Raw genomic sequence first — 56,836 nt, forward strand, 5'->3', positions numbered from 1 at the left:
CACCGAGAAGACCACCGACGCCAACGGCGTGGGCGCCGAGGGCGCCGCCGCCTCGGTCGGCACCGGCACCACCGGGGCCGACCTCGGCCTGATCCCTGCGGGTGAGTCGGTGACTTCGCGCTACGCGCGCATCTACGACGCCCTGATCTCCGCGGCCGGGTTCGCACACGGCCACCACGGCCACGGCACCACCAACGGCAACGGCAACGGCAACGGCTTCGCCGGTGCCACCACCGTTGCTGCTGGCGCCGACCCGGTCGGCGGTGCCGACGGCGCTGTCGACGGTGACACCGACACCGGCGGCAACGCCGACGGTGCTGTAGCTGGTGGTGGCTGCTCGCAGCCGCCGGGCACCAAGGCCGTCATCAACATCACCGTGCCGCTGTCGGCGCTGCTGGGCTTCGGCTTCGCCTTCAAGAACGAGACCGACGCCCACGACGCCACCGGCGTCGGCGCCACCGGCACTACCGCAGCGACTGCGGCGGCGGGGGCAGCTACCGATTTCGCCCCCGGCCCCGAACCGGGTGCCGAGTCGGGCCCCGACCCCGGCGGCGGTGTTGGTGGCGGCGCCACCAACACCCACACTGGCACCGGCCCGCCCTCCACCACCTCCGATGCCTCCGGCCCCTCCGGCTCCGCCGACGTGCCCGGGTCCCCCGGCTACGCGGGTGCGCCCGGCTACCCCGATTCGCCTGGTGTGGCGGTGACTGAGGACGGCAACGTGCTGGCCCTGTCGGCGGTGCGTGCGATGGCGCCGACGGCGCAGATCCGCCGGTTGATCTTCGACGACCGCACCGGCCTGCCCCTGGACCTGGGCCGCGCCCACCGCCTGGCGCCCGGTTACCTGCGCACCGCCGCCTTCGCCGGGCACACCACCTGCGCGTGGTCGGGTGGGTGCGATGTGCCGGTCTCGCAGTGCGAGGCCGACCACATCACCGAGTTCTCCCACGGCGGCGAAACCAAGGCCACCAACATCCAGCCCCTGTGCTCGACGCACAATCGCGCCAAGTACCGCCGCACCCGCACCGAGAACACCCCCACCAGCGGCACGAGCGCTACCCGCTAGAAGAGGCAGACCGGATCCATCGGCGCTTGCAAGGCCAGCGGCCCTGCTGGTGGCCCTGACCCAGCGGCCATCCGGAGAATCTCCAGCCACCGCGCGGCGAGCTTCTCACTGACCCCGGTCCTCCGCCTCCGGCCTCGCCGACGGCCACGTCTGCGAGACCTGGAGAATCTTCAAGGCCGATCGGTCCGCACACCCGCCACCCCTGAGACTCAATGCTCGGCCGGGAGTGCGCGGGGCCGGGAGGACACCCGCACACCTGCCACCCCGGGACTCAATGCCTCGCCGGGAGTGCGCGGGGCGTGCCTGTGCTTCCGCAGGAGCGAGCCACCATGCCCACGCCGCAAGCGTTGATCGCAATGAAGCACCCCAGGGAGCGGGGTAGTTGCCGTTGCCCGTGCCCACCGTTCTTTTGGCTGCGGGCGGGGGCCTCGGGGGAGCGGGTGGTTCGTCGATGCGGGTCGGGTCAGCCCGGCGAACAGGGCCGGAACGCACACCCCGAGGCGCCCCGAACAACCACAAGAAAGCTGCCGCGTTCCACCGAGTTCAGCGACTGGGGGTGGCGCCGACGAGGGTTGCGTGCAGGCCCGGCCGGGCTACGATCCCGGCCCCGACGAACCACCACCCCCGAGGCAACACCACAGAACACCACACCCCAGAACCTCCCGCCCCCCGACACCCACACCCAGCACACGCCCACTCCGACACCCACGAACCCCCAGAACCCTCACCCCCACTCACACCACAACCTCAACCCACATCCGTGCCCCACTCACACACCCGTCCCAACGCCCCACACGCACGGCCCGAACCCCACACGCACGGCCGCGCACCAAAACCCGGCCCCGAACCACGGCCAGGCCCAACCGTGACACGCACCCGCCGAACCCACTCCTCTCCGTCGGCTCTACCGCGTGCGGCTCTACCGGGTGCAGAAGGGAACCGACGGCGCGCGTCCGGAAGGTGTCGACCCCTGTTCGGGGTGGCCGTTGGGCGCGGCCGTTCGGGAAGACCGTTGGGCGGCCCGACGGCGCACTTCTCGGGGCGCGCTCTCCGACCGGTGGCGCCGACGGGATCGCCGGTGCGAGTCCCGGAAGGCGCCCACTCCAACCGGCGGAAAGCCCGCCACCCCGGGCTCGCTACGATGCGCGCATGTCCCGATCCCTCGCCCCCGCCGCGCTCGCCTGCGCGCTCACCCTGCTCGCGACCTCGTGCTCCCTCCTCGATCTCCTCGAGGACGGCGACCCGGACCATGACCCGACGGCGATCAGCCCCGACGAGCCCGTCCACTGTGAGGACGAGGGCGAGGACGACTGCGGCGAACCCGGGGTGGTCCGGTGGTCGGTCCCGTTGGAGGGCGAGCACCACGTGTACCGCGAGCGCGGCGGGTTCGGCGACGACCTCGAGGACGGCATGCGCCTCGCGCCCGTCCGGGAGATCTCCGCCGGCCGCCCGCAGGACCCAGGCGGGGTGGTGCACGAGGGCACCCTCTATTACCACGAGCACGACCGGGTCACCGCAGTGGACGCCGAGAGCGGTGACATCCACTGGTCGAGGTCGGAGGTCGACGCCGATCACACCTTCCGCGCCCGCACCCTGCACGCCGTGGACGGCATGCTCGTGCTCCATTCCTGGGACGAGCGCGGCATCGGCTCGATGGTCCACTTCGCCGAGGCCTCCGAAGACGAGCCCGAGTGGACCAGGGCCGAACTCGACCTCGACGCCCTGGTCCGGATCACCCCCGCCACCGACGGCGCCCACCTCGTCATCGGTGAGACGGAGGGCTCCGGCGACGACCGGTCCGACCATCCCGACCGGCTCCACCTTGTCGACCGGGAGACCGGCGAGACCACCCTGACCACCGACGAGCCGGGCGACCATGTGTTCGCCCGGGAGGTGGAACCGGCGAACGGCCGCTCACCCGGTGCCGTCACCGCCGAGGCAGGGCCCGCGTCGGGGGACCGGCTCACCGCGCCGCTGGAGGTCACCGTGGAAGGCAGCGGCGAGGAGCTCGTCATGGATCACGCTTCCGGTCCCGTTCTGGTGACCGACTACACCGCCGCCGACGGCACGCTCGTCGCGGTCTTCCAGGGGTGCGCACCCGACGGCCCCAGGGAGGAGACCCCGGACTCGCCCGCCCCGGGGAACCCCTGCGACGCACCGCGCTTGTTCGCCGTCGACCTCGCCGGTTAGAGGTCGGCCCCGCACCAGGGCTCTGCGCAGCGCAGGTGCTCGAGTTCGGGCGGGCGGTCGCGCGCGATGGGGTCGTCGTCCTCCTCATCCTCGTCCGGTTGTCGTGAGGGCGGCGTGTTCCAGAGGATGTGCGGCCGGTCGAGCTCGTCCATCACCAAGGTCGACCGGTCCGGCGAGCCCTCGAAGCCGACCAGGGGTGTGCGCTCCACCTCCGCGCATCCGGACTCCACGCAGGACAGCAGCACCATGCGCAGGTCGGCGTAGTCGTAGGTGAGGATCTGCAGCCGCCCCTCGGAATCCTGGTCGACCCCGGGTTCGGGGCGCGCCCACCCCGGGCCGGTCACGGTCTTTTCCGTGCGGTCCGTGCACGCGGTGTCCTGGCAGTCCACGACCTGCACGGTTCCGGTGAGCGGGTGGCGCAGCACGATCACGGGGGTGCCGTCCGGGCCTTCGCGCAGGGTGGTGCCGGTGCGCGGGGGAGGACCGTCGTCGGTCCGGGCGGCGAACTGCTCGCCCAGGACCTCGGTCACCTCCGGGTCCGTGCACCCCGGGTCGGTGCAGGAGTGGACCGTCACCGTTCCGAACGCGTTGTCGGTGAGGGTGGCGGCGAACCCGTCGCCGGCGGGCACGACGTCGATGCGGTGGTCCCGCGCGTGGTAGGACTCCGTCGACACCTCGTCCGGGAACTCGACCACGGACGGGTCGGAGCACTCGAGGTCCTCGCACACGTGCGCGCGCAGGCCCCCGAGGTCACCGTCCTCGGCCGTGGGGTCCTTCTTCTCCTGGAACCCTGAGTGGGAGACCACCACCAGACCGTCGCCGAGCGGGGCGACGGCCGACCTGGCGTCGTACGTGTTCTCACCGAAGGGCCGCAGCTGGGTCCCCGCCCCGTCGGCCGCGCCCTCGAGGCAGTCCTCGGCGTTCTCGCACACGAACAGGTACAGGCCCGAGTCCTCGGAGGGGTCGTCGGGCCCGTCGAAGGGCCTGCCATCGTGCCAGGCGGTGCGGGCGTACCCGTCCGCGACCTCGACGAGAGGGCTGGGCCCCATGACGCTGTGGTCCTGGTCGCCGGAGACCTCGCCGGAGGGTGTGCACTCGGGGTCGCACACCACGTGCCCCATACCTCGGTCGCCGACGGTGGAGAACTCGACGCCTCCGTCCTCGGCCATCCCCGTGATGAGTGGCTCGGACCCGGTCGTGAGGGTGGACGGGGCGGCGGTGAGCTCTGGCGGATCCACGGGTCCGGCGGCCACCGCGACCGGGGCCGCGAGCGGCGGCAGCACCAGCGCGGCGCCAACGAGCACCGCGGTCGTCCGGCGCACCGGCCGGCGCTCTCCGGGTTCGGGCAGGTGGGCCCGCGCCCGTGCCAGGTCGAGGCTGGGCAGGTCCCCCAACGTCCGCCCGTCGGGGTTCTCGCGCACGATCGTTCCGGTCGGCAGCCCGGATCCGGGGTCGCGGACCCGCCTGTGGGTGACGTCGCGGTCGTTCCAGAGCGGGAAGTTGCCGTGGAAGGCCGCCGGTGCGCTCACCACGAGCAACAGCAGCGGGGCGAGGCCCAGCCAGGCGAGGAGCTTCACCGCTCCGACCGCCGCGCCGCCCTCGACCAGCGGTGTCGCGGACAGCAGCAGGTCGAGCCCTGCCCCGAGGGGGTATCCGAGCCCGACCGCGATCGCCGCGCACGCCAGGTGGAGGCGCCGCCGTGTGCGGCCCATCAACCACGCGCGGGCCAGGGAACGCCACGGTCCGCGGCCCTCGAGCAGCGCCACCGGCAGCATGACCAGGACCGGGGTCCACAGGAACACGAACAGGGGCACCGACAGCAGCCCCACCACGAGCGGTGGCCATTCGAGTGCGAGCGCGAACGCGGCCCCGGCGATGACCAGGGCGAGCAACGTGAGGGTGAACAGCAGCCACACCGCCCCCGTCCCGTAGCGGCGCAGCGCGTGCCGCCACGCGTCGCGTACGCCCAGCCGTCGCCCGAGCAGCGTGGTGGCAGCGATCAGCACGCCGGCGCCGGCCGCCACCGGTGTCACCGCCAGGGCGAGCAGGAGCAGGAGCCCGGCCAGGATCGCGAACTGGTCGGGCAGGGGTGCCAGGGCCGGTTCCAGGACCCCGTTGACGTGGGCCGCTCGGCCGGTGGTCCAGACCGACAGGGGCGCGCTCAGCAGGACCAGCGGTGCCAGGGGGAGGACGGCCGCGACCATGAGCGGGACCAGGGCGCGGGGGTAGGACCGCGGGACCGCGAGTGCGAGCTCCCACCACGAATCGTGCGTGTCGGGGGCGGGGTGGTTCACCGTGGTCCTTCCGTGTCGGGGGATGCGCCGCGAAGACTACTGTCCCGGGTGCGAATCGGGTGAACCGCCCAAATTGGAATCTACGCCGTAAAAGCGGTGCTGTTTCTCGCTCAACACTCCGGAGGGAACTCCTCGGCCGACACCATCCGGCCCTCGTCGCCGTCGCTCGCGTACACCCCGTCCTCGGCGGCCAGCGCACCGGTGGTGAAGGCCAGGTCGGCCACGTCGTGGGAGGGCTCGTCGCCGGCCTCGACGGTCTCGGTGGACACGCCCAGGGTGTACTCGGTCTCGGGGGAGGCGGGCACGACCCGGTAGGCGGCCCGGCCATCGCCGTCGGTGATCTCCCAGGCCTCGCCCGGGGCCGACAGGTCCACCTCGACCTCGCCGCCGGTGAACTCCTCGGTGGCGGTCAGGCGCCAGCTGTGGTCGTCGGAGACCAGGTCGATCTGGGCCGGGGGCGCGTCCCCGCACCAGGTGATCTGGGCGGTGGGGAACTTCTGCCCGGCGGTGAAGTGGCCGCTGGCGTGCAGGCCGACATGGCCTTGGCCGGACAGGCACCCAGTCAGCAGCAGGGTGGCGGGCGCCGCGACGGCGGCGAGACGGAGGGCGGTACGGCGCGGGTGGTGTGCGGACATGGCACAGGATTGTGCCGTGAAGTGGGACCGGGTTTCTCGCCCGATCGGTTGCCCCGAGGCCGCTCCGGGGTGAACGCCCAGCTCAGCTGTGCCTCACGGGCCCGACGCGCCGCGCGCCGCCTCGGCGTGTTGCGGACGCGGGCCGATCCAGGGCCCGCGTCCTACCGTCCGCTGTCCCCTCCACTGTGCGGGGTGACGGTGACCTGGCCCGGGCCGACCACCTCGCCGCACGTGGTGCAGGTGGTGGCCGGCCGGAGCTCGTGCCGGTGTGTATCGGGTGCGCCGTCGGGGGAGGGGCGGTGGTGCAGCTGGGCCAGGGGTTGATCGAAGAGCCAGGTGTTACCCCACTCGACCAGGGAGAACAGTACCGGGGCCAGGTCCCGGCCGGCCTCGGTCAGGTGGTACTCGTTCCGGTGCTCGTCGCCCTCGGCGCGACGCCGTTCCACGACGCCGGCCTGCTCCAGCGTGCGCAGGCGGGCGGTGAGGCGGTCGCGGGGCGCCCCCGTGTTGCGGGCGATGTCGGTGAAGCGAACCACCCCGAAGAGCAGCTCGCGGACCACGAGCAGGGACCACTTCTCACCGACGACCTGCAGGGCCGCGGCAGCGGGGCAAGGGCGGCCGGGCACGGCGGGTTCGGCGGGCAACGGGCGGCGCGGGGCGGGGTCGGTCATGGTCCTCGGCTGTCGTCCGGATCGTCGGGGGCGCTGGTTGGAAAATCAAACTCCATTGCTACGGTACCCGCATGACGACTCAGAGCACACAGACCCCCGAGGCGTGGGGCGAACCCCGGAGCAAGACGGTCACCTGGCACGACCCCCAGCTGGTGGTCGCCGCGAGGGAAGGGCTCAGCGGGCTGGAGCACCTGCGCGCCTGGGCCGGAGGTGCGTTCCCGTCGGCGCCGATCTCCCAGCTCATGGGGTTCACGATGGCCGGTGCCGAGGAGGGCGAGGTGCGCTTCGAGGGCACCCCCGACGAGTCGGTGTGCAACCCCATGGGTGCGGTGCACGGCGGGCTCATGTGCACGTTGCTGGACTCGGCCACGGGGTGCGCGGTGCAGTCCACCCTTCCGGTCGGCGTGGGTTACACGTCGGTGGAGATCAAGGTCAGTTACCTGCGACCGGTCTTCGCCGGAACGCCGCTGTCCACGCGCGGGTGGGTGGTCAAGCCGGGTCGGCGGATGGCGTTCGCCGAGGCCGACATCCGGGACCCGCAGGGCAAGGTGGTGGCGACCGCCTCCTCGAGCTGCCTGGTCTTCGAGCTCTGAGCCCGGACGGTCACTCCGAGGGCTCGGGGACCTCGGGGCACTCGACGGTCGGGTTGACACCGAAGTAGTTCAGCGGGCCGATGAAGACGGTCCCGGCGGTGCTGCCCAAGGTGGAGCAGCTGGGGGCGTCGGTGCCGATGTGGTCGAAGTGGCCGCGTTGGAAGGCCGCGAACACGCCGATGGCGATCCACAGCACGACCAGGGCCGAGAGGATGATCCGAAGGCGCACTGTTTCCTCCCGAGGGGGTGGGGGCGGGACGTCCCGTGCGGTCACCGCACCCCCTACCCCGCCCCGGCCCTCTCTCACCCGGACCTTCGGCCGGGGCCGGTCAGAACGTGAACCTGGTGGCGCCGGCGGCGGTCTCCGAGGCGGGAAAGGTGTACACGACCGACGGGTGCACGGCGAAGACCCGGTAGGGCGGCGGCCCGGCGGTGGGTGCGCCCTCGGGTCCGGTGAACTCGCCGGAACCGGGGACCGGGGCCCACCCGTAGCGTTCGGCGTAGGCGGTCGCGACGCTGGTCAGGGCGTCGTGGTCGACGATCCGTTCAGCGGTGCCTTCGACGACGGCGTCGTGGTTGTGCGTGGTGAAACCCAGGGCGACGCGGGGGTCGGCGGTCAGCAGGCGGTGCTTGGCGCTCTGGGGCGAGCAGGCGAAACAGAGGTTTCCGTCGGACCACACGGCCAGGATCGGCCGGGTGTGGGGCCGGCCGTCGGGGTGGGTGGCGGTGAGCCAGTAGGTGGGGGTGGCGGCGGTGAACTCGGTCAGGGCCTCCACCCAGTTCCATGCGGGTTGATCGGTGAGCGCGTATGTGGTCGGAACGGACGTCATGGTCACCTCGCAGTCGTGTGGCCCGACCCCTGGGGCCGGGCCACGAACCTAACCGCGGGTGCCGACGGTTTCGGGCCCCGCCACGCTCGCTGCGCCGTCCTCGACGCCGCCGCCGACGCCGTCGGTGTCCGGCCCGGAGACGGTGTCTTCGATGTGCGGGACGCTGTCGGTGAGCACGACGCTCTCGGCGGCGGCCACGTCCTCGGCGGCGGCCACGTCCTCGGCGTCGGGCACGGTCTCCTCGGCCGGCGCCGGCTCCTGGGCGGCCGGGCGCATGGTGCGCCGTGCCGAGAGCGCGAAGACGGCGAACGCGCCGATCGCGGTCAGGAGCATGACGGTGTTCATGGAGGCCAGGGTGACCGGTCCGGTCATGCCGGCGGTGGCGGCCAGCGTCGATCCCAGGCCGAACTGGAGCGTGCCCAGAAGGGCCGACCCGCTTCCGGCCACACGCGGTGCCTGTCCGCTCAGAGCCAGGGCGGTGGCGTTGGGCGCGACCAGCCCGGTGAAGACCATCATCACGAACAGCGCGGTGGTCACCGACACGAGCGTGGCGGCGCCGGTGGCGGCCAGTGCGACCAGGGCCAGCACCGAGACCAGGGATCCGCTCAGGCCGAGCAGGAGGCGGCGGTGCACCTCCATGCGGGGCACGAGGGCGGCGTTGACCTGGTTGCCCAGGATCATGCCGAGCGTGGTGACGGCGAAGACCAGGCTGAACTGCTGTGCCGTGGCTCCCAGCTGGGACTGCGCGACGAAGGAGAACGTCGAGATGTAGGTGAAGCTCATCGCGAAGTTGAGCGCCAGCACCAGCGTGGGGCCGATGAAGCGCACGTCCTTGAGCAGGCCGGCGAACAGGGTGGCCTGGTCGCGGGCGGAGACCTTCTCGCGCTGGTCGGCGGGCAGGCTCTCGGGCAGCACGGTCCACACCAGCGCGAAGGAGGCGGCCCCGGCCAGTCCCAGGGCGATGAACAGCAGCGGCCAGGGGCCGAGCAGCAGCAGCTGCCCGCCCAGGACCGGGCCGAGCATGGGTGCCAGGCCCGAGAGCAGGACCAGGCGGGAGAAGAAGGTGGCCGCGGCATCGCCGTCGAAGACGTCGCGGACCACGGCGCGTGAGATGACCAGGCCCGCGGCGGCCGAGAGGCCCTGCAGGAACCGGAAGACGGTGAAGGTCTCCACGCTGGTGGCCATGGCGATGCCGAAGGTGGACACGGTGAAGACGGCCAGGCCGGCCAGGAGGGGCCCGCGGCGTCCCCAGCGGTCGCTGAGCGGGCCGATGACGAGCTGTCCGAGGGCCATGCCGATCATGACGGTGGTCAGGGTGAACTTGACGCGGGCCTCGGTGGTGGCCAGGTCGTCGGCGATCTGGGGCAGGGCCGGAAGGTAGAGGTCGGTGGCGAGCGGTCCCAGCGCGGACAGCACGCCCAGGACGAGGACGAGCAGCACCGCGCCGCGCTGCGGGGCGGTGGTGGTCCGGGCACGGCGGCGCGGACGTACGGAGGTCAGGGTCACCAGGATCTCCCGTGCGTCGGGCATGCGGTCTGGGGTGGGGCGCCGTGAGCCGCCTTCGGGCGGGGCGCTCGGGGGTCGCCACTGTGGGCAACTTCCGCGTCCAACGCACGGTCATGGGGTGGCAATCCCCGGATCGCGGCCTGGTCACGGTGATCCGAGTTACGTCCGTGGAAGCCCTGTGCACGGGGGGCTGTCGGGATGTGAACCGAGTCATGGGGCCGGCATGAAAAAGGGGACCGGCTGCAGGGGTGTGTCCCTGCTGCCGGTCCCTCGGTGTTGAGGCTCAGCGCTGGACGGCGTAGCCGTACTGCTGGGGCCAGGAAGGCTGCTCGTCGAGTTCGGCGCGGGCGCGCTGGGCGAAGTAGGGCTCGCGCAGGAGCTGGCGGCCGAGCATGGCGGCGTCGGCCTGTCCGGTGGAGACGATGCGTTCGGCCTGTTCGGGCTCGACGATGACGCCGACGGCGGAGGTGGCGATGCCGGACCCCTGTCGGGCCTGGGCGGCGAGGGGGACCTGGTAGTCGGGGCCGGCGGGGATCTGTGCGTCGGGGACCATGCCGCCGCTGGAGACGTCGAGGAGGTCGACGCCGGCTGCGTGGAGTTCCTTGGCCAGGCGCACGGTGTCGTCGCCGGTCCAGCCGGTGCGGGGGTCGTCGTGGTTCTCGGTGAGCCAGTCGGTGGCGGAGGTGCGGAAGAAGACGGGCAGGTCGTCGGGCCAGACGGCGCGGACGGCTTCGGCGACCTCGAGGGCGAAGCGCATGCGGTTCTCGAGGGTGCCGCCGTAGTGGTCGGTGCGGTGGTTGGCGACGGGGGAGAGGAAGGAGTTGATCAGGTAGCCGTGGGCGCCGTGGACCTCGACGACCTGGAAGCCGGCGTCGCGGGCGCGTTCTGCGGCGGTGGCGAAGTCGGTGACGAGTCGGCTGATCTCGTCGGTGGTGAGTTCGTGGGGGCGGTGGAGGCCTTCGAAGGTGTCGTCGCTGGGTGCGACGGGGGCCCAGCCGCCCTCGTCGTGGGCCAGGGCGCGGCCGCCGTTCCAGGGGCGGTCGGTGGCGGCCTTGCGTCCGGCGTGGGCGAGTTGGATGGCGGGGACGGAGCCGTGGTCGCGGATGGCGCGGGTGATGCGGGTGAAGGCTTCCTGCTGGCGGCTGTTCCACAGGCCCAGGTCCCAGGGGCTGATGCGGCCGTCGGGGCGTACGGCGGTGGCTTCGGCCATGACGAGGCCGGTGCCGCCGGCGGCGCGGGAGGCGAGGTGGGTGAGGTGGAAGTCGGTGGGTGCGCCGGTGTCGGGGCCTTCCGCGGCGGCGGAGTACATGCACATGGGTGCCATCCACACGCGGTTGGGGATGGTGAGGGAGCGCAGGGTCAGTGGGGTGAACAGGGTGCTCACGGGGTGGCCTCCGGTCGGGCGTGGACGGGTGGGGCGGGTCGGCCGCACGACTCGTACGATAGCTTTCGTAGTACGAGGATTGTCAAACCATGCTGGTCCTCGTACTTTGAGGGCAGCACACACCGACGAAGGATCCAGACCATGCCCCACACCGGCCGCACTTCCCCCGGGCGGCAGCTCGAGCACCCCCAGGCCGCGCAGATCCGCCTGGAGTCGGTGCTGAGCGCGTTGGCCGACCCCGTCCGGCTGCGGATCGTCTCCGATCTGGCGCAGGGCCACGAGGACATGGCCTGCATCTCCTTCGAGCTCCCGGTGAGCAAGTCGACCTCGACCCACCACTTCCGTGTGCTGCGTGAGGCGGGGGTGATCCGCCAGTACTACGAGGGCACCTCGCGGATGAGCCGGCTGCGTTCGCAGGAGCTGGAGGAGTGTTTCCCGGGGCTGCTGGAGGCGGTGCTGCGCGCCCAGGGCGTGCAGGTCTGAGCGGTTCGGCTCAGGGCCCGCCCTCGAGGGGGCGGTTCTCGTCGATCCAGTCGTCGATGGTGGCGAACCAGTCGTAGAGCCAGCGGCGCCGCGCCTGGTCGGTGGTGGGCACGTCCTCGGCGCGCACGTGCCAGCCGTGCATGACGATCTGCTTGTCCATGGGGAGCTCGCGCCAGATGTCGGCGACGGTGACCATGCGGTCCAGCCCGGTGTGGCCGACGAAGACCACGTCGGCGTCGGGCGCGGCGTCCAGAGCGGCGAAGAGACCGCCGGTGCGCGGGGCCATGACGTTGCGCATGGCGCTGGCGCGGTCGGCCAGGGCGGAGGCGCCGTCCTCGCGGAGGCGGTCGATGCGGCGCAGGCGCCGGTCGGGGGTGAAGTTGCCGCCCTCGGGGAAGATGACGAACGCGTCGTCGCCGTCCAGGCCGCGGGCGAGTTGGCCGACCTGGTCGGCGAGGCGGTCGTTGCGCGCGGGCCCGGTGGGTGGTGCGGGGGCGATGAACCGGCTGGGCAGCCGGTTGAGCATCACGTCGATGGCCGGGTCCCACTGCAGGGTGTCCTTGAGCACGATGCGGGTCTCGCGGTGGGCGCGGTTGATGAGGGTGTGCACGAGGATGAAGGAGTCGCCGGGGCCGGCGTGGCGGCAGGCGACGATGAGGGGCCGCTCGGGCGGGTTGGGGTCGCGCAGGAACCCGGCGCTGGAGCCGTCGCCGACGGTGCGGATGCGCAGGCGCAGTACCCAGCGGGCCTGGTTGAACAGCACGTGCAGGAACGCGCCGGTCAGGGCGTAGTGGGCGCGTTGGAACCGGGGTGAGCGGATGCGCCAGCCGAACCCGGAGGCGAGCCAGAGCCCCAGCATCGCCAGCAGCGCGGCCGCGTCCCAGAGGATGTAGAAGATCATCATCCACAGCACGCGGGGCAGGCGCAGGCGTCCGGGCACCATCGACATCGCCGCCAGGGTGATGAGCAGCCACAGCGGCAGGATGCTGAGCAGGACGAAGCCGAGCAGGACCACGGCCGGGGCCAGGACCAGGCGCCGCAGGGGCAACGGGGGCAGGGGCATCAGCGGCCCTCCAGGTAGGCGCGTGTGGCGCGGTGGGCGCGGTCGATGCGGGTGGGTGTGGTGCCCATGCGCTTGTAGGAACCCAGGTTCTGGTCGCCGTCCAGGGCTCCGCCGGTGGGCAGGACGTGCAGGTCCACGTGGTCGGGCAGCTCGGCCAGGTCGCGGGCCCAGCGGTGGCGGCGGGCGATCTCGAAGGCCACGCGTGCGGTCTCGACGGGGGTGGTGGGTGCGGTGAGGGGTTCGTCGACGCGTCCCACGTGCAGGACGTAGACGGTGCGGGCGCCGGCGTCCAGGGCGGCCTGCAGGGGGATGGAGTTGACGATGCCGCCGTCGAGGTAGTGCTCATCGCCCACGCGGGTGGGTGGCAGGAGTCCGGGCACGGAGGCCGAGGCCAGGACGGCGGGCAGGAGCGGTCCGGTGGTGAACCAGTGTTCGGCGGCGCTCTCGATGCTCGCGGCGACCACGCGCAGCGGTGTGGGTAGGTCCTCGAAGCGGGTGTCGGTGCCCAGGAGGTCCTGGAGGAGCCGTTGCAGGGGGCGGGGGGAGTTGAGGTGGGTGCGGGTGGTGATGAGGCGGTGCAGTTGGCGGCCCACGGAGTCGCCGTAGACGGCGCGGGCCTGGGGTGAGTTCCAGGCGCGGTGGAGCAGCCCCGCGGCCTCGGGCCCGGGGTGGGCGGCGACGATGGCGCCGTTGATGGCGCCGATGGAGGAGCCCACGACCAGGTCGGGGCGTACGCCGTGTTCCAGCAGGGCCTGGAGCATGCCGACCTGGACGGCGCCGCGGATCCCTCCGCCGCCCAGGACGAAGGCGACCGGGTGTGGGTGGTGGCTGCTCATCGGTTCAGTGTAGGAATCCTCGGGTGCGCTGCAGGTCGGGGCCGCACCGGCGTGCGGTGCGGCCCCGTTCTGCGGATGGTGCGGGTCAGCGCTGGTCGGCGCCGGCCGCGGCGGGCTCCAGGTCGGCCTGGTCGCCGGCCTCGTCGCCTGCCTGGGTGGTGGGCTCGGTCCGGGGTGCGGGGACCACGCCCTGTTCCACGGCCATCTCGCGCACCAGGCGGGGTGCGCCCCACAGGGTGGGCAGCAGGATCAGGCCCACGGGCACGGCGCTGACGACGATGAAGGACTGCAGGGCCTCTACGCCTCCGTCGCCGATGAGCAGCAGCACGGCGGCGGCCACGCCCATGCCCAGGCACCAGAAGGCGCGCACCCAGGGGGTGGGTTCACCCGAGTGCATGCTCGAGGTGGAGATGGAGTAGGACATCGCGTCCATGGTCGAGGCGAAGAAGATCAGCGTCACGATCGTCATGACCACGGCCAGGATGCCGCTCAGGGGCAGGGCCTGGATGATGGCCAGGGCGCTGGCGGGCAGGCCGTCCTGGGCGTAGGGCTCGGAGACGGTGCCCGGGTTCTGGATCTCCAACCACAGGCCGGTCCCGCCCAAGGCGGTGAACCAGACGCCGGTGACCAGGGCGGGCAGGACGGTCGCGCCGATGTAGATCTGGCGGACGGTGCGGCCGCGGGAGATACGGGCGATGAAGATGGCCATGAGCGGGCCGTAGCCGATGAACCAGCCGGCGAAGAACACGGTCCAGTAGCCGAGCCATTCGGCGTCGCCGCGGAAGAGCATCATCGGCAGGATCTCGCGGGCGTGCACGGCACCGGCCTGCAGGAACAGGTCGGTGACGAAGGGGATCGAGGCCAGGCCGACGATACCCACGACCATCGCGATGGCGCCGTAGACGTTGAAGCGGCTGAGCAGCTGGATGCCCCGGGTCAGACCGGTCAGGACCGAGACGGTGGCGATCATGGCCAGGCCGATGACGACCACGGCCTGGGTGGCGTAGCCGTCGGGCAGTCCGAAGGCCTGGCCTGCGATGTAGGAGACCTGCAGGCCCAGGAACCCGATGGGGCCGACGGTGCCGGCGACCACGGCGAGGATGCAGGAGATGTCGGCGACGGTGCCCAACCAGTGGTGCCGGACACGCTCACCGAGCAGGGGCCACAGAAGGGTGCGCGGACGCAGGGGCAGGCCCTTCTCCACGCCGCGCATCATGACCAGGGTGGCCAGGGAGCCGCCGATGGCCCAGGCGCCGAAGCCCCAGTGGGTGAAGGACTGGGCCATGGCCACGGCAGCGCCGTCCATGCCCCCGGCCTGGTCGGCGTACTGCGGCGGCGGGTCGACGTAGTGGGCGATGGGTTCGGAGGCGGCCCAGAAGATGCCGCCGGCGGCCAGCAGCGTGGTCAGGATCATCGCGACCCAGCGGAACCAGCTGAAGGCGGGGGCGACGTCGCCGCCCATGCGCACACGGCCGTAGCGGGAGAACGCGAGCACGGTCATGATCGCGAGGGTGGCCACGAGCAGGATCTGCCAGTAGGCGCCGAACCAGGTGCCCGACCAGGCGAAGGCGGTGTCGATGGCGGAGCTGACCCGGCCGGGTGCGGCCAGGGCCAGGGCCACGAAAGCCACGAGTGCTGTCGCGGTCACGGCGATGACCCAGGGATCGGGCCGGCCTCCGCTGGAGGACACACGTGTTCGCAGGCTGGAGAACATGGAAAAGGTGACTCTTCTCGGTCGGGAAAGGAGCACGGCTGCTGGGCGCGGGTGTACGCGCTCGTGGTGCTCGGATGAAGGACGGCGCCCGCCGCACGTGGTGTGCGGGGCATGTTGGAAGGCTGGGCCCGGATCCTGCGCGTTGGGCGCGGCTGGCTCTCTCAGTTCGGGGCTCGGCCTGCGCGGGCGGAGCCTGTGGGGCTCGGCTGCCGGGCAGGCCCTCGGGCGGGCCGTGGTGCTCATCGTGTGCCGCGTCGGGCACGGGCATCGAGTTTACGTGCGATCGGTGGTGTGAGGGCTGGTCAGCGGAGTGGGACGTGCCACCCTTCGATGTATCACAGCTGTGATACGTTTTGGGGGTGCCTGTTTCCGTGGATCCCGTGCAGCGCCGCCGCGCCATCGTGGCGGCGGTCTTCCGTCTCGTCGAGGCCGGTGGGGTGGGTGCGGTCTCGTTGCGTGAGGTGGCGCGCGAGGCCGGTCTCAACATCGGTTCGGTGCGTCACTACTTCTCCAGTCACCGCGCGTTGATGAGCGCGGCCGCCCAGGAGGTGGGCGAGCGCATGGCCGCCCGGTTGGAGGGCCACACCCCCGGCGAGGGGGACCCGGTCGAGCGGGTGGCGTTCGTGGCCGAGGAGCTGTTGCCGTTGGACGCCGAGCGCACCACCGAGCTGACCGTGCTGTCCGAGTTCGTCTCCGCGGCCCGTACCGAGGAGCTCTACCGCCCCATGGCCCGCACGATGGCCGCGGACATGCGCACCGTGCTGCGCGAGGCGTTGGCCGGGGCCGGGGCCGAACGCCCGCACGAGGCGGCCGAGGACCTGGCAGCGCTGGTGGCCGGGTTGGGCCACGACGCGGTGCTGCCGCACGGGTCGCCGGGCCCGGACGGGATCCGGGCCTCGGTGCGCCGTTTCCTGCGCGGCGTGCTGCCCGGCGGGTCACCGGACTGACGCCGCCCCCGGGCCGGCTCGTCCGGCTCGGGGTGTTGAACCCTCCCGTTCGCCCGTGGTGCGCGCCGCGGGCGCCAGACCCTTGCCCGGAACGAGGTTCCCATGCCCGTGTGGCTGCTCGCGCTGCTGTTCGCGGCTCTTGTCCTGTACACCGACGACTACGTCATCGCCGGGGTCCTGCCGGAGATCGCTGAGGACCTGGGGGTGAGCCAGGCCCAGGCGGGCCAGCTGGTCACCGTCTTCTCCGTCACCGTGGCCCTGGCCGCGCCCGTGGCCGGGGTGGGGCTGGCCGGCCTGGACCGGCGGCGTGTGTTCGGGGTGAGCCTGGCGGTGTTCGTGGCCGCCAACGTCCTGGCCGCGCTCACCCCCTCCTACGGCGTGCTGGTGGTGTTGCGTGTGGTGGCGGCCCTGGCCGCGGCGGCCACCACGCCCTCGTTGTTCGCGGTGGCCGCCGCCCGGGCTCCCGAAGGGCGTACCGGCCGCTACATCGCCGTGGTCGCCCTGGGCGTGACCGGTTCCATCGCCGCCGGTGTACCGATCGGCACCTGGGTGGGCGGCGCGCTCGGGTGGCGGGCCACCTTCGCGCTCATGGCGGTGCTGGGAGTGGCGGCTGCGGCGCTGATCCTGGCGACCCTGGAGCGCGCCGAACAGGACGGGCCTCCACCGTCGCTGCCCGAGCAGCTGCGGGTGCTGGTCGCCCCGGCCGTGTCACTGGGGTTGGCGGCCAACGCCCTGTTCATGACCGGGTCGATGATGCTGATGACCTATCTGGCACCCTTCACGGTGGCCCTGTCCGGGGCCGACACCACCGCGCGCGGCGCCCTGTTCGCGCTCTCGGGGCTGGCCGGCATGGTCGGGATCTGGGCCGGGGGACTGGCCGCGGACCGTTGGGGCCCCGACCGCGCCCTGGCCACGGGCGTGGGGGCCTTCCTGGCCGCCATGGCCGCCCTCGCCGTGCTCTGGGAGCTGCGTCCGGTCCCGGTGTGGACCATGGGAGCCGTCAGTGCGCTCCTGGGCGCGGCGGCCTTCTTCACCTCCCCGGCGATCCAGGCGCGGTTGCACGCCCTGGCCGGACCGGTGGCCCCGCAGGCGCTGGCGCTCAACACCTCGGGCACCTATCTGGGTGTGGCCGGCGGCGGTGCCGTGGGCGGGGTGTTGTTGGCCGCATTCGGCCCCGGTGCCCTGCCGTTCGCCTCGGCCGGGTTCGGGGTGTGTGCCCTGCTCAGCCTGGCTCTGGCGGTACGTGTGGACCGCCGGGGCCGGGTGGAGGTGGCCTGAGGCCGGTCTCACGCTCTGCTGGGCGGAAAATCGATGGTCCGGTGCAGGAATGTCTGATTAGCATGGCAGGTTGCATTGCACGGTCTGCAAAAATCATCCCCCGGGCAGACCGCCGCCACCGACCACCACGACACTCCGAGGACACCTGTGACCGGGCAGCCCACCCCACCCGCCGCCGAGGCGGCCGAACCGTCGCGAAACCCGCGTGCGGACCGATTCGTCATTCCACTGTTGTTGGTCTCGGCCTTCATCGTCATCCTCAACGAGACGATCATGGGTGTGGCCCTGCCTGCCCTGAACCGCGACCTGGGGATCTCGGTGGACACCGGCCAGTGGTTGACCTCGGCGTTCATGCTGGTCATGGCCGTGGTCATCCCGGTGACCGGTTATCTGTTGCAGCGTTTCCACATCAGGCAGGTCTTCATCACCGCGATGAGCCTGTTCTCCCTGGGCACGCTCATCTGCTTCCTGGCCCCCGGCTTCTCCGTGCTGCTGATGGGGCGCATCGTGCAGGCCTCGGGCACGGCGATCATGATGCCGTTGCTGATGACCACGGTGCTGAACATGGTCCCGGCCGACCGGCGCGGGCGCACCATGGGCAACATCTCCATCGTCATGTCGGTGGCCCCGGCGGTGGGCCCGACCATCTCGGGTCTGATCCTGAACGTGCTCGACTGGCGTTGGCTCTTCGGGCTGGTGCTGCCCATCGCCCTGGGCGGGCTGCTGCTGGGCGCGCTGTTCATCCGCAACGTCACCGAACCGCGTGCGGCCAGCATCGACGTGCCTTCCGTGCTGGTCTCGGCCATGGCCTTCGGCGGGCTGGTCTACGGATTCTCCAGCCTGGGCAAGGCCGCCGGGGCCGACCCGGTGATCCCGCCGTGGGCGACCATCGCGGTCGGCGCGGTGGCGCTGGTGGTGTTCGTCTCGCGCCAGCTGCGCCTGCAGCGCGGCGACCGTGCCCTGCTGGACCTACGGGTGTTCCGTTCGCGCCAGTTCTCCATCTCCATCGGCCTGGTGGGGGTCAGTTTCATGGCGCTGTTCGGCACGCTGATCCTGCTGCCGGTCTACATGCAGTACGTGCTGGGCCTGGACACCCTGGCGACCGGGCTGGTCATGCTGCCCGGCGGTCTGGTCATGGGCCTGCTCGCCCCGTTCGTGGGGCGCCTGTACGACCGGGTGGGGCCGCGTCCGCTGGTGATCCCCGGTTCGGCCCTGGTCTCGGTGGTGCTGTGGACGATGGTCTTCGTCTTCGGCACCGACACCGATCCGGCGGTCGTGGTGGCCACGCACGTGGTCATGAGCATCGGCCTGGGCCTGATGTTCACGCCGCTGCTGACCGGCGCGCTGGGGTCGCTCGACAAGAAGCTGTACTCGCACGGCAGTGCCGTGGTCGGCACCATCCAGCAGGTGGCCGGGGCCGCGGGCACGGCCACCTTCACCACCGTCATGACGGCGACCGCGGCGGGCCTGGCCGCGGGCGGAATGGGTGAGGTCGCCGCGCAGGCGGCCGGCATCAACACCGCCTTCACCATCGGCGCGGTGATGTCCGTGCTGGCCTTCGGCGCGACCTTCTTCGTGCGGCGGGTGGCCACCGCCCCGGAGGAGGCCCCGGCGCACTGACGCCACCGCTGTTCACGTGCGGCCCCGGGGGGATCGTCCCCCGGGGCCGCTGGTGTACGTTGGCCCGGGCCCGGAGGCCGGTGAACAGGCCGGTTCGGGCCCGAACCACACACCAAGACCACCGGGGGGTGCGCACCGATGAGTGCACTGATCGATCTGCACGGCACGGCGATGGCCGAGTTCGACCGCCGCGTCAAGTCCGTCTCGCTGACCGACTGGGCGCTGGAGACGCCGTGCGCGGACTGGGACGTGCACGACCTGGTCAACCACCTGACCACGGAGCAGCTGTGGGTGCCGCACCTGGTGACCGGCGTGCGCATCGAGGAGATCGGGGACCGTTTCGACGGCGACAACCTGGGCGAGGAGCCGGTGGCGACCTGGGAGCTGGCCGCCCGTGAGGCGCGTACCGCCTGGTTGGCGCCCTCCTCGCTGGAGGCGACGGTGCACCTGTCCTTCGGCGACGCCCCGGCCGAGCTGTACCTGTGGCAGATGACCTTCGACCTGACCGTGCACGCCTGGGACCTGGCGCGGGCGCTGGGCTCGGACGAGAGGCTGGACGCGGACCTGGTCGAGAACGTGTACGCGTGGGCGCAGGGGCAGGGTTTCGGTGAGTCCAACGCCTATGCGGGCATCTTCGACGAGCCCGTGGCGGTGGCCGAGGACGCTCCGGTGCAGGACCGCCTCGTCGCGCTGACGGGCCGCCGCCCCTGAGCCCTGTGCCGGGGTGAAGCCTGCCGCGGCCGCGCCTTCGCCGTGTCGGTTTCGGTGCGTGTGCACAGTGCAACAGACTGTGTGGCGTCGTCGAGGTCGAGAACGAGGGGGCGGCGCCGGTGGAGGCCACCATCATCCTGCACGTGGACGGGGTCCGGCGAGAGCTGACCGTGGACACACGCACCACCCTGCTGGACGCGTTGCGCGACCGGTCGGGGGAGTACTCGCCCAAGAAAGGGTGTGACCACGGCCAGTGCGGGGCCTGCACGGTCCTGGTCGGCGGTCGGCGCATCCTGTCCTGCCTGGCGTTGGCGGTGGCCTGCGACGGCGACGAGGTGACCACCGCGGCCGGGTTGGCGGGCGGTGAGGACGGCCCCCACCCCCTGTCCCGGGCCTTCGTGGAACACGACGCGTTCCAGTGCGGGTACTGCACCCCCGGTCAGGTCTGTTCGGGTGTGGGGGTGCTCGCCGAACTGGAGGCGGGCATGCCCAGCCACGCCGCCGCCCACCCCGGCGACCCGGTGGAGGCCACCGACGCCGAGATCCGTGAGCGCATGAGCGGCAACCTGTGCCGGTGCGGCGCCTACCCGGCGATCGTGGCTGCGGTGCGGGAGGTGGCCCGGTGAAGCCCTTCCGCTACACCCGGGCCCGGGACGCCGCCTCTGCGGTGGCGACCGTCGCGGCCGATCCCGGGGCCCGTTTCCTGGCCGGGGGCACCAACCTGGTCGACCACCTCAAACTCGGGGTGGCCGAGCCCGACCACCTGGTGGACGTGCGCGGGGCCGTGGACGGCAGTGTCACCGAGCTGGCCGACGGACGTGTGCGTGTGGGCGCGGCGGTGGCCAACAGCGATCTGGCAGCCCACCCGCTGGTGCGTGCGCGTTACCCCGTCCTCTCGGCCGCCCTGTCGTCGGGGGCGTCCGGGCAGTTGCGCAACGCCGCCACCACCGGCGGGAACCTGTTGCAGCGCACGCGCTGCCCCTACTTCCAGAACACCGCGACCCCCTGCAACAAGCGCGATCCCGGCAGCGGGTGCGGGGCCCTGCACGGACACGGGCGCGACAACGCGGTCCTGGGCACCTCCGAGCGGTGTGTGGCCACCCATCCCTCCGACATGGCGGTGGCGCTGGCCGCGTTGGGCGCCGAGGTGCGCTTGTTGACGGGTGAGGGCGAGCGCGGGGTTCCGGTCAGCGGCCTGTACCGGCTCCCCGGCGACCGTCCCGAGCAGGACACGGTGCTCGAGCAGGGCGACCTGATCACCGCCGTGGACCTGCCGGCGTTGCCGTGGGTGCGGCGTTCGGCCTACCGCAAGGTGCGCGAACGGGCCTCGTACGCGTTCGCCCTGGTGTCGGTGGCTGCCGCCCTGCGGATCGAGGAGGGCCGTGTGGTGCGGGTGCGCCTGGCGTTGGGCGGCGTGGCACCGATGCCGTGGCGGGCCCACCACGCGGAGGAGGCTCTGGTGGGCAGGCCGGCCACCGAGGAGGTCTTCCGAGAGGCGGCACGGTCCGAGTTCGCCCAGGCACGCCCGGGCCGCGACAACGCCTTCAAGGTGCCCTTGGCGGTGAACACGGTCGGTGCGGTGTTGCGGTCGTTGGCCCAGGAGGAGGGCGCATGAGCGGCGTGGAGCAGGGGGCGCTGGGGCGCCCCGACGAGCGTGTGGAGGGCTGGGACAAGGTCGCCGGACGTGCCCGGTACGCCTACGAACAGCCGGTGCCGGCGCTGTATGTGCACCCGGTGCTCTCGACGGTGGCGCGCGGCCGTGTGCTGGCGGTGGACACCGGGCCGGCGCGGGCGTCGGCGGGGGTGGAGGCGGTGCTCACGCACGAGAACGCCGAGCGCCTGGCCGACACCTCGGACGCGGAGTTCGCTGTGCTGCAGGGGCCCCACATCGGGTTCTGCGGTCAGATCGTGGCGGCGGTGGTGGCCCGGACCCCGGAGGAGGCGCGCCGGGGCGCCGACCTGGTGCAGGTGCGGGAGTACGCCGAGGAACACGACGTGGTGCTGGGGCCGGGGCATCCGCGGCTGTACTGCCCCGATGAGCTCAACGCCTATCCGGAGGCCGACACCCGGCAAGGTGATCCGGCCGCGGCGCTGGAGCGGGCGCCAGTGGTGCTGGACCGGACCTACCGCACCCCCATGGAGCACAACAACCCGATGGAGCCGCACGCGTGCACGGTGCTCTGGGAGGAGGGGACCGGGGGCGGGTCGTTGACGGTGTACGACTCCACGCAGGGTGTGCACCCGGTGCGCGAGAGCCTGGCGCAGGTGTTGGGGCTGCACGCCGAGCAGGTGCGTGTGGTCTCCGAGCACGTGGGCGGCGGGTTCGGTTCCAAGGGTTCGCCGCACGCCCACAACGTGGTGGCGGCCCTGGCAGCGCGGGCCGTGCCGGGGCGGTGGGTCAAGCTCGCCCTGACACGGCAGCAGATGTTCACCCTGGTGGGGCACCGTACGCCCACGATCCAGCGGGTGCGGCTCGGTGCGGCCCGCGACGGGGTGCTCTCGGCAGTGGTGCACGACGTGGAGGAGCACACCTCCACCGTCAAGGAGTTCGCGGAGCAGAGCGCGGTGTGCACGCGCATGATGTACGCGGCGCCGCACCGGCGCACCACCCACCGGCTGGCCGCTCTGGACGTGCCGATCCCGTTCTGGATGCGTGCGCCGGGCGAGACGCCGGGCATGTTCGCGTTGGAGTCGGCGCTGGACGAGTTGGCGTGCGAGCTGGCGATGGACCCGATCGTGCTGCGTGAGCGCAACGAACCCGATCTGGACCCGGAGACGGGTGCGCCCTGGTCGGACCGCAGGCTGGTGCAGTGCCTGCACGAGGGGGCGCGGCGTTTCGGATGGGCCGGGCGCGACGGTCGTGCGCGCAGCCGGCGTGAGGGCGAGTGGTGGGTGGGTACCGGGGTGGCCTCGGCGGTCTATCCGCACTTCGTCAACCCGGGCTCGGAGGTGGAGATCGTGCACGGGCAGGGGGTGTACACGGTCTCGATCGGTGCGGCCGACATCGGTACGGGTGCGCGCACGGTGTTGGGGCAGATCGCGGCGGATGCGCTGTCGGTCCCGGCCGAGCGGGTGCGGGTGCGTATCGGTGACACCGCGTTGCCGCCGGCGACCGTGGCCGGGGGCTCGGCGGGCACGTCCTCGTGGGGGTCGGCGGTGGTGGCAGCGGCCCGGGCGTTGCGGGAGGAGCACGGCAGCGAGCCGGGGGAGGGCGCGCGTGCGCGGGCGGGCACACCCGAGGACGCGGTGGCGCCCGGGTACTCGGTGTACTCCTTCGGCGCGCACTTCGTGGAGGCGCGTGTGCATGCCGACACCGGGGAGGTGCGGGTGCCGCGCATGTACGGGTTGTTCTCGGTGGGCCGGGTACTCAACCCGCGGTTGGCGCGTTCGCAGCTGGTGGGCGGGATGGTGATGGGGCTGTCGATGGCCCTGCACGAGCACACGGTGATGGACGCCCGGCTGGGGCACGTGGTCAACCACGATCTGGCCCAGTACCACGTGGCCGCGCATGCCGATGTTCAGCAGGTGGAGGCCGAGTGGTTGGAGGGCGCGGACGTGCGGGCCACGCCGATGGGTTCGCGCGGTGTCGGTGAGATCGGGATCGTGGGTGCGGCCGCTGCGGTGGCCAACGCCGCCCACCACGCCACGGGGGTGCGGGTGCGCAACCTTCCGCTGACGCCGGACCGGTTCCTGGTCGGTCCGCGCGAGTAGGGCGTTCTCAGCCCTGTTCGGGGGAGTCGTTGTAGCCGGGGGCGCGTTCCTGGCCGGACAGGTCGGCGATGGCGTCCATGACCTCGTCGGTGATGACGCGGCGGGCCTTGCCGGGGGCGAGGTGGTCGTAGCCGGTGGAGAAGTCCAGGGGTTCGCCGAAGCTGACGCCGAAGTGGTGGGGGCGGGGCACGTTGCTGCCGATGGGCTGCACGTCCGGGGTGCCGGACAGGGCCACGGGCACGATCGGGGCCTTGGACTCCATGGCCAGGTGGGCGATGCCGGTGCGGCCGCGGTAGAGGCGGCCGTCGCGCGAGCGGGTGCCCTCGGGGTAGACCACGCACGCCTCGCCCTCGGCCAGGCGCTCGAGCATCATGTCGAGGGTGAGCATGGCGTCGCGTGCGCTGTCGCGGCGCACGGGCATGGCGCCCAGGGTGCCGAAGGTGGTGCGGGTGGCCCAGCCCTTGAGTCCGCGGCCCTCGAAGTAGTCGCTCTTGGCCAGGAACCGGACCGGGCGCTGGGGCAGGGACAGGGGGATGACGACGCTGTCGACGAACGACAGGTGGTTGCTGGCCAGCAGGACCGGGCCCTCGGCGGGAACGTTCTCCCGGCCCTGGACGGTCGGTCGGCAGGCCGCCCGGGCGATGGTCGCCGCGGTCCGGCGCAGCGCACCGTAGAGCACATGTCCCCCTTGTGAGCAGGTCGGTACAACCATCCCAATGTAAGGGGTGACCGGCGGGTAACCATGAGCTGGCGCACAGAAGGTGCCGCAGCTCACCCTGCATGCCCGGGGCGGGTGGGGCGTGCGGTCACACGTGGTCCCTGGGGATCTTCGAGGAGTAGATCTTGGAGGACACGCGCTCGCCCCCTTCGTAGGCGTCCAACGTGGCGTGCAGGTGGAAGTGGGTCGCGGTCGAGGTGAGCACGGTGCGGGTGGTGGTCTCCGCGGACCAGTCGCCCCGGCGGAAGCCCATGGTCCAGACGGTCTCGCCGCGCACCGAGTCGTAGTCGTTGGCGACCCAGCTGTAGTCCTCCACGGCGCGGCGGGTCAGGTCCAGTCCGATGTCTTCGAGGCGGACCGTGCCCAGGTCCTTGACCACGTTCAGCGAGGAGCGGTAGTGCACCAGGTCGTGGGACAGGTCCCAGCGTTGCTCGCCGGGTGCGAGCGTGGTGGTGGCGATGGGGGCGGTGCCCTCGGGTTCGTCGAAGGCTGCGGGTTCGGGGCCCGAGGCCTCGGGGCCCGAGCGCTTGGGCAGCAGGACCCGGGTGTGCGGTCCGGGGTGGACGCTGAGCATGACGGGTTCGGGTGAGGGCCAGGCCAGGGGCCAGTACGAGGTGGAGACCGCCACCCTGATGCGGTGCCCGGGCGGAAAGGCCTGCGCGATCCCGTTCAGCGACACCGAGACGCGGTACCTGCGGCCCGGTTCGAGCTTGCGGGGGTGTTCGTGGTCGGCGCCCCCTGCGGCGTGGGTGAGGTTGAGCAGCCCGTAGGTGACGCGGGTGGCCTGGCCGTCGGGGAACACGTCGGACAGGCGTACGGCCACCATCGCGTCGGGCCGGTCCACCGACAGTTCCAGGTCGACCACGGGTGAGCCCAGGATCTCCAGGCGTTCGGTGAGCGGGCCGCTGTCGAAGACCATCGACCCGCCGTCCTCCTCGCGCTGGTCGTAGGGCAGGTCGGGCGGGGCGTTGTAGGAGCACCATTTTCCGGCGTACTGGCCGGTGGACAACGGTGACGACAGGGTCAGGGGCGCATGGCCGGGTTCGGACCTCTGTCCCTGGTCCAGGATGCGCCCGGGTGCCAGATCGTGGACGGCGGCTTCGATACTGGGGGAGGGCCAGGTGTCCTCGCCCACCCAGCGGCCCGGGCGTTCGTCGTAGTCGGTGGAGGGCTCGACGCTGTCCTGCATCCAGGCGCGCAGCATCGGCGCGGCCATGATGTCGTTGTCCGCCCCCTTGAGCCAGCGGTCCCACCAGCGCACCAGCTCTTGCAGGAACCCGATGGCGGGGCCGGGCTGGCCCAGGTGGGGATACTTGTGCGACCAGGGGCCCAGCAGGCCCAGCCGCGGCACGTCCAGGCCCGCGAGCAGGCGGAAGACGGAGTTGGAGTACCCGTCGGCCCACCCGGACACCGCCATGACCGGGACCTCCACGGCGCCCAGGTCCTCGGCGACCGACCCGTGTTTCCAGAAGTCGTCGCGGCGCTGGTGGCGCAGCCAGGTCTCCAGCCACAGGCCGCTGTGTTCGAGGCGTTCGTGCCACATCTGCCGCCAGCGCTCGCCGACCAGCTCCGGGTCGGGCGGGCAGGAGTTGTAGGCGAACATCGTGGAGGCCCAGGACAGGTTGTCGCCCAGCAGGCATCCGCCCATGTAGTGCACGTCGTCGGAGTAGCGGTCGTCGGTGGAGGAGGCGGTGACGATCGCGCCCAGGCTCTCGGGGCGGCGGGCGGCGACCTGCAGGGCGTTGAAGCCGCCCCAGGAGATGCCCATCATGCCGGTGGTGCCGTCGCACCACGGTTGTGCGGCCAGCCAGGCCAGGACCTCTTCGGCGTCCTGGAGTTCCTGTTCCAGGTACTCGTCCTGCAGCACCCCCTCGGAGTCGCCGCTGCCGCGCAGGTCCACGCGCACGCACGCGTAACCGTGCCCGGCCATGTAGGGGTGGTGGATCGAGTCGCGGTGGGCGGTCAGGTCGCGGCGCCGGTAGGGGATGAACTCCAGGATCGCCGGGACGGGGTGTGCGCGGCTGTCCTCCGGGCGCCAGATACGGGCGGCCAGGCGGGTGCCGTCGGTGAGCGGGACCCGCACGTACTCGTCCTCGCGGATCGAGCGCGGGAGCGTGTCCACGGTGCGCATCGTCAGTCCCCCGGTGTGGTCTTCGCGTCGGTGTCCTGGATGTCGAAGTCGAGCGCGTCGGCGCAGGCCCGGTAGGTCTCCTCGGCCTCCTTCGGGCCGTCGGCGCCCACGAAGACGTCGGCGAGCTCGTAGCTGGAGGTGTCCTGCCCGCCCAGCTCGGAAAGGTGCAGGCCGGCCCGGGCGGTGATCTCGATGTGCACGCCCGGGTGCTCGTGTTCGATGCGTTCGATCTCGTCGGAGGTGGGGACCGAGCGCACCAGGCCGTCGCGGAAGCGGCGCAGGAACCATTTGGCGGCGAAGGGGTACTGGCCGCCGCGCCCTTGGCGGGGTTCTTCACCCAGGGCGATGCGCAGGGGCGCCTCGTGGTTGGCCAGCCCGTCCACGCTCTCGAACAGGGCCGCGTGGGACTGGGAGTGGCGGGGGTTGATCTCCAGCAGGGTGAGGGTGTCCTGGTCGGCGTCGTGGAAGTACTCGACGTTGAAGGCGGTGTTGTCCAGGCCCATGTGGGCGATGACGCGCCGGGTCAGCTCGGTCACCCGCTCGCGGACCCGGGTGCTCTGGCGGGAGGGGTACTCGTAGCACAGGAAACTGGAGGTGCCGGGGTAGCAGTCGGAGTCGACGATGCCGTAGATGTGCGGGCGGGAGCCGTGCACGTAACCCTCGACGGTGATCTGGCGCCCGGTGGCCTCCTCCTCGGCCAGGCCGGCGGTGCCTCCGGCGCGGGCGATGGCCTCGGGCAGGTCGAGGCGGTCCATGACCCACTGGAAGGGCGCGCCGACGCGGCCGGCGCCCTCGCGCAGCCGCTGCAGCGCGTGGTGGTACCCCTCGTCGTCGGTGACGCGGAAGGCCAGTTCGGAGGAGAAGGCCTTGACCGGTTTGAGCCAGAGCGGGTAGCGCAGCTCCTGCGGCGGGCCGGGCTCGTCCAGGTCGACCTCGGCGAAGCGGGGGACGGCCTCGGGGACCACGGATCGCTGTTCGAGCCTGCTCCAGTACTTGTGTTCGCAGCGCACGATCGCGTCGAGGGGTGCGTGGGGCAGCCCGCGCGGTTCGCACAGGAGCGGGACCAGGGAACTGACGGGGAAGTCCCAGTAGCCGATGACGGCGTCGACGGTGCCGTCGAAGGCCTGCAGTTGCTGTTCGGCGCGTTCGAGCAGGGCGGGCATGTCCAGCTCGCCCGAGGTCAGTGACTCCAGGTCGAGCAGCGGGTGGATGCGGTGGTCCCCGGGCAGGGCGCTCAGTTCCTGCCGGTTGTGCTCGTCGAGCCCGAGGACGAAGACGTTCTTGGTCACAGGGCTCACCCCCAAGGGTGTGGGCACCCACCGGTCAGTCACCGGTGGACGTGTTCCCTGTAGATGCTCCTGCGCCCTGTGTGGTGGTTTGAAACTTCAGTATGTGATGTGCAACAGGTGGGCGCCTCAGTCCTGGGGGCGCCAGTCGGCGTTGGCACCGCAGATGACCAGGCAGGGGTTGTGGCCGGGTACGCGTCCGGCCAGCCACGCCGCGAAGGGCACGGCGGCTGCGGGTTCGGTGGCGATACGCAGGTCGCTCCACAGTCGGCGCTGGGCCTCGGTGATCTCGGCGTCGCTGACCAGGGCCGGGGTGATGGGGTGGGTGCGCAGGACCTCGAAAGGCACCTCGCCCAGGGTGGCCGCGCCCAGGGCGGAGGAGGCGACCGAGTCCACGGGGGTGGTCACCGGGTGGCCCGCCTCCAGGGCGGCGTGCAGGCTCTGGCAGCCGCGGGGTTCGGCGCCCACGACGCGGCGCCCGCCCGCGCCCAGGCGGACGCCGGCGGCCAGGCCGCCCCCGCCCACGGCCACGGCGACGGTGTCGCAGTCGGGGGCGTCGGCGGCCACTTCCAGGCCGATGGTGCCCTGTCCGGCCACGACGAGGGCGTCGTCGAAGGCGTGCAGGTAGCGCACGTGGTCGCGTTCGGCGTGGGCGCGGGCGGCCTCGGCGGCCACGGCGTAGTGCTCGCCCACGCGGACGATCTCGGCGCCGGTCGCGGCCAGGGGTCCGGCCTTGGCCTCGGGGACGGTCTCGGGCACGTAGACGGTGGCGTGTTTGCCGAGCAGGCGTGCGGCGGTGGCGACCCCGAGGCCGTGGTTGCCGCCGGAGGCGGTGATGACCTGGTCGGTGTCGGGGCCGGCGATGAGGGCGTTGAGGGCTCCGCGCAGTTTGAAGGCCCCGGTCAGCTGCAGGTGCTCGAGCTTGAGGGTGAGCGGGCGCCCGTCGATCTCGGTGCGCATCACCGGGGTGCGGCGGGCGTAGGGGGCGATGCGTTCGGCGGCGGCGCGCACGTCGGTGGCTGTGGGCGCGAGCGCGGTGGGTGCGGTCTCGGGGCTCATGCCTCCACTGTGCCGCTACTGGGGATTAACATAAAGTTGTTGCTGCTAAAGATCGTTAAGCAAAGCTTTGCGTCAGGTTGTGTCTGCGTGTGGGGGTGCTGTGCTCGACGCCAACCGCGTGCGTGTGCTGGTGGAGATCGCCCACGCCGGGTCCATCGCCGCGGCCGCCGAACGCCTGTCCTACACCCCGCCCGCGCTGTCGCAGCAGCTCACCAAGTTGGAGCGCGAGGTGGGGGTGGCGCTGGTCGAGCGCGGCCGGACGGGGGCGACCCTGACCGAGGCCGGTCGGGTGCTGCTGGAGCGCGGTGAGCGGGTGCTGGGCGAACTGCGCGACGCCGAACGTGCCGTACGTGCGGTGGGCGGGCAGGAGCCGAGCCAGTTGTCGCTGGGGGCTTTCGCCAGCGCGGGCAAGGTGTTGTTGCCCCAGACCTTGGCGTTGTTCGGCCACCAGCACCCGCACGTGCGGTTGTCGCTGTTCGACGTCGAACCCCCGGGCGGGCACGGCCAGGTCACCTCGGGGGAGCTGGACCTGCTCATCACCCACCGGTATCCGGGGGTGCCGTTGCCGCGCACCTCGGGGCTGCACCGCGAACGCATCCTGGTGGACCCGCTGCTGGCGGTGGCGCCCGAGGGGCACCCGCTGGCCGACGGGCCGCTGTCCTTGGCCGACCTGGCCGACGAGGAGTGGATCTGCGGCGCTCCGGGGATCCACAACCGCATCAGCCTGGACACCGCCGCGGCCGAGGCGGGTGTGCGCCTGTCGGTGGCCTACGAGACCCGCGACTACGAGGTGGCGCTGGCGTTGATCGAGGCGGGTGTGGGTGTGGCGCTGGTGCCGCAGTCGATCCTTGGTGCGGCGCGCAACGGGGGCTGGGTGAGCCGCCGGCTCAGTGACGTGGCCCCGGCCCGGGAGATCTACGCGGTGCACCGGCGGCGCCCGCCCGAGCCGGTGCCGGCCATGGTCGCGACCCTGCGGGGGGTCGCCGCCCGGGCCCCGGGCTTCTAGGCGGGCGGGGCGCCGGGCGGCAGGGGGGCGTTCCAGCGGTAGCGCAGGGACAGCACGCGCACGGAGAAGCACAGCAGCGCGCCGGCCACGGCGAACCACACTGAGCCCAGGCCCACGGTGTCGGCGAGCACGACCACGCCCGCGCCCAGCAGGGCGGGGATGGCGTACAGGCGCGAGTTGGCGCTGAGCACGACCGGGACCCGGTTCAGGAGCACGTCGCGGATGGTGCCGCCGCCCACGCCGGTCAGCACGCCCAGGAGGACGGCCTGCAGGGGTCCGAAGCCGTGTTCGAGGGCCTTGGTGGCGCCGATGACGGCGAACAGGCTCAGCCCGGCGGCGTCGAAGAGCTGGATGGGTGTGGCCAGGTGGCGCAGCTGGCGGCTCAGGAAGTAGGCCAGGGCGCCGCCGGCCAGGGCGGTGACCAGGTAGCGCCAGTCCTGGAAGGTGGCGGGGGTCTGGCCGAGCAGGACGTCGCGGATGATGCCGCCGCCCAGGGCGGTGATCACGCCCAGCACCATGACCCCGACGATGTCCACGCGTGCGGTGCGGATCGCTGTGAGGGCTCCGTCGAGCGCGAAGGCGAAGACGCCCAGCAGGTCGAGGGTGAGGATGATGCTCTGGGTGGACATGGGTGCGGGGCCGGGGCGGCGCTCCCCCTCTCGTGTGCTGCGGGGCCGGTGACCGTCGACCAGTACACCACGGCGGTGGTGTGTCCGCGCACGTCAGTGCGTGTCGGGTTCTGCGGGCAGGCCGGGGGAAGGACACCATCGATTCCGGAGCGAGACACACACGGGGGCAGGCGATGGAACACCTGGATGCGGTCGTGGTGGGCATGGGGCCCGGAGGTGAGGCGGTGGCCTCGCGGTTGCTGGCCGAGGGCAGACACGTGGCGGTGGCCGAGGCCGACCTGATCGGGGGCGAGTGCGGCTACTACGCGTGCATCCCCACCAAGGTGCTGCTGCGCGGGCCCGAGGCGCAGCGGGAGGCGGACGGGGTGGCCGGGCTCTCGCGCCCGGAGCTCGACTGGGAGGCGCTGCGTTCCTACCGCGACGGGATGATCCGCCACCTGGACGACTCCGCGCAGGTGGACGGCTACCGCGACCTGGGCGCACGCGTGTTCAAGGGGCGCGCCCGTCTGGTGGGGCGCGACCCCTGGCGGGTGGTGGTCAACGGCACCGAACTGCAGGCGGACCACGTGGTGCTGGCGACCGGTTCGGAACCGGTGGTCCCGCCGATCGCGGGGCTGGCGGAGCTTGGCCCGGACGTGGTGTGGACCAACCGGGAAGCCACGACGCTCACGGCCATCCCCGAGCGGGCCGTGGTCGTGGGCGGCAGCGCCGTGGGCGTGGAGCTGGGTCAGTTCCTTGCGGAGTTGGGCAGCCGGGTCACGGTGGTCCAGCGCGGGCCGCGGCTGTTGGACCGCGAGGACGAGCGCCTGTGCGCGCTGGTCTCGGAGCAGTTCGAGCGCGACGGTATCGACGTGCGTACCGGCACTCAGGTCTCGGCGGTGGGCCGTGACGCCCACGGGGTGGTGGCGCACCTGGACGACGGGACCCGGGTGGAGACCGACGTGGTGGTGCTGGCCAGCGGCCGCCGTCCCCGGGTGGAGGGTCTGGGCCTGGATGAGGTGGGTGTGGACACCGGCGGGGGTGCGGTGGCGGTGGACGACCGGTGCCGCCTGGCGCCGGGCCTGTGGGCGGTGGGTGACCTGACCGGGCAGGCGATGTTCACCCACGTGGCCTCGTACCAGGCCAGGGTGGTCACCGACAATCTGCTCGGCACCGACCACCGTGCCGACTACACGGGGGTCCCGCGGGTGGTCTTCTCCCACCCGGAGGTGGCCGCGGTGGGCCTGACGCAGGAGCAGGCGCGCGGGGCCGGGGTGGACGTGGTGGCGTCGGAGGTCGACCTGACCGAGGAGCTGGCCCGCCCCTGGACGTTCGAGACCGAGCCGCAGGGCCGGCTGGGGCTGGTGGCCGACCGTGCCTCGGGGGTGCTGGTGGGGGCGTGGGCGTTCGGCCCGCTGTCCTCGGAGTGGATCCACACCGCGGCGTTGGCGGTGCGGGCGCGGATCCCGGTGAGCACGCTGCGCCGGTCGATCTTCCAGTTCCCGACCTTCTCCCAGGGGTATCTGGCGGCGCTGGACCGGTTGGAGATGTGAGCCCCCGGCACGGAGCCTCGTGCGCCCGCCGGCCCCGTCGCAGGGGTCGGCGGGCGCCGTGCTGCCACGGGGCGGGTCAGCCGGCGGGGGTGGCCAGGGCGGCCTCCTCCTCGGCCTCGATGCCGCGGTGCCATTCGCCCTTGGTGGACTGCCAGGTGTCCTCGTCGCGGCCCAGGCGCCAGTAGCCGGAGACCGACAGGAGCTCCTTGGGCAGGGCGTGTTCGATGCGCAGCAGGCGGCGCAGGTCGCGCACTGCGTTGGCCTCCCCGTGCACGAACGCGTGGATACGTCCGGAGGGGAAGTCCAGGGCGCGCACCGCCGGTACGAGTGCGGATCCGACCACACCCTCGCCGCGATGGAGCCAGTGCACGTGGATGCCCTCGCCGGTGGGCAGGTCGAGTTCGTCGTCGGGGCCGGCCACCTCGATGTAGACGTGGGCGGTGGCGCCGGAGGGCAGGCCCTCCAGGGCGGTGGCGATGGCGGGCAGGGCGCTCTCGTCGCCGGCGAGCAGGTGCCAGTCGGCCTCACGGGAGGGGCTGTACGCGCCGCCGGGGCCCATGAAGTGCAGGGTGTCGCCCTCGCGTGCGGCGTCGGCCCAGGGGCCGGCCAGGCCGGTGTCGCCGTGGGTGACGAAGTCGATGGTGAGCAGGCGCTCGCGGCGGTCCCAGTGGCGGACGGTGTAGGTGCGGGTGGTGGGCCACTCCGAGCGGGGGGCGTTGTTGAGGGTGTCCTCGAGGTCGGCGGTGGTCAGGCCCTCGGTGGTGGGGAAGAGGAGTTTGACGTAGCTGTCGGTGTGGCCGTTGGTGTCGAACCGGTCCAGGCCGGGGCCGCCCAGAACGATCCGGACCATGTGCGGGCTCAGCCGTCGGGTCGACGCGACCGTTCCGGTGTGCACGGTCCTCTTGCGCGGCTTCTGCTCGGCCACGGGTGCTCCCTCCGCCAGACGTGATAGTTAGGTTAGCCTAACCAAGTACACCGTAGAGGTCGACGGGGGACCCCCGCAAACCGTCCGCGGCAGGACACGGCGGGCTCACCCCTGGTCTCCGCCCTGCAGCGTGAAGGCGGCGTGCAGACGCCGGTCGGTGGCGTCGGCGCCGGCGCGCACGGCCGCGGTCCAGGCGGCGGCCCCGGCGGTGCACCCGGCGGTGGCCACGGCGGCCCCGGAACCCAGTTCGTGCACGAGTGCGGCGCGTACCGGACTCGAGCGGGTCAGGACCCCGCCCGCCAGCACCACCGGGATGCTGTCACCCGGTTCGTGCACTTGGCGCACGGACGAGGCCAGGTGGACGCCGGCCCGGGCGGCGATGTCGCGGGCCAGGGGATCACCCTCCTCGCAGGCCCGACCGACCAGGGGCGCGAGCGCGGCCAGGCCGATGGGCGGGGCGGCCGTCAACGCCCGGGCCAGGGCGCGTGCACGCTCGCGCGGGGGCAGGTCGTCGCCGTCCGGCAGGGCGTGGGCCAGCACCGCCCGCGTCAGGGGACCGATCTCCCGGCCCTCGGAGAGCTGTCGTGCGCTCGCGCGTGCGGCGCGGTGTCCGATCCAGAACCCGGAACCGGAGTCGCCCACCAGCCAGCCCAGGCCGTCGGCGACGTCGGTGCGGGTGCGGGCCCGGATGCGGGCGGCGATCGCGCCGGTCCCAGCGATGAGGACCGCGCCGTCGGGGTCGGGGGTGCCCGAGGCGAAGGCGATCTCGTCGTCGCCGGTGAAGACCGCGCCTGTCCCTGCGCCGGCGTGTTCCAGGGCGGTGTGCATGCGCGTGCGCACCGAGGGATCGGCCAGGGCGGAGACCCCGGCCAGGCCCACGACCGCGGCCGTCAGGTGCTCCCGCGCTTCGGGGTCGGCCCGGTCCAGGGCGGCGGCGACCGCTTCGGTGAGCCGGTGGGCGGCGGTGTCCATGCCGTGGGAGTTGGGGTTGGCGCCGCCGGAGAAGGCCTCGCCCAGGCGTGTGCCGTCCGGGGCGGCCACCAGCGCGCGGGTCCTGGTCCCGCCGGCGTCCACGCCGAGCACGAGCGGACCGGGGGAGGGGGTCGATGTCGTCACGGGGCGGTGCCTTCCCCCGCAGACCGGGCTTATGCGCCCGCGGTGCTGCGCCGCGCGGAAAAACAGTGGCCGCTCGTGCTCGGGCCCTGATATCTGTCGACCATGGTCGACTCTGCGGGCCGCGGGCCCGACCCCGCCTGGACGGTCCGTGCCTACACCGAGGCCGACCACCCCGCCTACACCCGGGTGATCAGCGAGGCGCTGCTGCTGGACCGGGCCGGCTTCCGGCGCCACACCGAACTGCACCCCGTCTCCGACCACGGGCGGGTCCTGGTGGCCACCGACGGGCAGCGTGTTGTCGGTACCGCCCAGGCCCTCGAACTGGAGCTGACCCTGCCCCAGGGGCCGCGCCCGGTGGCGGGCATCACCGCGGTGGGCGTGTGGCCCACGCACCGCCGACGGGGTGTGCTCAGCGCGCTGATGCGCCGCCAGATCGCCGACGCACACGAGCGCGGAGAGAAGGTGGCCGCGCTCTGGTCCTCCGAGGGCGGCATCTACGACCGGTTCGGTTACGGGCAGGCGGTGTTCGAGCAGGCGGTCGGCGTCGACCGGCGCGACGCCCGCCTGCGCTCCGAGGTACCGCGTGAGGAGGGGCTGAGCACGGAGCTGCGCGAGGCCCACCATGCCCTGCCCGACCTGCTGGCCCTGTACCGGAAGCTGGCCCGGGGCCGGGTCGGGCAGATCGCGCGCACCGTTCCTTGGTTCGAGTACCTCATCGGCCCGCAGGAGGAGGGGCGCAACGAACCGCTGGCGGTGGTGGTGCGCGACGCCGACGCGCCCCGGGGTTACGCCCTCTACCGCACCGAGAGCCATTGGGACGGAGGACTGCCCCGGGGCAAGGTCGTGGTGCAGGAGCTCGGCGCGCTGGACCCGCCCGCGCGGACCGCCCTGTACGAGCACCTGTTCTCCCGCGACCTGACCACCCGGGTGGAGTTCGCCCACCTGCCCCTGGACGAGCCCCTGCCGCTGATGCTCGAGGACGGCCGGCTCCTGCGCCGGGGCACCTACGATTCGCTGTGGCTGCGCCTGGTCGATCTGCCCGCTGCCCTGGCCGAACGCACCTGGGCCGCCCCTGTCGATGCGGTCCTGGCCGTGACCGACCGCTACGCGCCCTGGAACGAGGGGACCTGGCGCCTGCGGGCCGGGCCCGAGGGCGCCACCGTCGAGTCCACCGACCGGGCCCCCGAGGTGAGCCTGGACGCCGCGCACCTGGGCGCCGCCTACCTGGGACAGGTCCGCCTGAGCAACCATCGCGCCGCCGGGGCCCTGACCGAGCACGAACCCGGTACCGTCGAGCGTCTGGACACCGCTCTGTTCCGGCCCGCCGCCCCCTACTGCGGCACCGCGTTCTGAAGCCGGGCCCGTCCGGTGGACACCATCCGTCCCAGCTGACCGGGTGCAGACCGCAGGGGCCCGATGAGCACCCCCGCACGTTCCCGCACGAGAGAGGAGCCCGGTGCCTGCGCCCCTGCCCGCAGGCACCGACACCGCCATGAGCACATCCGCCCCTTGGACGGTACGCGGTATCGACCGCGAAGAGATGCCGCAGGTCGCCGAGGTCGCCCTGACCTCCCTGTTGGCCCCGGTCCTGCCCGACGAGGTCGAGGAGCGGGTCTTCCGCTTCCCCGAGCGCAACGGGTACGGCCGCATCCTGGCCGCCACCGACGAGGGCGGGCGCATCGTCGGCACCACCCGCTCGCACGCCTTCGACATGGCCCTGCCAGGCGGGGTGCGCCGGGTCGCCGGGATCACCGGTGTGGGTGTGTGGCCCACGTTCCGGCGACGGGGTGTGCTCAGTGCGCTGATGCGCCGCCAGATCGCCGACCTGCACGAGGCGGGTGAGCACTACGCGGCCCTGTGGGCCTCCGAGAGCGGCATCTACGGGCGCTACGGGTACGGGTTGGCCGCCACCGAGGTCGTCGCCGCCATCGACGTGCACCACGCCGGCCTGCGCGCCGACGCGCCCCGCGACCCCGGCCTGCGTGTGGAGCTGTACCGCGCCGTTGCGGGCAGGAAGGAGGCCGCCGAGGTCTTCGCCCGGGTCGCGCGCACCCGGGTCGGGCGCTTCGCCCGGGACGAGCTCTGGTGGGACATCATGACCAAGGACGAGCCGGCCGAGCGCGCCGGCAAGGGGCCGCTGCGCATCTCGGTGGTGCACGGGTCCGAGGGTCCGCTGGGTTACGCCCTGCATCGGGCCGAGCGCCGCTGGGACCCCCGCGGGTCGGCCAGTGTGCTGCACGTGGTCGAGGCGGTGGCCGCCACCCCGGCCGCGCACACGGCCCTGTACGAGCACCTGTTCTCCTTCGACCTGGTCACGCGGGTGGAGTTCGCCTCCCTTCCCCAGGACGATCCGCTCAACGACCTGCTCGCCAACCACCAGCGGCTGGAGTCGACGATGGTGGACTCGCTGTGGATGCGGCTGGTGGACGTGCCCGCGGCGCTGGGCGAGCGCAGCTACGCGGCCCCGGTGGAGGCGGTCCTGGCGGTGACCGACCGCTACGCCCCCTGGAACGAGGGGGCCTGGCGGGTCGAGGCCGGACCGGAGGGGGCGAGGGTCGAGCGCACCGACGCCGCCCCCGACGTGAGCCTGGACGTGTCGTTCCTGGGCGGGGCCCTGCTGGGGCGGCGTCCGCTGCTGGGGCCGCTGCGCGCGGGGCTGCTCACCGAGCACGCCCCCGGCACCGTCGCCCGGTTGGACACCGCCCTGTTCCGGCCCGACGCGGCCTTCTGCGGCACCGTGTTCTGACCGGCCCCGCGCGGGGCGGCCGGCGGCGTCAGCGCAGGGCGCGCAGCAGCGTCTCGGCGTCCTCGTCGGTGTTGTACAGGTGGAAGGAGGCCCGCATGCGCCCGCCCCGTGCGGCGGTGGCGATGCCGGCCTCGGCCACGCGTAGGGCGGCGCGGTCCGACACCGGCAGGGACACGATCGCCGACCCTGCCGGTTCCAGGTCCAGGGCGGTGCGTACCCGGTCGGCCAGCGCCGTGTTGTGGGCCCCGATCGCGGCCGGGCCGACCTCTTCCAACACCTGCAGGCTCTGGGCCAGGGCGGCGGCCGCGCCCCACACGGGTGCCTGGTCCAGGCGGCGGGCGTCGGTGGCGGGCGGGGCGCCGGCGCCGTAGAGCGACTCCCAGGGGTGTTCGGCGGCGTACCAGGAGGCGGCCAGAGGGCGCAGCAGGGCCAGGGCCTCGTGGGTTCCGGTGAGGAAGGCGGTCCCGCGCGGGCCGAGCAGCCACTTGTAGGTGGAGCAGACGGTGTAGTCGATCGGTACCGCCGGCAGGGGCAGCCACCCGGTGGACTGGGTGGTGTCCACCAGTAGGCGGGCCCCGTGCTCGCGGCAGGCGGCGGACAACTGCTCCAGCGGGGCCAGGGCGCCGTCGGAGGACTGCACCGCCGAGACGGCGACCAGGTCGGTGCCGGGGCGCACGTGTTCGGCCAGTTCCCGCAGGGGCGCCTCGCGTACGTGCACCCCGGGTGTGCGGGCCAGGGGCTGCACCGTGGAGGCGAACTCGCCCTCGGGCGCCAGGACCTCGGCGCCCTCGGGAAGGGAAGCGGCCACGGTACCGACCAGTTGCGCGGTGTGGGTGCTCAGCGCGACGCGGTCGGGGCTGATGCCCACCAGGCGCGCGTAGGCCTCGCGGGCCTGCTCGGTGGGGGCGTCGCCCTGGGCGGATTGGAACGTCCCGGTGGCGATGGCCTCGGTGTGGGCGTCCAGGGACCGGCGTGCGGGGCGGGGGAGCAGCCCGTGGGTGGCGGTGTTGAGGTAGGTGCCGCGCGGGGTGAAGTGGGCGCGGGCCCGCTGCAGGGCGTCGGGTGCGTGCATGCGGTGGTCCTCCTCAGTTGCGGAACTTGGCCTTGGCGTCGGTGGAGCCGGCCATGAGCTTGTTGAGCAGGCGCACCAGTTCGGTCTGCTCTGCCGGTTCGAGGGACTCGGCCCAGGCGCTCTCACGCAGGTTGTGTGCGCGAAAGCCCCCGAGGATCGCGCCGTAGCCCTCCTCGGTCAGGCTGAGCTGGAGCGCGCGGCGGTCGTGGCTGGCGCGTGCGCGCACGATGAGGCCGTCGCGTTCGAGGGTGTTGAGCAGGGCGGACAGGGCGGCGCGGCTCATCCCGGAGATCTCGGCGGTGGTCTTGGCCTCCATGGGGCCGGCGAGCCAGAGCGCGAAGATGACACGGAACCCGGGCCAGGTCAGTCCGCGGGGGCGGTGGACCGTGGACTCCAGGTCGTAGATGACCATGCTGGTGGCCCGGTTGAGGGTCAGCACCATGCGCATGGCGTCGGTGTTGACCGCGGGGAGTTCCTGGTCGGCCTTGCGTACGGCGTAGTCCACGAAGGACCAGAAGGTCAGTGCGTCCGGGGGAGCGGTCTCGCGGTTCACCGGTCCAGCCTAGAGGCGCTCATGGGTCCGGGGTGTGCGGGGGAGCACATGCGGGCGCCGAGGCCGCCCGGCCCGTGCTGATGTGATCTGCTTCACCCCATTGTCTGCCTCTGCCCCCCTTGGTTCTGTGGTGTGGAACACGTTACGGTCCGAATCATCAAACATTTGATCATTTGAGCCGTCCCCCCACGAGTGAGAGGTCCTCCCACCATGGCCACCAAGCCGTTCGCCTCCTCCGCCGACACCGCCGCCAAGGAACAGACCCTCGAGGTGCTCGCCGACGGCGTCTACGCCCTCACCGCCGAGGGCGACCCCAACGTCGGCGCCATCGAGGGCGAGGACTTCCTGGTCGCCTTCGAAGCGCTGGCCACCCCCACCGCCGCCCGCGACTGGCTCGCCGAGCTGCGCAAGCACACCGACAAGCCCGTGCGCTACCTGGTGCTCTCCCACTACCACGCGGTGCGCGTGCTGGGCGCGAGCGCCTTCGACGCCGACATCGTCCTCACCCACGAGAAGACCCACGAGCTCATCCGCGAGCGCGGCAAGGAGGACTGGGAGAGCGAGTTCGGGCGCATGCCCCGCCTGGCCAAGGACGCCGGTTCCGTGCCCGGGCTGACCTGGCCCACCCAGACCTTCGCCGACCGCACCACGATCGACCTGGGCGGGGACCGCGGCGAACTGGTCCTGCAGTACCTGGGCCGCGGCCACACCGAGGGCGACATCGTGGCCTGGCTGCCCCGGCACAAGATCCTGTTCGCCGGCGACCTCGTAGAGGCCCAGGCCGCCCTCTACACCGGCGACGCCTTCCACCACGACTGGGCCGGGGCCACCCTCGACGGCGTCAAGGCCCTGGGCGCGGAGATGCTCGTGGGCGGGCGCGGGGCCGTCAGCCGCGGACGCACCGAGGTCGACGCCGCCATCGAGCAGACCCGGGGCTTCCTGAACGTGATGATCGCCGAGGTCGGGGCCGTGCACGGCCGCGGCGGCACCCTCAAGGAGGCCTTCGACGCCACCCACGCCGCCCTGGTCGGCGACTACGGCCACTGGCCCATCTTCGAGCACTGCCTGCCCTTCGACGTCTCCCGGCTCTGGGACGAGTTCTCCGGCATCGAGCGGCCGATCATCTGGACCGCCGAGCGCGACCGCCAGGTCTGGGACCAGCTGCAGAGCTGACCGGTTCCGCGCCCCCACCCCCCGGCGCCCTCCGCGCGCCTCCTGCGAACGGAGCCCCCATGGCACCCCCCGTACACCCCGTTCCCCCCGTCCCCTCGCACGTTCCCCCCGCCCCTGCCGAACCCGTGCTGGTGCTGGGCGCAGGGCCGGTCGGCCAGACCGCCGCCCTGCTCCTGGCCCGGCGCGGCGTGCCCGCCGTGATCGTGGACGCACGCCCCGAACGCGACGCCGTCGGGTCCAAGGCCATCTGCCAACAGCGCGAGGTCCTGGACGTGTGGGACTGGCTCGGCGCCGGCAGCATCGCCCGCGAGGGCCTGACCTGGGACACCGCCCGCACCTTCTACCGCGAGCACGAGCTGTTCAGCGTGCGCCTGGGCGACCCCGGCGCCTCCCACCTGCCGCCCTTCGTCAACCTGTCCCAGTCGCGTACCGAAGAGGTCCTGGACCCGCTCCTGGAGGCGGCCGGGGTACGGGTGCTGTGGAACCACACCGTGACCGGCCTGGCCCAGGACGATGACGGTGTGGAGGTCACCTGCGAGACCCCCGCCGGGCCGGTGCGCCTGAGGGGCACGCACGCCCTGTCGTGCCTGGGCGCGCACGGCGGAGCGGTGCGCGCGGACCTGGGGGTCGGGTTCGAGGGCACCAGCTTCGACGACCGCTTCCTGATTTGTGACATCCGCGCCGACCTGGGGCACTGGCAGCGCGAGCGCCGCTTCTACTTCGACCCCGAGTGGAACCCCGGACGCCAGGTGCTCATCCACCCCTGTCCGGGTTCGGTGTACCGCATCGACTGGCAGGTCCCGGCCGGTTTCGACCTGGAGGCCGAACGCCGCGACGGGCGCCTGGAGGCACGCATCCGGCAGATCATCGGCGAGCGCCCCTACGAGATCGTGTGGAGCTCGGTCTACCGCTTCCACACCCGGGTGGCCGACCGCATGCGGGTGGGCCGGGTGCTGCTGCTGGGCGACAACGCCCACCTGGTGGCGCCCTTCGGTGCGCGCGGGCTCAACTCCGGGGTCGCCGACGCCGAGAACGCCGCGTGGAAGATCGCCTACGTGCGGGCCGGGTGGGCGGGGCAGGACCTGCTGGAGAGCTACCACGCCGAACGCCACGCCGCCGCGGTGGAGAACGCCGAGGTCACCAGCGCGACCATGCGTTTCCTGGTGCCGCGCGACGAGCAGGAACACAGGGTGCGCCGCACCGTCCTGGAACGCGCCGTGTCCGACCCCTCCCACCACGACCGGGTCGACTCCGGGCGGCTGGCCGAACCGTTCTGGTACACCGAATCGCCGCTGACCACCCCCTGCCCCGACCGCCCCTTCGGCGGCCGGCCCGCGCGCGGTCAGACCCCCGACCCCTGTCCCGGCGTGCTCGTGCCCGACGTCCCGGTCGCGGCCGGCAGCGGGCACCGGCGGCTGCGCCCGCTGCTGCGCGAGGGCCTGACCCTGCTGCTGGGGCCCGCACCCGCGGGGTCACCGGAGACCGTGCGCGAGGCCGCCGAGCGGGCCACCGGCGCCCCGGTGTCCGTGCACTCGGTCGCCGAGCTGGACGCCGACGGTGCGCTGGCCGGCGCCCTGAGACCCGGGCCCGGGCAGGTGTGGCTGGTGCGCCCCGACGCCCACGTCGCCGCCGTGGTCGAGGGCAGCGACACCGCGGCCGTGCAGCGGGCCGTGCGCACCGCCCTGGGACACGCGCCCGACCCCCACCGCACCGACCCGCCTTCCGACACCACCGTCGGCGGGCGCGCCACCCGAGCCTGAGAGCAGGCTCCGCACGAGGAAGGAAGGCGGCCATGGCCTACTACCGAAGCGTCGGGGACGTGCCCCGCACCCGCCACACCCAGCACCCCAACCCCGAGGGCGGGCTCTACTACGAGGAACTCATGGGGGAGGAGGGCTTCTCCAGCGACTCCTCGCTGCTGTACCACCGGGCGATCCCCTCGGCCATCGCCGACGCCGCCGAGTGGCAGGTGCCCGACCAGAGCCGCACCCGCAACGCCCCGCTGATCCCGCGCCACCTGAAACTGCACGACCTCTTCCCCGGGCAGGCGTGGAAGGACGCCGACGTGGTGGGGTCGCGCCGCCTGGTGCTGGGCAACGAGGACGTGCGCATCTCCTACGTCGCCGCCGGTGCGCCCTCGCAGCTGTACCGCAACGGCATCGGCGACGAGTGTGTCTACGTCGAGTCCGGCCAGGGCCGGGTGGAGACCGTCTTCGGGGTGCTGGAGGTCGGCGGGGGCGACTACGTCGTGATCCCGCGCTCGACCACACACCGGTGGGTGCCCACCGGTCAGGAACCCCTGCGTGCGTACGCGATCGAGGCGAGCAGCCACATCGCCCCGCCCAAGCGGTACCTGTCGCGGTACGGGCAGTTCCTGGAGCACTCCCCCTACTGCGAGCGCGACCTGCGCGGTCCCGAGGGACCGCTCCTGGCCGAGGGCGAGAACGTGGACGTGCTCATCAAACACCGGGGCGACGGCCCGGGCGGGATCTCCGGCACCCGCTACACCTACCCCACGCACCCCTTCGACGTCGTGGGATGGGACGGGTGCCTGTACCCGTACGTGTTCAACGTGGCCGACTTCCAGCCCATCACCGGCCGGGTGCACCAGCCGCCGCCGGTCCACCAGGCCTTCGAGGGCCACAACTTCGTGATCTGCAACTTCGTGCCGCGCAAGGTCGACTACCACCCGAAGGCGATCCCGGTGCCCTACTACCACTCCAACGTCGACTCCGACGAGGTCATGTTCTACTGCGGCGGCGACTACGAGGCGCGCAAGGGGTCGGGGATCGGGCAGGGCTCGATCTCGCTGCACCCGGGCGGGCACTCCCACGGGCCCCAGCCCGGCGCCTACGAACGCAGCATCGGGGCGCAGGCCTTCGACGAGCTCGCGGTCATGGTCGACACCTTCCGGCCACTGGACCTGGGTGAGGGCGGCCGTGCGGTGGACGACGGCGTCTACGCCTGGACCTGGGTGAGGAACGCCCGGTGAGCGCGCTGTTGTACCGCCGCCTGTTCGACGACGCCGCGCTGTTCCCGCCGGGGAACGCGCCCCTGGGCCAGGCGCTGCCCGACCACCGCGCCCACCGTGCCGGGCCGAGGGACGAACACGTGGGCCCCTTCCTGGTCTCCGACGCACGGGTGGCCGAGCTGCGCGCGCTGCTGTCCCGGGAGGAGGACGCCCACGGCCCGCTGGAGACGGTGGTGACCGTGCCCGGCGGTGCGCCCGGTGTCCCCACGGCGCTGGCGGCCGCCGACGACCCGCGCCTGCGCCTGGCGGGGGTGGAGGTCGCTGCCGCGCCCGGCGGGGTCGGTGAGGTGGCCGGGGCGCTGGAGCGGCACCTGCCGCCCGGGGCGAGCGCCTACGTGGAGCTCTCCCGCGAGGGCGAGGTGGACGCCGACCTGGCGGAGCTGGCCGGGTCCGGGTTCCACGCCAAGTTCCGGACCGGCGGTGTGAGCGCCGCCGCGCACCCGGGGGAGGAGGAGCTGGCCCGGTTCCTGCACGCGGCGGTGGGGGCGGCGGTGGCCTTCAAGTGCACCGCGGGCCTGCACCACGCGGTGCGCCACACCAGCGCGGAGGGGTTCGAGCAGCACGGGTTCCTCAACGTGCTCCTGGCCACCGCGGCCCTGCTGGACGGTGCCACGGCCGGCGAGGCGGCGGAGGTACTGGCCCGGCGTGAGGGCCACGCCCTGGCACGGGAGGCCGCGCGCCTCGGTGACACCGGTTCCGAGCGTCTGCGTACCGCCTTCCACTCCTTCGGTACCTGCAGTGTCACCGAGCCTCTGGAGGACCTGGTGGTGCTCGGCCTGCTGCCCGCCCCCGCGACGCGTCCCTGAACCTGCGAACACGGAAAGTGACACCCCTGATGAGTGAGACCTGGCTCGAGGTGGCCCCGGACGCCGAGTTCGGCCCGGCCACCCTGCCCTACGGTGTGTTCAGCACCGACCCCGAGGGTGCCGAACGCCGCACCGGTGTGGCGATCGGTGCGTACGTGCTCGACCTGGGCGCGGCGGCCCGCGCCCTGGACGCCCCCTACGCCGAGCAGGTGCAGGGTCCGACCCTGGATGCGTTCATGGCCGCCGGCCGTGAGGTGTGGGACCGGGTGCGCGCTGACCTGCAACGCTGGCTGGGCGATCCCGCGTTCGAGGCGGCGGTCCGACCGCACCTGGTCGACCGTGGCTCGGTACGCCTGCACCTGCCCTTCACGGTCGCCGACTACGTGGACTTCTACGCCTCCGAGCACCACGCCTCCAACGTGGGCCGTATCTTCCGCCCCGAGCAGGAGCCGCTCACCCCGAACTGGAAGCACCTGCCCATCGGCTACCACGGGCGGGCCGGCACGGTGGTGGTCTCGGGCACCGACGTGGTGCGCCCCAGCGGCCAGCGCAAACCCCCCACGGAGCCCGCCCCGCTGTTCGGCGCGTCGGTGCGCCTGGACATCGAGGCCGAGGTCGGGTTCGTGGTGGGGACGCCCAGCCCGATGGGTGAGGCGGTGCAGGTGGACGACTTCGCCGAGCACGTGTTCGGGGTGTTCCTGCTCAACGACTGGTCCTCGCGGGACCTGCAGGCCTGGGAGTACGTGCCGCTGGGGCCCTTCCTGGGCAAGTCGTTCGCCACGTCCGTCTCCCCGTGGATCGTGCCCGTGGCGGCCCTGGAAGCGGCCCGGGTGGAACCCCCGGCGCAGGACCCCGAACCGCTGCCCTACCTCAAGGGCGCGCAGGCCTGGGGGCTGGACCTTCGGCTGGAGGTGTACCTGAACGGGCACCGGGTGGCGAGCCCGCCCTTCGAGACCATGTACTGGACCGCCGCCCAGCAGCTGGCGCACATGACGGTCAACGGCGCCTGCCTGCGCACCGGGGACGTGTTCGCCTCGGGCACGGTCAGCGGCCCCGAGCGCGACCAGCGCGGGTGCCTGCTGGAGCTGACCTGGAGCGGGCAGGAGCCCTTGGTGCTGCCCGACGGAACCGAGCGCACGTTCCTGGAGGACGGCGACGAGGTCACCATCACCGCCACCGCCCCGGGCCCGGACGGTGCGCGGGTGCACTTCGGGGAGGTCACCGGGACGGTCCTTCCCGCCCGATGAGCTCCGGAACACGGGCGCCGTAGACGGGGATCGGGCCCGATACCGTGGCCGGTTCCCCCACAGAAAGGACCCCCCCCATGGCTGGGAAGGACCCGCGGCCCCAGGACGACTACGCCACCGGAACGCCCGCCGAGGAGAGCGCCGAGCCGGCACGGGACGACTACGCCACCGGAGAGCCGGACGAGGGCGGTGACCAGGACCCCGCCTGAGCGGGATCGGTGTATGGCACGTCTGTGGCCCGCGGGCCGGAAGGCTTTCCCTCCGGCCCGCGGGCCACGCGCTGTTACGTCCCCTACTCGACGGGTCGGGCGATCAGGGCCGAGTTGACCACGTCGTCACAGGGGTGCATCTCCACCAGCGGTGTGAAACCGCACAGGTCGTCCGGTGAGACCGAGGGGTACAGGGCGGTGCGCAGCCGGTGCGCCGATCGGGTGATGAGCAGGGCGTCGGGGCGCATCGCGGTGGACAGCGCGCGGGTGATGGTGCGTTTGGCGCCGGAATCGGTGCCCACCAGCGCCGCGAGCAGCACGGCGTCGCACGATGCGGTGGCGGGCAGGTCCACGGCCGAGGCGGCGTCGGTACAGACCGTGTGCACCTGCGTGCCGAGCGCCTCGTGCAGGGCCGAGGCCAGGTCACAGGCCTCGGCGTCGTTGTCGACGGCGGTGACGTGCACGCCGTGGTCCTGGGCCAGCACGAGGGCGGTCAGGGGCAGCGGTCCTGCGCCCAGCACCACCGCCGAGCGCGGGTGCTCGGCACCCACGGCGTCCAGGCCGGCGAGTTCGAAGCGCACCAGGCGCCGGTAGTTGTCCAGGTAGGGGAAGCGCGCCAGCTCCGCCCAGGGGTCGTCGGCGGCGATGACGCGCCGGGCCCAGGCGCGTTCGAGTTCTCCCTCGCCGCGGGCGCTGACGGTTCTGAGCGAGTCCAGGAGTGTGTCCACGGCCGGGGCGGCCATCAGCTGCTCGGTGAGGTGGTCGTCGACGACGGTGCACAGGTCGACCAGGTGCCCGAAGGCCGCGTCGACCTCGGGGCAGGGGCGCAGGTCGGCGGCGCTGAGCTGGGCTTCGAGCGCGCGCAGGTCGGCCAGGAGGTCGGGCGGGGTGGGCTTGCGGGCGGGGGCGCGGTCTCGGGTGGGTGTCTCGGTCACGGGCATCCCTTCGGTGAATGCGCAGGTCATGGCATGGGTTTCGGGGGTCGGGCGTGCTCGGGCACGGCGGTCCCGGTTCGGGTCGCCGCAACCACGCTGCATATGATAATCATTTTCATGTGAGTGGTTGCGAACTATGTCCAGGAGGCCGGGATGCTCGACGTGGTGGACCTGACCGTTCGGGCCGGCGGTGACCGGGTCGGCGGCACCGGCGAACGCACCCCCGTCGACGGGGTCGGCTTCACCGTGGAACCGGGGGAGAGGCTCGGCCTGATCGGTGAGTCCGGTTCCGGCAAGTCCCTGACCGCGCTCGCCCTCATGGGGATGCTGCCGCCCGGGTGCACCGCCCGGGGCAGCGTGCGCCTGCAGGGCCGCGAGCTCCTCGGGCTCGGGGAGAAGGAGCTGCGCGGTGTGCGCGGGAGCCGGATGGCGATGGTCTTCCAGGACGCCCTGAGCGCCCTCAACCCGCTGGTGCGCGTGGGCCGCCAGGTCGCCGAACCGCTGCGCCGCCACCGGGGCATGGACGCACGCCGGGCCGCACGGGCCGCTGTGGAACTGCTCGACCAGGTGGGGATCCCCCACCCCGAGCACGCCGCCCGCGCCCACCCCGCCCACCTGTCCGGCGGCCAACGCCAACGGGTGTGCATCGCCATGGCCCTGGCCTGCCGCCCCCGCGTGCTCATCGCCGACGAACCCACCACCGCGCTGGACGCCACCGTCCAGGCCGACATCCTCGACCTGCTGGAACGGTCCCTGGACGCGGCCGGCGAGCCCAGACCTGCCCTGCTCTTCATCTCCCACGACCTGGCCGTGGTCTCGCGCGTGTGTGAACGGCTCCTGGTCATGCGCGGGGGCCACATCGTCGAGCAGGGCCGGGCCCAGGACCTGCTGCGCGCCCCCGAACACAGCTACACCCGCACCCTGGTGGCCGACGCCAGGGCCCTGGCCCGCCCCTGATGCCGACCGCCCGCCACGCACAGCCCCACCCCCACAACCGCGAGGAAGCCCGCCCATGCCCTCCCCTGTCCTGCTCTCGGCCAGTGGCCTGCACCTGTGCCACCGGACCCGCAGCACACCCCTGTCCCGGCCCCGGGTGACCACCGCCCTGGACGGGGTCGCCCTGAGCCTGGCCGAGGGCGAGCGCCTGGGGGTGGTCGGCGAGTCCGGTTCGGGCAAGTCCACGCTGGTGCGTGTCCTGCTCGCGCTCGAACGCCCCGACGCCGGTCAGGTCCGGTTCGGCCCCGAACAGCGTCCGGTGCGCGCCGGCAGTGCCCGGAGCACACGCTGGTTCCGCTCCCAGGTGCAGTTCGTGCCCCAGGACCCGGCCGGCTCGTTCAACCCGCGCCTGCGCGTGGGCGAGAGCATCGCCGAACCGCTGGCCTGCCTGGGCATCGGCGGGGACCACCGCGCACGCGTGGGCGAGGTCCTGGAGGCGGTCGGCCTGCAGGCGTGCATGGCCGAGCGCCACCCGCACGAGTTCTCCGGCGGACAGCGCCAACGCCTGGCCGTCGCCCGCGCCCTGGCCCCCGGCCCGCGCGTGCTGATCGCCGACGAGCCGGTGAGTGCGCTCGACGTCTCCTCCCAGGCCAGGATCATCGAACTGTTGAACCGGCTCAGCAGCGAGCACGGGCTCGGTCTGCTCCTGGTCTCGCACGAGCTGGGGGTGGTGCGCCGCCTGTGCGAACGGGTCATGGTCATGCGCCGGGGCCGGGTCGTGGAACAGGGGGAGACCGCCCGGGTCCTGGACCACCCGGTCGATCCCTGCACACGCCGCCTGGTCGAGGCCGTGCCCCGCCTGCCCGCGCTCGAGGAGGGCGAGAACGGACCCCGCACCCGCCCGGCAGGCCCGGGCCCCCGACCCGCGGACCGTGCCCCGGTCCGCTGAACCACACCGGAGGAAACAACCGTGACGACCGCCTCTGTGGCGCGCCGCCTCAACCCGCTGCGCCGTTGGTCCCTGCTGAGCAGGTTCACCGAACTCGGTGGCGTGGCCCGACTGCTGCTGCTCACCCAACTCGCCTTCAACCTGGGCTTCTACCTCGTGGTGCCGTTCCTGGCGGTGCACCTGGCCCAGGACCTGGCCATGGCCGGATGGGCGGTCGGGGTCGTGCTGGGTGTACGTACCTTCAGCCAACAAGGGCTGTTCGTGGTCGGCGGGGCCCTGGCCGACCGGTTCGGGACCCGGCGTGTGGTGCTGGCCGGGTGTGTGGTGCGCATCGCCGGGTTCGTCGTGCTGGCCGCGGCGCCGACCTTCCCGGTCGTGCTGCTGGGCGCGGTGCTGACCGGGTTCGCCGGGGCGCTGTTCTCCCCGGCCGTGGAGGCGGCCCTGGCCGAGGAGGGCTCCGACTGCGAGAAGCGCGGCGGGATGACCAGGGCCGAGCTCTTCGCCCTGTTCGCGGTCTTCGGCGAGGTCGGCTCGGTGACCGGGCCGCTGCTGGGCGCGATGCTGCTGGGCGTGGACTTCGCCCTGACCTGCACGGTGGCCGCGGCGGTGTTCGTGCTGATCTGGGCCGGCCACTACCGGATGCTGCCGCGCACCCCGGGCCGGAGTTCCGGGGAGCCGGTCCTGGCCGGGTGGGCCGGTGTGCTGCGCAACCGCGCCTTCCTGGTCTTCGCGGCCGGATACAGCGCCTACCTGGTCAGTTACAACCAGCTCTATCTGGCGCTGCCGGTGGAACTGGAGCGCGCCACCGGCGGACAGGGCGCCCTGGGGTGGATGTTCGCCCTGGCCTCGGTGCTCATCGTGGTGGGCCAGCTGCCCCTGGCCGCGTGGGCGCGCGGGCGCCTGGGGCCGGCGAGGGCGCTCCCGCTCGGGTTCGGCCTGCTGGCGGCGGCCTTCGCGGCGGTCGCGGTGAGCGCACCCCTGGACCCGTTGCCGGGGCCCTGGGCGCTCGCCCCGGCGGTGGCGCTGGTGGTGCTGCTGACGCTGGGCCAGATGCTGTCGGTGCCCGTGGCCCAGGACCTGGTGCCGCGGTTGGCCGGTGAGCAGCGCCTGGGCAGCTATTTCGGGTTCTTGTCCTCGGTGGGGGGTGTGGCCGTGCTGGCGGGCAGTGCCTGTGCGGGCGCCCTGTTGGACCGGGCGCACGAACCCGCGCCGGGTGCCGCTCTGCCGTGGGCGGTCATGGCGGTGCTCCCGGCCGTGGGCGGCCTCGTCCTGTGGTTGGTGGCGCGCCGAGCGGTGGCGCCCCGCAGCCGGGCCGCGGCTGCCGAGCGCGCCCCGGCCTGAGTCACCCACGGCCGGGCCCGGAGGCGGGGGACATCCCTGCCGCCGCTCGGAAAACGATTTTCATTTACGATCGATGTGCCCCTCAGTGCCCCCCTCGGAACAGAAAGTGTGCCCATGAGAGTCTCCCCTTCACGCGGGCCCGCCCTGCTCGGCGCCTTGACCGCGCTCGTGCTCCTGGCGACCGGCTGCTTCACCGACGGCGGCCAGGACACCGAGGGCCGACTCGGTGTCGCGCTGGCCTTCCCGCCCGTCAAGCAGATGTCGCCCTTCAGCGACGACGCCCTGCTGCTCGGCCGGGTCGGTGCGGCCGAACCCCTGACCAGGCTGGACGAGGAGGGAGAGCTCCAACCCCTGCTGGCCCAGGACTGGGACCAGGACGAGGACGGCGCCTGGACCCTGCAGCTGCGCGAGGACGTCACCTTCCACGACGGCACCCCGATGGAGGCCGAGCACGTGGCCGACGCTCTCGAGCACGCCTCCGCCGCGAGCCCGCGCCCGCGCGCCCTGGCCGGCACCGACCTGGAGGCCGACGCCGAGGACGAGCACACCGTGCGCATCGAGACCGGCGAGGCCGACCCGATCCTGCCCCAGCGCCTGTCCGCGCCCGAGCTGGCGATCCTGGCCCCGTCCGCCTACGAGGAGGACCCGGCCGCCCCCGACCCCGTCGGTGCGGGCACCGGCCCCTTCGAGCTCACCGAGGTCGGCGGCGGATCGGCCACCCTGGAGGCCCACACCGGGTACTGGAACGGGGCTCCCAGCGCCCAGGGCGTGGACGTGGACTTCGTGGAGAACGACGCGAGCCGTGTGGGCGGCCTGCGCACCGGCGAGGTCGACGTGGTCGACGCCGTGCCCATCGTCGAGGCCGAGGCCATGGACGAGGACGAACTGGTGGAGGTGCCGATCCCGCGTACGGTCGGGGTGCTGCTCAACAACGAGAGCGGCGCCTTCACCGACCCCGGTCTGCGGGCCGCCGCGGCCGGCGCGGTGGACAACGCACCCGTGGCCGAGGGGGTGTACGAGGGCCGCGCCGACGCCGTCGAGGGCCTCTACGGTCCGGTCAGCGACTGGGCCGTGCAGCGCCCGAGGCCCGAGGGCGCCGACCCCGGGGACGCCGGCGGCGAGGCCATCACCCTGGCCACCTACGACGACCGGCCCGAACTGCCCGAGGCGGCCTCCGCGGTGGCCGAGGACCTGCGCTCGGCCGGGTTCGAGGTCGAGGTCACCGTCCAGGACTTCGCGACCATGGAGACCGACCTGATGGAGGGCGCCTACGACGCCGTCATCGGCACCCGTTCCTACCTGGTCGAGACCAACGACCCGGTCAACTACCTCGCCTCGGACTGGAGCTGCGAGGGCAGCTACAACCTCGCCCGCTTCTGCGAGGAGGACATCGACACGATGATCGCCGAGGCCGCCGGGCACACCGAGCCCGAGGAGCGCCACGAGGCGGCCGTGGAGATCGAGGAGGCGGTCCTGGCCACCGACTCCTTCGTGCCGCTGGTGGCCGAGCGCGCCCGGGTGGGCGTGGCCGAGGGCGTGGAGGGCGTGGCCCAGGACCCGCTGGAGCGCACCCTGGTCACCGAACGGACCCAGGCCCCGTGAGCGCGCCGACACAGGAACGTTCCGGTCGGGGCACCGCGGCTGCGTCCGGGTTGCGCGGGCCGCTGACCGTACTGGCTTCCTGCGCGGGGGTGGCGTTCGTGGTGGGCGCCCTGCCCTGGCTCAGCGGCAACGATCCCGCACAGACGGTGCTGCGGGCACGCTCGGCCGAACGCGAGGCCGACGCGCAGGCGCTGGAATCGGTACGCCGCGAACTCGACCTGCCCTCCGGCCCCGTCACCGGGACCCTGGAGTGGATGGGCGGGGCTCTGCGCGGGGACCTGGGGGTGTCCTGGGTCAGCGGCGCCCCCGTGGCACCCTCGATCGCCTCGGCCCTGGGGGTCTCGGCCGCCCTGGCCGCCGCGGCTGCGCTGATCGCCCTGGCCACCGGGTTGCTCGTGGTCCTGCCCGGCCTGGTGCGGGCGGTGCGCTCGCACCGGGGGCCCGGGCGCGGGGCCGACGTGACCGGCGCGGCCCTGGCCTCGACCCCCGACTTCCTGCTCGCCTCGGTGTTGCTGTCGGTGGTGGCCGTGGGATGGGGTCTGGCGCCCACTTCCGGGTGGGAGGGGCCGGCGCACATGGTGCTGCCGGCCCTGGCCCTGGGGCTTCCCGCGGGCGGTCTGATCAGCCGGGTGCTGGCCGGGGCGCTGTCGGCGACGCTGGCCGAGGCCTGGGTACGCACCTGGCGTGCGGTCGGCTGCTCCCCGGCGGTACTGGCGCTGTCGTTGCTGCGGCGGACCGTGGCGGTGGCCCTGCCGCAGGTGCTGCTGGTCTTCGCGGGACTGATGGGTTCCTCGGTCATCGTGGAGAGCGTCTTCGCCGTCCCCGGCCTGGGGCACACGGCCCTGGACGGGGTCCTGGCCCAGGACCTGCCCCGGGTGCAGGGGGCGGTGGCCGCGCTGGTGGTGATGGGCCTGGCCGTGGGAGGTGCGGGCATCCTGCTGCACCGTGCGCTGCTGGGTCCGGCCCTGGGCTCGGCCGGTCTGTCCCCTGCCGTGGCCGCGGGCGCCCCGCCGCGGTCCCTGCCGGCGCTCCTGGGCGGGGTCCTGGTCGCGGTGGTCGCCCTGGGGCTGCTGCGCGACCCGGACGCGGTCGGTCTCACCGCCCGGCTGGAGGCCCCATCGCCGGCCCACCCCCTGGGCACCGACGCTCTGGGGCGCGACGTGTGGGCACGGTTCGGCCACGGTGCCCTGATCAGCGTGGGCGCCGGGGTGGCGGTGAGCCTGGTGGCGCTGGCCGTGGGCACCGCCGTGGGTGTGTGCGGACGCCGGGCGCGCGCGGGCGCGGCCGACGTGCTCAACGCGCTCCCGCCGGTCCTGGTCGGTGTGCTGGTGGCCGCGGTGGCCGGGCCCGGCCTGGGCGGTGCCATGGCGGCGGTGGCGGCGGTCGCGTGGATCCCGATCGCCGTGCACGCGCGCACTCTGGCCACGGAGGTGCGGGCCTCGGGGTTCCACCTGGCGGCCGTGGCCGGGGGAGCGGGGCCGGTGTGGCTGGCCCGGCGCCACCTGGTGCCCTCGGTGCTCCCGGCGGTGTCCCGGCACGCGTTGATGCGCATCCCCCACAACACCCTGGCGCTGGCCGGACTGAGCTTCCTGGGCCTGGGTGCGCCGCACGACTCACCGGAGTGGGGCGCGATGCTGGCCGAGGGGGTGCGCTACGTCGAGCGCGCCCCGTGGGTGGTGGCGGTCCCGGCGCTGGGGTTGGCCCTGCTGGGGGCGGTCGCCTCGCTGGTGCGCACACGCCGGCCGGAGCGCTGAACCCCGGGCGGGCCGCCGATGTGCGAGTCGCTTTCACCCATTGCCGCGGCGGGCAACTTTGGGTAAGCAGGTGAGGTACGTCACCGGCCGGTGCGGCGATGCCGCGCGGGCCGGGGCGTGTCCCGCCGGCGTCGTCGCAAGGGGTCAGCATGAGGACGGAACGACCTTTCACCACCTGTGCGGCGGCCGCGGCCTCCGCGGTGCTCCTGGCCGCCACGGGGTGTTCGGGGGGAGGTGACCGCGACCCGGACACCGTCCGCGTCGTCTACCAGCACTACGGCACCTTCATCGCGATGGACACCCTGATGCAGAAGGTCAAGGAGGAGTTCGAGGCAGACAACCCCGGCACCACCGTCGAGCTGAACGCGATCGAGGCCCCGCCGGAGGACTTCCAGACCCAGGTCAACCTGATGAACGGCTCGCCCAGTGAGGCGCCCGACCTCATTTACCAGGACACCTTCACCATCAACCAGGACGCCGACGCCGGCTACCTCATGCCCCTGGACGACCACTTCGCCTCCTGGGACGAGGCCGAGCACGTCAACGACCAGGAGGCCGAGGCCGTCACCTCCCTGGACGGCGACCGGTACGGGGTCATGCTCGGCACCGACGTGCGCGGGCTCTGGTACAACACCGAACTGCTCGAGGAGGCCGGGGTGGAGACACCCTGGGAACCCGGCTCCTGGGACGAGGTGCTCGAGGCCGTCCGCACCGTCGACGCCGAACTCGGCGACGAGGTGATCCCGATGAACGTGTACTCGGGCACCCCGGCCGGGGAGATGGCCGCCCTGCAGGGGTTCCAGATGCTGCTCAGCGGCACCGGCGACACGCTCTTCGACGAGGACTCCGAACAGTGGATCGTCGACAGCACCGGGTTCACCGAGTCCCTGGAGTTCGTGCACACCCTCTTCGACGAGGACCTCACCCTCGACGCGCAGGACGCCCTGGACGCCAACATCGGCACCCTCAACAACGAGGAGCGCTTCCCCTCGGGAGAGCTGGCCATCAGCCTGGAGGGCTCCTGGGCCACCCAGTCCTGGATCGAGGAGGCCAACCAGCCCTGGCCCGAGTGGGAGGAGACGATGGAGTTCGTGCCCATGCCCACCCAGGACGGCCAGGACCCCGGCATCACGAGCATGTCCGGCGGGTGGGCGCTGTCGATGGGCGCCCACGCCACCGACCCGGACCTGGCCTGGGAGGTCATGACCCACGCGCTCTCGCAGGAGCACGCGGTCAAGTTCGCCGTCGAGGGCGGCCAGATCCCGGTGCGTGACGACGTCGCCGAGGACCCGGACTTCCTGGAGGCCGCGCCCATGGCCGAGGAGATGGCCGAGCTGGTGGAGGTCACCGGGTTCCGCCCGGCCTACAGCGAGTACCCGCAGGTGTCGTTGGCGATCCAGGAGGCGATGGAGGCGGTGATGCTCGGCGAGGCGACCCCGCAGGAGGCCGCGGAGGTCTACGCCGAGGAGGTCGAGGGCATCGTGGGCCCCGACCAGGTCACGGGTTCCTGAGCATGGCCGTCCGGGCGCACACCCCCGCGCCCCGCCGCGCGCCGTCCCGGTCCGGCGGGGCCGGGGCGCGCACGTTCTGGGAGCGCACCGCACGGTGGGCGGTGCCGATGGGACCGGCCCTGTTCCTGCTGCTGGCCTTCTTCGCCGGCCCGATCCTGTGGACGGTGTGGGCCTCCCTGACCGACGTGGCCCTGACCGGGGCGCAAGCGGCCGACACCCGTTTCGTGGGCACCGCCAACTTCGAGGCGCTGCTGGCCGACCCGCGGTTCCGCACCGCCGTGGTGCTGACCGTGGTCTTCCTGGCCGGGTGTGTGCTCGGCCAGACCGTGCTGGGCCTGGCGCTGGCCCTGTTGATGCAGCACCGCCACGGCTGGGTGCGGGGGCTGGTCGGTGCGGTGGTGGTCGGCGCCTGGGTGGTGCCCGAGGTCGTGGCCGGGTTCGTCTGGTACGCGTTCCTGGAGCGCGAGGGCACCCTCAACGCGGTCCTGGGGTGGTTCGGCGGCGCCGAGCAGAACTGGCTGTTCACCGCGCCCCTGCTGGCGGTGGTCCTGGCCAACATCTGGAAGGGCACCGCCTTTTCGATGATGACCTACTCGGCGGGGCTGTCGGAGGTGCCCGAGGACCTGAAGGAGGCCGCCCGCGTGGACGGGGCCTCCGGGTTCCAGGTGCTGCGGCACGTGGTCCTGCCGCTGCTGCGCCGCACCCTGGCCACGACGCTGCTGCTCATCACCCTGCAGACCGTGCAGGTGTTCACGCTGATCTTCGTCATGACCTCCGGAGGGCCCGGCGCGCGCAGCACCACCCTGCCGCTGCTCATGTACCAGGAGGCGCTGCAGATGGGCGACCTGGGTTACGGGACGGCGATCGCGCTGGCCCTGCTGGTCGTGGCCGGGCTGTTCTCGACGGTGTACGTGTGGCTGCTGCGCAAGGAGGAGGCACGGTGAGCGGTGGTCGGAGCAGGGGGCGGCGCCTGCGGGTGAGCAGTCCGAGCCGGGCCGGGGGCAGCCTGCTTGCCCACCTGGTCCTGGCCGGGTTGGGGCTGGTCTTCCTGCTGCCGCTGCTGTGGATGGTCTTCGCCTCGGTGGACCCGGACGCGTCGCTGCGCGCGAGCTGGCCCTCGGGTTTCACGCTGGACCACTTCACGGCGATCATGACGCCCGAGATCGTCTACGTCCCGATCTGGAACAGCATCCTGACCTGCGGGGGAGCGGCGCTCATCACCGCGGTGTGCTCGATGCTGGCCGCCTACCCGCTCTCGCGCTACCAGCTGCGGTTCAAGAAACCGTTCCTGTACTCGGTCCTCTTCGCGACGGGGCTGCCCATCACCGCGATCATGGTGCCGGTCTACGGGATGTTCGTGCAGGCCAACCTGTTGAACTCGCTGACGGCCACGACCCTGTTCCTGGCGGCGAGCACGCTGCCGTTCGGGATCTGGCTGACCAAGAACTTCATCGACGGCATCCCCATCAGTCTGGAGGAGGCCGCCTGGGTCGACGGCGCCTCGGCCTGGCAGTCGATGCGGTACCTGGTCGCACCGCTGTTGGCCCCGGGGCTGTCGGTGGTCGCGATCTTCACCCTGGTCACGACCTGGGGCAACTTCTTCGTGCCCTTCATCCTGCTCACCAGCCCGGAGAAGATGCCCGCGGCCGTGCGGGTCTTCACCTTCTTCGGCCAGTACGGGTCGGTGCGCTACGGCGAGCTGGCCGCCTACTCACTGCTGTACACCGTGCCGGTGGTGGTGCTCTACCTCGTGGTCTCCCGGGCCCTGGGCGGGCGCTTCGCCCTGGGCGGCGCCCTCAAGGGCTGACCCGCCCAGGGCCGGTTCAGCGGCGCAGGCGCAGGGTCAGGATCTGGAACGGCCGCAGGGTGAAGACCGCCGCCCCGCCCTCGGCGCCACCCGGGCCGCCGGGCAGGTCCACGTCCAGGTGCGGGGCCTCCTCGTAGGGCTCCTCCAGCAGGTTGACCGCCTCGATGCCCGAGACGGGGAAGTGCGCGCGGGCGGTCGCGCTCGCCCGACCGCCACGGGCCTCGTACATGCGCACCACCACGTCACCGGAGCGGTCGTCGGCCAGCTTGACCGATTCCACGATCACCCCCGGGTCGTCCACGCTCACCAGGGGCTCGACGGCCCCGCCCGCGGCACGGCGCTGGGGCAGGTTGAGGCGGTACCCCTCCCGGACCGCGTCCTCGATGCCGGCGCCCGGGGCCAGGGAGTAACGGAACCGGTGCTCGCCCTGGTCGGTGTCGGGGTCGGGGAAGCGCGGCGCGCGCAGCAGCGACAGCCGCACGGTCGTGGTGGTGCCCCCGTCGGAGCGCACGTCGCGGGTGACGTCGTGGCCGTAGGTGGAGTCGTTGAGCACCGCCAGCCCGTAACCGGGTTCGGCCACGTGCACCCACCGGTGCGCGCAGATCTCGAACTTGGCCGCGTCCCAGGTGGTGTTGGTGTGCGTGGGACGCTCCACGTGCCCGAACTGGATCTCGGAGGAGGAGGCGTGCGCGCGCACGTCCAGGGGGAAGGCGGCCTTGAGCAGCTTCTCCCGCTCGTGCCAGGTGACGGTGGTGTCCACGTCCAGGCGCCGGGCCCCCGCCTCGAGGGTGAGGGTCTGGGTCAGGTGGGAGGAACCGAAGGAACGCCGCACCCGCACCGCGCCCGCCGTGTCCGCCCCCGGCCCCTGCACGGCCTCGACGCTGTCGGCCCCGGTCAGGTCGGTGACGGTGTTGCGGTAGAAGTGGTCCACGTCCCAGGCGTCCCACTGGTTGGGCAGGTCCTGGTGCAGTTGGAGCAGGTTGCCGGCCCGGCCCGGGGCGAGCGCCTCGCGCCCCTCCACCAGGTCGGTGACCGAGGTGAGCAGCCCGCGCTTGTCCACGTGCGCGCGCAGGAGCCCGTTGTCGAGGACGAAGCCCTCCTCCGTCTCGGCCACGGGCACGGTCTCGGCCGGGCGGGCCCGGTCCACGGGCAGGGCGCCCAGCGCCGGGACCCCTTCGCGCGGGTGCGGGCAGGCGTTGAAGATGGTCTCGCCGCTCTCCTCCGGTCCGG

The 56,836-nt window shown here is 72.8% G+C and carries 50 protein-coding genes (1 of these 50 cut by a window edge); 29 read left to right on the forward strand and 21 right to left on the reverse strand.

The features are described 5' to 3' along the window. Both IDM40_RS28380 and IDM40_RS23025 read left to right on the forward strand, forming a co-directional pair. A partial coding sequence (locus IDM40_RS28380) for an HNH endonuclease signature motif containing protein (RefSeq protein ID WP_235997867.1) occupies positions 1 to 1,066 on the forward strand: 1,066 nt, incomplete at its 5' end. Positions 1,067 to 2,215: 1,149 nt separating this feature from the next. Then, positions 2,216 to 3,256: a PQQ-binding-like beta-propeller repeat protein gene (locus IDM40_RS23025; protein WP_193124141.1), complete on the forward strand. Its 1,041-nt coding sequence runs from the start codon at positions 2,216 to 2,218 to the stop codon at positions 3,254 to 3,256. Here IDM40_RS23025 and IDM40_RS23030 read toward each other — a convergent pair. The 3 genes from IDM40_RS23030 to IDM40_RS23040 all read right to left on the reverse strand — a co-directional run bounded on the left by IDM40_RS23030 (position 3,253) and on the right by IDM40_RS23040 (position 6,856). After that, complete coding sequence (locus tag IDM40_RS23030; RefSeq protein ID WP_193124142.1) at positions 3,253 to 5,550, reverse strand: hypothetical protein; 2,298 nt, start codon at positions 5,548 to 5,550, stop codon at positions 3,253 to 3,255. The genes IDM40_RS23025 and IDM40_RS23030 overlap by 4 nt on opposite strands. Positions 5,551 to 5,660: 110 nt before the next feature. Beyond that, on the reverse strand, positions 5,661 to 6,185 hold the full coding sequence (locus IDM40_RS23035) for a hypothetical protein (protein ID WP_193124143.1): 525 nt from the start codon (positions 6,183 to 6,185) through the stop codon (positions 5,661 to 5,663). A gap of 161 nt (positions 6,186 to 6,346) precedes the next feature. After that, positions 6,347 to 6,856 carry a winged helix-turn-helix transcriptional regulator gene (locus IDM40_RS23040; RefSeq protein WP_193124144.1) on the reverse strand — a complete coding sequence of 170 codons (510 nt, stop codon included), beginning with the start codon at positions 6,854 to 6,856 and terminating at the stop codon, positions 6,347 to 6,349. 71 nt (positions 6,857 to 6,927) lie between these two features. Between IDM40_RS23040 and IDM40_RS23045 the strand changes: the two genes are divergently transcribed. Further along, complete coding sequence (locus IDM40_RS23045; RefSeq protein WP_193124145.1) at positions 6,928 to 7,449, forward strand: PaaI family thioesterase; 522 nt, start codon at positions 6,928 to 6,930, stop codon at positions 7,447 to 7,449. Between the two features lie 10 nt (positions 7,450 to 7,459). Here the strand turns inward: IDM40_RS23045 and IDM40_RS23050 are convergent, their stop codons facing one another. From IDM40_RS23050 to IDM40_RS23065, 4 genes are all read right to left on the reverse strand, one after another. Further along, positions 7,460 to 7,678 carry a hypothetical protein gene (locus IDM40_RS23050; protein WP_193124146.1) on the reverse strand — a complete coding sequence of 73 codons (219 nt, stop codon included), beginning with the start codon at positions 7,676 to 7,678 and terminating at the stop codon, positions 7,460 to 7,462. 100 nt (positions 7,679 to 7,778) lie between these two features. Continuing rightward, a complete protein-coding gene (locus IDM40_RS23055; RefSeq protein WP_216631198.1) occupies positions 7,779 to 8,279 on the reverse strand; it encodes a pyridoxamine 5'-phosphate oxidase family protein in 501 nt (166 codons plus the stop codon). A gap of 48 nt (positions 8,280 to 8,327) precedes the next feature. Beyond that, on the reverse strand, positions 8,328 to 9,809 hold the full coding sequence (locus IDM40_RS23060) for a multidrug effflux MFS transporter (protein WP_235997868.1): 1,482 nt from the start codon (positions 9,807 to 9,809) through the stop codon (positions 8,328 to 8,330). Between the two features lie 259 nt (positions 9,810 to 10,068). Beyond that, entirely contained in the window at positions 10,069 to 11,169 is a 1,101-nt protein-coding gene (locus tag IDM40_RS23065; protein WP_193124148.1) for an NADH:flavin oxidoreductase/NADH oxidase, read from the reverse strand. Between the two features lie 141 nt (positions 11,170 to 11,310). On the opposite strand from IDM40_RS23065, the gene IDM40_RS23070 reads away from it, so the two are divergent. Then, the gene (locus IDM40_RS23070; RefSeq protein WP_193124149.1) at positions 11,311 to 11,652 is read left to right on the forward strand and encodes an ArsR/SmtB family transcription factor; all 342 of its coding nucleotides are present in this window, start codon (positions 11,311 to 11,313) and stop codon (positions 11,650 to 11,652) included. Positions 11,653 to 11,662: 10 nt separating this feature from the next. On the opposite strand, the gene IDM40_RS23075 is transcribed toward IDM40_RS23070, so the two are convergent. The 3 genes from IDM40_RS23075 to IDM40_RS23085 form a co-directional block, all read right to left on the reverse strand. Next, positions 11,663 to 12,715 carry a 1-acyl-sn-glycerol-3-phosphate acyltransferase gene (locus tag IDM40_RS23075; RefSeq protein WP_193124150.1) on the reverse strand — a complete coding sequence of 351 codons (1,053 nt, stop codon included), beginning with the start codon at positions 12,713 to 12,715 and terminating at the stop codon, positions 11,663 to 11,665. Continuing rightward, positions 12,715 to 13,551 carry a patatin-like phospholipase family protein gene (locus IDM40_RS23080; RefSeq protein ID WP_193124151.1) on the reverse strand — a complete coding sequence of 279 codons (837 nt, stop codon included), beginning with the start codon at positions 13,549 to 13,551 and terminating at the stop codon, positions 12,715 to 12,717. Before IDM40_RS23080 ends, IDM40_RS23075 begins: the two co-directional genes overlap by 1 nt. Before the next feature lie 85 nt (positions 13,552 to 13,636). After that, on the reverse strand, positions 13,637 to 15,265 hold the full coding sequence (locus IDM40_RS23085; protein ID WP_193124152.1) for a BCCT family transporter: 1,629 nt from the start codon (positions 15,263 to 15,265) through the stop codon (positions 13,637 to 13,639). A 371-nt stretch (positions 15,266 to 15,636) separates the two neighbouring features. Between IDM40_RS23085 and IDM40_RS23090 the strand changes: the two genes are divergently transcribed. The 7 genes from IDM40_RS23090 to IDM40_RS23120 all read left to right on the forward strand — a co-directional run bounded on the left by IDM40_RS23090 (position 15,637) and on the right by IDM40_RS23120 (position 23,532). Further along, the gene (locus tag IDM40_RS23090; RefSeq protein WP_193124153.1) at positions 15,637 to 16,212 is read left to right on the forward strand and encodes a TetR/AcrR family transcriptional regulator; all 576 of its coding nucleotides are present in this window, start codon (positions 15,637 to 15,639) and stop codon (positions 16,210 to 16,212) included. Positions 16,213 to 16,314: 102 nt separating this feature from the next. Then, positions 16,315 to 17,490, forward strand: coding sequence for an MFS transporter (locus IDM40_RS23095; RefSeq protein WP_193124154.1), 1,176 nt, complete (start codon positions 16,315 to 16,317; stop codon positions 17,488 to 17,490). 147 nt (positions 17,491 to 17,637) lie between these two features. Next, positions 17,638 to 19,110 (forward strand): MDR family MFS transporter, encoded by a 1,473-nt coding sequence (locus IDM40_RS23100; protein ID WP_193124155.1) that lies wholly within the window; start codon positions 17,638 to 17,640, stop codon positions 19,108 to 19,110. A gap of 138 nt (positions 19,111 to 19,248) precedes the next feature. After that, positions 19,249 to 19,821 carry a TIGR03086 family metal-binding protein gene (locus IDM40_RS23105; RefSeq protein ID WP_193124156.1) on the forward strand — a complete coding sequence of 191 codons (573 nt, stop codon included), beginning with the start codon at positions 19,249 to 19,251 and terminating at the stop codon, positions 19,819 to 19,821. Between the two features lie 119 nt (positions 19,822 to 19,940). Next, positions 19,941 to 20,447, forward strand: coding sequence for a 2Fe-2S iron-sulfur cluster-binding protein (locus IDM40_RS23110; protein ID WP_193124157.1), 507 nt, complete (start codon positions 19,941 to 19,943; stop codon positions 20,445 to 20,447). Beyond that, on the forward strand, positions 20,444 to 21,436 hold the full coding sequence (locus IDM40_RS23115) for an FAD binding domain-containing protein (protein WP_193124158.1): 993 nt from the start codon (positions 20,444 to 20,446) through the stop codon (positions 21,434 to 21,436). Before IDM40_RS23110 ends, IDM40_RS23115 begins: the two co-directional genes overlap by 4 nt. Next, positions 21,433 to 23,532, forward strand: coding sequence for a xanthine dehydrogenase family protein molybdopterin-binding subunit (locus tag IDM40_RS23120; RefSeq protein WP_193124159.1), 2,100 nt, complete (start codon positions 21,433 to 21,435; stop codon positions 23,530 to 23,532). Before IDM40_RS23115 ends, IDM40_RS23120 begins: the two co-directional genes overlap by 4 nt. 7 nt (positions 23,533 to 23,539) lie before the next feature. Here the strand turns inward: IDM40_RS23120 and IDM40_RS23125 are convergent, their stop codons facing one another. The 4 genes from IDM40_RS23125 to IDM40_RS23140 form a co-directional block, all read right to left on the reverse strand. Next, complete coding sequence (locus tag IDM40_RS23125; RefSeq protein WP_193124160.1) at positions 23,540 to 24,211, reverse strand: lysophospholipid acyltransferase family protein; 672 nt, start codon at positions 24,209 to 24,211, stop codon at positions 23,540 to 23,542. Between the two features lie 127 nt (positions 24,212 to 24,338). Then, positions 24,339 to 26,381 carry a CocE/NonD family hydrolase gene (locus IDM40_RS23130; RefSeq protein ID WP_193124161.1) on the reverse strand — a complete coding sequence of 681 codons (2,043 nt, stop codon included), beginning with the start codon at positions 26,379 to 26,381 and terminating at the stop codon, positions 24,339 to 24,341. A gap of 2 nt (positions 26,382 to 26,383) precedes the next feature. After that, positions 26,384 to 27,670 (reverse strand): ATP-grasp domain-containing protein, encoded by a 1,287-nt coding sequence (locus IDM40_RS23135; RefSeq protein WP_193124162.1) that lies wholly within the window; start codon positions 27,668 to 27,670, stop codon positions 26,384 to 26,386. 126 nt (positions 27,671 to 27,796) lie between these two features. Next, positions 27,797 to 28,726, reverse strand: a complete 930-nt coding sequence (locus IDM40_RS23140) for a serine/threonine dehydratase (protein WP_193124163.1) — start codon at positions 28,724 to 28,726, stop codon at positions 27,797 to 27,799. Positions 28,727 to 28,826: 100 nt separating this feature from the next. Between IDM40_RS23140 and IDM40_RS23145 the strand changes: the two genes are divergently transcribed. Further along, positions 28,827 to 29,732 carry a LysR family transcriptional regulator gene (locus tag IDM40_RS23145; RefSeq protein ID WP_193124164.1) on the forward strand — a complete coding sequence of 302 codons (906 nt, stop codon included), beginning with the start codon at positions 28,827 to 28,829 and terminating at the stop codon, positions 29,730 to 29,732. Here the strand turns inward: IDM40_RS23145 and IDM40_RS23150 are convergent. After that, positions 29,729 to 30,361 carry a trimeric intracellular cation channel family protein gene (locus IDM40_RS23150; RefSeq protein ID WP_193124165.1) on the reverse strand — a complete coding sequence of 211 codons (633 nt, stop codon included), beginning with the start codon at positions 30,359 to 30,361 and terminating at the stop codon, positions 29,729 to 29,731. The genes IDM40_RS23145 and IDM40_RS23150 overlap by 4 nt on opposite strands. A 173-nt stretch (positions 30,362 to 30,534) precedes the next feature. On the opposite strand from IDM40_RS23150, the gene IDM40_RS23155 reads away from it, so the two are divergent. Further along, positions 30,535 to 31,893, forward strand: a complete 1,359-nt coding sequence (locus IDM40_RS23155; RefSeq protein ID WP_193124166.1) for a dihydrolipoyl dehydrogenase family protein — start codon at positions 30,535 to 30,537, stop codon at positions 31,891 to 31,893. A 76-nt stretch (positions 31,894 to 31,969) separates the two neighbouring features. Here IDM40_RS23155 and IDM40_RS23160 read toward each other — a convergent pair whose 3' ends face one another. Both IDM40_RS23160 and IDM40_RS23165 read right to left on the reverse strand, forming a co-directional pair. Further along, positions 31,970 to 32,818: a siderophore-interacting protein gene (locus IDM40_RS23160; RefSeq protein ID WP_193124167.1), complete on the reverse strand. Its 849-nt coding sequence runs from the start codon at positions 32,816 to 32,818 to the stop codon at positions 31,970 to 31,972. Positions 32,819 to 32,923: 105 nt separating this feature from the next. Next, positions 32,924 to 33,934: an N-acetylglucosamine kinase gene (locus tag IDM40_RS23165; protein WP_328807103.1), complete on the reverse strand. Its 1,011-nt coding sequence runs from the start codon at positions 33,932 to 33,934 to the stop codon at positions 32,924 to 32,926. Positions 33,935 to 34,036: 102 nt separating this feature from the next. Between IDM40_RS23165 and IDM40_RS23170 the strand changes: the two genes are divergently transcribed. Continuing rightward, positions 34,037 to 35,287 (forward strand): GNAT family N-acetyltransferase, encoded by a 1,251-nt coding sequence (locus tag IDM40_RS23170; protein ID WP_193124168.1) that lies wholly within the window; start codon positions 34,037 to 34,039, stop codon positions 35,285 to 35,287. Between the two features lie 139 nt (positions 35,288 to 35,426). Continuing rightward, on the forward strand, positions 35,427 to 36,680 hold the full coding sequence (locus IDM40_RS23175; RefSeq protein WP_193124169.1) for a GNAT family N-acetyltransferase: 1,254 nt from the start codon (positions 35,427 to 35,429) through the stop codon (positions 36,678 to 36,680). Positions 36,681 to 36,708: 28 nt separating this feature from the next. Here IDM40_RS23175 and IDM40_RS23180 read toward each other — a convergent pair whose 3' ends face one another. Continuing rightward, positions 36,709 to 37,752, reverse strand: a complete 1,044-nt coding sequence (locus IDM40_RS23180; protein ID WP_193124170.1) for an aminotransferase class V-fold PLP-dependent enzyme — start codon at positions 37,750 to 37,752, stop codon at positions 36,709 to 36,711. A 13-nt stretch (positions 37,753 to 37,765) separates the two neighbouring features. Further along, positions 37,766 to 38,305, reverse strand: coding sequence for a MarR family winged helix-turn-helix transcriptional regulator (locus IDM40_RS23185; protein ID WP_193124171.1), 540 nt, complete (start codon positions 38,303 to 38,305; stop codon positions 37,766 to 37,768). 210 nt (positions 38,306 to 38,515) lie between these two features. Here IDM40_RS23185 and IDM40_RS23190 point away from each other — a divergent pair, with 210 nt between their 5' ends. From IDM40_RS23190 to IDM40_RS28705, 6 genes are all read left to right on the forward strand, one after another. Beyond that, complete coding sequence (locus tag IDM40_RS23190; protein WP_193124172.1) at positions 38,516 to 39,478, forward strand: MBL fold metallo-hydrolase; 963 nt, start codon at positions 38,516 to 38,518, stop codon at positions 39,476 to 39,478. Positions 39,479 to 39,537: 59 nt separating this feature from the next. Next, positions 39,538 to 41,238 (forward strand): FAD-dependent monooxygenase, encoded by a 1,701-nt coding sequence (locus IDM40_RS23195; RefSeq protein WP_193124173.1) that lies wholly within the window; start codon positions 39,538 to 39,540, stop codon positions 41,236 to 41,238. Positions 41,239 to 41,270: 32 nt separating this feature from the next. Beyond that, positions 41,271 to 42,470: a homogentisate 1,2-dioxygenase gene (locus IDM40_RS23200; RefSeq protein ID WP_193124174.1), complete on the forward strand. Its 1,200-nt coding sequence runs from the start codon at positions 41,271 to 41,273 to the stop codon at positions 42,468 to 42,470. Continuing rightward, positions 42,467 to 43,315 (forward strand): hypothetical protein, encoded by an 849-nt coding sequence (locus IDM40_RS23205; protein ID WP_193124175.1) that lies wholly within the window; start codon positions 42,467 to 42,469, stop codon positions 43,313 to 43,315. Before IDM40_RS23200 ends, IDM40_RS23205 begins: the two co-directional genes overlap by 4 nt. Before the next feature lie 29 nt (positions 43,316 to 43,344). Beyond that, entirely contained in the window at positions 43,345 to 44,562 is a 1,218-nt protein-coding gene (gene fahA, locus IDM40_RS23210; protein ID WP_193124176.1) for a fumarylacetoacetase, read from the forward strand. Between the two features lie 77 nt (positions 44,563 to 44,639). Continuing rightward, positions 44,640 to 44,771 (forward strand): hypothetical protein, encoded by a 132-nt coding sequence (locus tag IDM40_RS28705; RefSeq protein WP_268959386.1) that lies wholly within the window; start codon positions 44,640 to 44,642, stop codon positions 44,769 to 44,771. Positions 44,772 to 44,854: 83 nt separating this feature from the next. Here IDM40_RS28705 and IDM40_RS23215 read toward each other — a convergent pair whose 3' ends face one another. Continuing rightward, complete coding sequence (locus IDM40_RS23215) at positions 44,855 to 45,712, reverse strand: nicotianamine synthase family protein (RefSeq protein ID WP_193124223.1); 858 nt, start codon at positions 45,710 to 45,712, stop codon at positions 44,855 to 44,857. A gap of 117 nt (positions 45,713 to 45,829) precedes the next feature. On the opposite strand from IDM40_RS23215, the gene IDM40_RS23220 reads away from it, so the two are divergent. The 8 genes from IDM40_RS23220 to IDM40_RS23255 all read left to right on the forward strand — a co-directional run bounded on the left by IDM40_RS23220 (position 45,830) and on the right by IDM40_RS23255 (position 55,606). Next, entirely contained in the window at positions 45,830 to 46,663 is an 834-nt protein-coding gene (locus IDM40_RS23220; RefSeq protein ID WP_328807104.1) for an ABC transporter ATP-binding protein, read from the forward strand. Positions 46,664 to 46,718: 55 nt separating this feature from the next. Then, entirely contained in the window at positions 46,719 to 47,591 is an 873-nt protein-coding gene (locus tag IDM40_RS23225) for an ABC transporter ATP-binding protein (protein ID WP_193124177.1), read from the forward strand. A 21-nt stretch (positions 47,592 to 47,612) separates the two neighbouring features. After that, the gene (locus IDM40_RS23230) at positions 47,613 to 48,932 is read left to right on the forward strand and encodes an MFS transporter (RefSeq protein WP_193124178.1); all 1,320 of its coding nucleotides are present in this window, start codon (positions 47,613 to 47,615) and stop codon (positions 48,930 to 48,932) included. A 114-nt stretch (positions 48,933 to 49,046) separates the two neighbouring features. Further along, positions 49,047 to 50,534, forward strand: coding sequence for an ABC transporter substrate-binding protein (locus IDM40_RS23235; protein ID WP_193124179.1), 1,488 nt, complete (start codon positions 49,047 to 49,049; stop codon positions 50,532 to 50,534). After that, a complete protein-coding gene (locus IDM40_RS23240) occupies positions 50,531 to 52,288 on the forward strand; it encodes an ABC transporter permease subunit (RefSeq protein ID WP_193124180.1) in 1,758 nt (585 codons plus the stop codon). The genes IDM40_RS23235 and IDM40_RS23240 overlap by 4 nt, the downstream gene beginning before the upstream one ends. A gap of 149 nt (positions 52,289 to 52,437) precedes the next feature. Beyond that, positions 52,438 to 53,799: an extracellular solute-binding protein gene (locus tag IDM40_RS23245; protein WP_193124181.1), complete on the forward strand. Its 1,362-nt coding sequence runs from the start codon at positions 52,438 to 52,440 to the stop codon at positions 53,797 to 53,799. Positions 53,800 to 53,906: 107 nt separating this feature from the next. Beyond that, on the forward strand, positions 53,907 to 54,743 hold the full coding sequence (locus tag IDM40_RS23250; protein ID WP_193124225.1) for a carbohydrate ABC transporter permease: 837 nt from the start codon (positions 53,907 to 53,909) through the stop codon (positions 54,741 to 54,743). After that, positions 54,740 to 55,606, forward strand: coding sequence for a carbohydrate ABC transporter permease (locus IDM40_RS23255; protein ID WP_328807105.1), 867 nt, complete (start codon positions 54,740 to 54,742; stop codon positions 55,604 to 55,606). Before IDM40_RS23250 ends, IDM40_RS23255 begins: the two co-directional genes overlap by 4 nt. 16 nt (positions 55,607 to 55,622) lie before the next feature. On the opposite strand, the gene IDM40_RS23260 is transcribed toward IDM40_RS23255, so the two are convergent. Then, positions 55,623 to 56,836: the 3' end of an alpha-mannosidase gene (locus IDM40_RS23260; protein WP_193124182.1), read on the reverse strand. It continues 1,858 nt past the right edge of the window; the window shows 1,214 of its 3,072 coding nt (coding positions 1,859-3,072); its start codon lies beyond the right edge, outside the window; it ends in the stop codon at positions 55,623 to 55,625.

This window comes from Nocardiopsis coralli (assembly GCF_014892575.1).
GTDB classification, from domain to species: Bacteria; Actinomycetota; Actinomycetes; order Streptosporangiales; family Streptosporangiaceae; genus Nocardiopsis; species Nocardiopsis coralli.

Excerpts from the sequence above, each read along its gene's own strand:
- IDM40_RS23180 (WP_193124170.1), bottom strand. The coding sequence starts at position 37,752 with ATGCACGCACCCGACGCCCTGCAGCGGGCCCGCGCCCACTTCACCCCG.
- IDM40_RS23140 (WP_193124163.1), bottom strand. The coding sequence starts at position 28,726 with ATGAGCCCCGAGACCGCACCCACCGCGCTCGCGCCCACAGCCACCGAC.
- IDM40_RS23025 (WP_193124141.1), top strand. The coding sequence starts at position 2,216 with ATGTCCCGATCCCTCGCCCCCGCCGCGCTCGCCTGCGCGCTCACCCTG.
- IDM40_RS23170 (WP_193124168.1), top strand. The coding sequence starts at position 34,037 with ATGGTCGACTCTGCGGGCCGCGGGCCCGACCCCGCCTGGACGGTCCGT.
- IDM40_RS23080 (WP_193124151.1), bottom strand. The coding sequence starts at position 13,551 with ATGAGCAGCCACCACCCACACCCGGTCGCCTTCGTCCTGGGCGGCGGA.
- IDM40_RS23120 (WP_193124159.1), top strand. The coding sequence starts at position 21,433 with ATGAGCGGCGTGGAGCAGGGGGCGCTGGGGCGCCCCGACGAGCGTGTG.
- IDM40_RS23250 (WP_193124225.1), top strand. The coding sequence starts at position 53,907 with ATGGGACCGGCCCTGTTCCTGCTGCTGGCCTTCTTCGCCGGCCCGATC.
- IDM40_RS23035 (WP_193124143.1), bottom strand. The coding sequence starts at position 6,185 with ATGTCCGCACACCACCCGCGCCGTACCGCCCTCCGTCTCGCCGCCGTC.
- IDM40_RS23155 (WP_193124166.1), top strand. The coding sequence starts at position 30,535 with ATGGAACACCTGGATGCGGTCGTGGTGGGCATGGGGCCCGGAGGTGAG.
- IDM40_RS23195 (WP_193124173.1), top strand. The coding sequence starts at position 39,538 with ATGGCACCCCCCGTACACCCCGTTCCCCCCGTCCCCTCGCACGTTCCC.
- IDM40_RS23235 (WP_193124179.1), top strand. The coding sequence starts at position 49,047 with ATGAGAGTCTCCCCTTCACGCGGGCCCGCCCTGCTCGGCGCCTTGACC.
- IDM40_RS23070 (WP_193124149.1), top strand. The coding sequence starts at position 11,311 with ATGCCCCACACCGGCCGCACTTCCCCCGGGCGGCAGCTCGAGCACCCC.
- IDM40_RS23190 (WP_193124172.1), top strand. The coding sequence starts at position 38,516 with ATGGCCACCAAGCCGTTCGCCTCCTCCGCCGACACCGCCGCCAAGGAA.
- IDM40_RS23150 (WP_193124165.1), bottom strand. The coding sequence starts at position 30,361 with ATGTCCACCCAGAGCATCATCCTCACCCTCGACCTGCTGGGCGTCTTC.
- IDM40_RS23245 (WP_193124181.1), top strand. The coding sequence starts at position 52,438 with ATGAGGACGGAACGACCTTTCACCACCTGTGCGGCGGCCGCGGCCTCC.
- IDM40_RS23085 (WP_193124152.1), bottom strand. The coding sequence starts at position 15,265 with ATGTTCTCCAGCCTGCGAACACGTGTGTCCTCCAGCGGAGGCCGGCCC.
- IDM40_RS23040 (WP_193124144.1), bottom strand. The coding sequence starts at position 6,856 with ATGACCGACCCCGCCCCGCGCCGCCCGTTGCCCGCCGAACCCGCCGTG.
- IDM40_RS23045 (WP_193124145.1), top strand. The coding sequence starts at position 6,928 with ATGACGACTCAGAGCACACAGACCCCCGAGGCGTGGGGCGAACCCCGG.
- IDM40_RS23105 (WP_193124156.1), top strand. The coding sequence starts at position 19,249 with ATGAGTGCACTGATCGATCTGCACGGCACGGCGATGGCCGAGTTCGAC.
- IDM40_RS23095 (WP_193124154.1), top strand. The coding sequence starts at position 16,315 with ATGCCCGTGTGGCTGCTCGCGCTGCTGTTCGCGGCTCTTGTCCTGTAC.
- IDM40_RS23215 (WP_193124223.1), bottom strand. The coding sequence starts at position 45,712 with ATGCCCGTGACCGAGACACCCACCCGAGACCGCGCCCCCGCCCGCAAG.
- IDM40_RS23175 (WP_193124169.1), top strand. The coding sequence starts at position 35,427 with ATGAGCACATCCGCCCCTTGGACGGTACGCGGTATCGACCGCGAAGAG.
- IDM40_RS23130 (WP_193124161.1), bottom strand. The coding sequence starts at position 26,381 with ATGCGCACCGTGGACACGCTCCCGCGCTCGATCCGCGAGGACGAGTAC.
- IDM40_RS23060 (WP_235997868.1), bottom strand. The coding sequence starts at position 9,809 with ATGCCCGACGCACGGGAGATCCTGGTGACCCTGACCTCCGTACGTCCG.
- IDM40_RS23055 (WP_216631198.1), bottom strand. The coding sequence starts at position 8,279 with ATGACGTCCGTTCCGACCACATACGCGCTCACCGATCAACCCGCATGG.
- IDM40_RS23075 (WP_193124150.1), bottom strand. The coding sequence starts at position 12,715 with ATGCCCCTGCCCCCGTTGCCCCTGCGGCGCCTGGTCCTGGCCCCGGCC.
- IDM40_RS28705 (WP_268959386.1), top strand. The coding sequence starts at position 44,640 with ATGGCTGGGAAGGACCCGCGGCCCCAGGACGACTACGCCACCGGAACG.
- IDM40_RS23225 (WP_193124177.1), top strand. The coding sequence starts at position 46,719 with ATGCCCTCCCCTGTCCTGCTCTCGGCCAGTGGCCTGCACCTGTGCCAC.
- fahA (WP_193124176.1), top strand. The coding sequence starts at position 43,345 with ATGAGTGAGACCTGGCTCGAGGTGGCCCCGGACGCCGAGTTCGGCCCG.
- IDM40_RS23200 (WP_193124174.1), top strand. The coding sequence starts at position 41,271 with ATGGCCTACTACCGAAGCGTCGGGGACGTGCCCCGCACCCGCCACACC.